Source organism: Pseudomonas sp. GD03842, from assembly GCF_029841165.1.
In the GTDB taxonomy this organism is placed as follows: Bacteria; Pseudomonadota; Gammaproteobacteria; order Pseudomonadales; family Pseudomonadaceae; genus Aquipseudomonas.
On the sequence record NZ_JAOCEA010000013.1, the window covers coordinates 57672 to 115342 of the forward strand.

At 60.6% G+C, this 57671-nt stretch carries 46 protein-coding genes (1 of these 46 only partly in view); 24 read left to right on the top strand and 22 right to left on the bottom strand.

Features of this window, described 5'->3' with window-relative positions; translation table 11 throughout:
- The 7 genes from N5D61_RS18645 to N5D61_RS18675 all read right to left on the bottom strand — a co-directional run.
- On the bottom strand, window positions 1–1364 hold the 5' portion of the coding sequence (locus N5D61_RS18645; protein ID WP_279893804.1) for an ABC transporter substrate-binding protein. Its footprint begins 256 nt before the window's first position; 1364 of the gene's 1620 nt are visible here — the first part of the coding sequence; the start codon lies at window positions 1362–1364; its stop codon lies off the left edge, out of view.
- 99 nt (window positions 1365–1463) lie between these two features.
- Window positions 1464–2846, bottom strand: a complete 1383-nt coding sequence (locus tag N5D61_RS18650; RefSeq protein WP_108235980.1) for an OprD family porin — start codon at window positions 2844–2846, stop codon at window positions 1464–1466.
- A 152-nt stretch (window positions 2847–2998) separates the two neighbouring features.
- Window positions 2999–4603 carry an ABC transporter substrate-binding protein gene (locus tag N5D61_RS18655; RefSeq protein ID WP_279893805.1) on the bottom strand — a complete coding sequence of 535 codons (1605 nt, stop codon included), beginning with the start codon at window positions 4601–4603 and terminating at the stop codon, window positions 2999–3001.
- 339 nt (window positions 4604–4942) lie between these two features.
- Window positions 4943–6571, bottom strand: coding sequence for an ABC transporter substrate-binding protein (locus N5D61_RS18660; RefSeq protein ID WP_279893806.1), 1629 nt, complete (start codon window positions 6569–6571; stop codon window positions 4943–4945).
- 284 nt (window positions 6572–6855) lie between these two features.
- Complete coding sequence (locus N5D61_RS18665; RefSeq protein WP_279893807.1) at window positions 6856–8454, bottom strand: ABC transporter substrate-binding protein; 1599 nt, start codon at window positions 8452–8454, stop codon at window positions 6856–6858.
- Window positions 8455–8558: 104 nt separating this feature from the next.
- Entirely contained in the window at window positions 8559–10178 is a 1620-nt protein-coding gene (locus tag N5D61_RS18670) for an HET-C-related protein (RefSeq protein WP_279893808.1), read from the bottom strand.
- Window positions 10179–10423: 245 nt separating this feature from the next.
- Entirely contained in the window at window positions 10424–11140 is a 717-nt protein-coding gene (locus N5D61_RS18675; protein WP_108235976.1) for an SIMPL domain-containing protein, read from the bottom strand.
- Window positions 11141–11373: 233 nt separating this feature from the next.
- Between N5D61_RS18675 and N5D61_RS18680 the strand changes: the two genes are divergently transcribed.
- The 4 genes from N5D61_RS18680 to N5D61_RS18695 all read left to right on the top strand — a co-directional run bounded on the left by N5D61_RS18680 (window position 11374) and on the right by N5D61_RS18695 (window position 15890).
- Window positions 11374–12630, top strand: coding sequence for an ATP-binding protein (locus tag N5D61_RS18680; RefSeq protein ID WP_108235975.1), 1257 nt, complete (start codon window positions 11374–11376; stop codon window positions 12628–12630).
- Entirely contained in the window at window positions 12627–13187 is a 561-nt protein-coding gene (locus N5D61_RS18685) for a response regulator transcription factor (RefSeq protein WP_108235974.1), read from the top strand. The genes N5D61_RS18680 and N5D61_RS18685 overlap by 4 nt, the downstream gene beginning before the upstream one ends.
- A gap of 99 nt (window positions 13188–13286) precedes the next feature.
- Window positions 13287–15023, top strand: coding sequence for an ABC transporter ATP-binding protein/permease (locus N5D61_RS18690; protein ID WP_279893809.1), 1737 nt, complete (start codon window positions 13287–13289; stop codon window positions 15021–15023).
- 117 nt (window positions 15024–15140) lie between these two features.
- Window positions 15141–15890, top strand: coding sequence for a FadR/GntR family transcriptional regulator (locus N5D61_RS18695; protein ID WP_108236043.1), 750 nt, complete (start codon window positions 15141–15143; stop codon window positions 15888–15890).
- A 44-nt stretch (window positions 15891–15934) separates the two neighbouring features.
- Here the strand turns inward: N5D61_RS18695 and N5D61_RS18700 are convergent, their stop codons facing one another.
- From N5D61_RS18700 to N5D61_RS18710, 3 genes are all read right to left on the bottom strand, one after another.
- Window positions 15935–16249, bottom strand: a complete 315-nt coding sequence (locus tag N5D61_RS18700) for a hypothetical protein (protein WP_279893810.1) — start codon at window positions 16247–16249, stop codon at window positions 15935–15937.
- A 2-nt stretch (window positions 16250–16251) separates the two neighbouring features.
- A complete protein-coding gene (locus N5D61_RS18705) occupies window positions 16252–16548 on the bottom strand; it encodes a hypothetical protein (RefSeq protein WP_279893811.1) in 297 nt (98 codons plus the stop codon).
- A gap of 252 nt (window positions 16549–16800) precedes the next feature.
- A complete protein-coding gene (locus N5D61_RS18710; RefSeq protein WP_279893812.1) occupies window positions 16801–17097 on the bottom strand; it encodes a hypothetical protein in 297 nt (98 codons plus the stop codon).
- A gap of 695 nt (window positions 17098–17792) precedes the next feature.
- Between N5D61_RS18710 and kdgD the strand changes: the two genes are divergently transcribed.
- The 4 genes from kdgD to N5D61_RS18730 all read left to right on the top strand — a co-directional run bounded on the left by kdgD (window position 17793) and on the right by N5D61_RS18730 (window position 23271).
- Window positions 17793–18704 (top strand): 5-dehydro-4-deoxyglucarate dehydratase, encoded by a 912-nt coding sequence (kdgD, locus tag N5D61_RS18715; protein WP_279893813.1) that lies wholly within the window; start codon window positions 17793–17795, stop codon window positions 18702–18704.
- 217 nt (window positions 18705–18921) lie between these two features.
- Window positions 18922–20292 carry an MFS transporter gene (locus N5D61_RS18720; RefSeq protein WP_108235968.1) on the top strand — a complete coding sequence of 457 codons (1371 nt, stop codon included), beginning with the start codon at window positions 18922–18924 and terminating at the stop codon, window positions 20290–20292.
- Between the two features lie 12 nt (window positions 20293–20304).
- Complete coding sequence (garD, locus tag N5D61_RS18725; RefSeq protein WP_108235967.1) at window positions 20305–21858, top strand: galactarate dehydratase; 1554 nt, start codon at window positions 20305–20307, stop codon at window positions 21856–21858.
- Between the two features lie 189 nt (window positions 21859–22047).
- Window positions 22048–23271 (top strand): glutathione-dependent formaldehyde dehydrogenase, encoded by a 1224-nt coding sequence (locus tag N5D61_RS18730; RefSeq protein ID WP_279893814.1) that lies wholly within the window; start codon window positions 22048–22050, stop codon window positions 23269–23271.
- Window positions 23272–23301: 30 nt separating this feature from the next.
- Here the strand turns inward: N5D61_RS18730 and N5D61_RS18735 are convergent, their stop codons facing one another.
- The 6 genes from N5D61_RS18735 to cra form a co-directional block, all read right to left on the bottom strand.
- A complete protein-coding gene (locus tag N5D61_RS18735; RefSeq protein ID WP_108235965.1) occupies window positions 23302–24072 on the bottom strand; it encodes an alpha/beta fold hydrolase in 771 nt (256 codons plus the stop codon).
- Window positions 24056–25177 carry a DUF3182 family protein gene (locus tag N5D61_RS18740; RefSeq protein WP_279893815.1) on the bottom strand — a complete coding sequence of 374 codons (1122 nt, stop codon included), beginning with the start codon at window positions 25175–25177 and terminating at the stop codon, window positions 24056–24058. The genes N5D61_RS18735 and N5D61_RS18740 overlap by 17 nt, the downstream gene beginning before the upstream one ends.
- 159 nt (window positions 25178–25336) lie before the next feature.
- Window positions 25337–25717: a Rho termination factor N-terminal domain-containing protein gene (locus tag N5D61_RS18745; RefSeq protein ID WP_279893816.1), complete on the bottom strand. Its 381-nt coding sequence runs from the start codon at window positions 25715–25717 to the stop codon at window positions 25337–25339.
- Window positions 25718–25818: 101 nt separating this feature from the next.
- Window positions 25819–26238 (bottom strand): low affinity iron permease family protein, encoded by a 420-nt coding sequence (locus tag N5D61_RS18750; RefSeq protein WP_279893817.1) that lies wholly within the window; start codon window positions 26236–26238, stop codon window positions 25819–25821.
- 192 nt (window positions 26239–26430) lie between these two features.
- Window positions 26431–27210, bottom strand: a complete 780-nt coding sequence (locus N5D61_RS18755; RefSeq protein WP_279893818.1) for a TatD family hydrolase — start codon at window positions 27208–27210, stop codon at window positions 26431–26433.
- A gap of 3 nt (window positions 27211–27213) precedes the next feature.
- Window positions 27214–28209 carry a catabolite repressor/activator gene (gene cra / locus N5D61_RS18760; RefSeq protein ID WP_279893819.1) on the bottom strand — a complete coding sequence of 332 codons (996 nt, stop codon included), beginning with the start codon at window positions 28207–28209 and terminating at the stop codon, window positions 27214–27216.
- Between the two features lie 280 nt (window positions 28210–28489).
- Here cra and ptsP point away from each other — a divergent pair, with 280 nt between their 5' ends.
- From ptsP to N5D61_RS18785, 5 genes are all read left to right on the top strand, one after another.
- Entirely contained in the window at window positions 28490–31351 is a 2862-nt protein-coding gene (gene ptsP, locus N5D61_RS18765) for a phosphoenolpyruvate--protein phosphotransferase (RefSeq protein WP_279893820.1), read from the top strand.
- Complete coding sequence (pfkB, locus tag N5D61_RS18770) at window positions 31351–32292, top strand: 1-phosphofructokinase (RefSeq protein ID WP_108235959.1); 942 nt, start codon at window positions 31351–31353, stop codon at window positions 32290–32292. The genes ptsP and pfkB overlap by 1 nt, the downstream gene beginning before the upstream one ends.
- A 13-nt stretch (window positions 32293–32305) precedes the next feature.
- Window positions 32306–34042 carry a PTS fructose-like transporter subunit IIB gene (locus N5D61_RS18775; RefSeq protein ID WP_108235958.1) on the top strand — a complete coding sequence of 579 codons (1737 nt, stop codon included), beginning with the start codon at window positions 32306–32308 and terminating at the stop codon, window positions 34040–34042.
- Window positions 34043–34149: 107 nt separating this feature from the next.
- Window positions 34150–35709, top strand: coding sequence for an alkaline phosphatase D family protein (locus tag N5D61_RS18780; RefSeq protein ID WP_108235957.1), 1560 nt, complete (start codon window positions 34150–34152; stop codon window positions 35707–35709).
- 221 nt (window positions 35710–35930) lie between these two features.
- Window positions 35931–36872, top strand: coding sequence for an AEC family transporter (locus tag N5D61_RS18785; protein WP_108235956.1), 942 nt, complete (start codon window positions 35931–35933; stop codon window positions 36870–36872).
- Between the two features lie 108 nt (window positions 36873–36980).
- On the opposite strand, the gene N5D61_RS18790 is transcribed toward N5D61_RS18785, so the two are convergent.
- The 5 genes from N5D61_RS18790 to gatC all read right to left on the bottom strand — a co-directional run bounded on the left by N5D61_RS18790 (window position 36981) and on the right by gatC (window position 41831).
- Window positions 36981–38048, bottom strand: a complete 1068-nt coding sequence (locus N5D61_RS18790) for a calcium/sodium antiporter (RefSeq protein WP_108235955.1) — start codon at window positions 38046–38048, stop codon at window positions 36981–36983.
- A gap of 51 nt (window positions 38049–38099) precedes the next feature.
- Window positions 38100–38474, bottom strand: a complete 375-nt coding sequence (locus N5D61_RS18795; protein ID WP_108235954.1) for a septal ring lytic transglycosylase RlpA family protein — start codon at window positions 38472–38474, stop codon at window positions 38100–38102.
- A gap of 145 nt (window positions 38475–38619) precedes the next feature.
- Window positions 38620–40065 carry an Asp-tRNA(Asn)/Glu-tRNA(Gln) amidotransferase subunit GatB gene (gatB, locus tag N5D61_RS18800; RefSeq protein ID WP_108235953.1) on the bottom strand — a complete coding sequence of 482 codons (1446 nt, stop codon included), beginning with the start codon at window positions 40063–40065 and terminating at the stop codon, window positions 38620–38622.
- Window positions 40066–40076: 11 nt separating this feature from the next.
- On the bottom strand, window positions 40077–41528 hold the full coding sequence (gatA, locus tag N5D61_RS18805) for an Asp-tRNA(Asn)/Glu-tRNA(Gln) amidotransferase subunit GatA (protein ID WP_108235952.1): 1452 nt from the start codon (window positions 41526–41528) through the stop codon (window positions 40077–40079).
- A 15-nt stretch (window positions 41529–41543) separates the two neighbouring features.
- Entirely contained in the window at window positions 41544–41831 is a 288-nt protein-coding gene (gene gatC / locus N5D61_RS18810) for an Asp-tRNA(Asn)/Glu-tRNA(Gln) amidotransferase subunit GatC (RefSeq protein WP_108235951.1), read from the bottom strand.
- A 221-nt stretch (window positions 41832–42052) separates the two neighbouring features.
- Between gatC and mreB the strand changes: the two genes are divergently transcribed.
- From mreB to tldD, 8 genes are all read left to right on the top strand, one after another.
- Window positions 42053–43090, top strand: coding sequence for a rod shape-determining protein MreB (mreB, locus tag N5D61_RS18815; RefSeq protein WP_020292894.1), 1038 nt, complete (start codon window positions 42053–42055; stop codon window positions 43088–43090).
- Window positions 43091–43279: 189 nt separating this feature from the next.
- Window positions 43280–44458 carry a rod shape-determining protein MreC gene (gene mreC / locus N5D61_RS18820; RefSeq protein WP_108235950.1) on the top strand — a complete coding sequence of 393 codons (1179 nt, stop codon included), beginning with the start codon at window positions 43280–43282 and terminating at the stop codon, window positions 44456–44458.
- The gene (gene mreD, locus N5D61_RS18825) at window positions 44458–44949 is read left to right on the top strand and encodes a rod shape-determining protein MreD (protein ID WP_108235949.1); all 492 of its coding nucleotides are present in this window, start codon (window positions 44458–44460) and stop codon (window positions 44947–44949) included. The genes mreC and mreD overlap by 1 nt, the downstream gene beginning before the upstream one ends.
- A gap of 141 nt (window positions 44950–45090) precedes the next feature.
- Window positions 45091–45702 (top strand): nucleoside triphosphate pyrophosphatase, encoded by a 612-nt coding sequence (locus N5D61_RS18830; protein ID WP_108235948.1) that lies wholly within the window; start codon window positions 45091–45093, stop codon window positions 45700–45702.
- Window positions 45699–47156, top strand: a complete 1458-nt coding sequence (rng, locus tag N5D61_RS18835; protein WP_108235947.1) for a ribonuclease G — start codon at window positions 45699–45701, stop codon at window positions 47154–47156. The genes N5D61_RS18830 and rng overlap by 4 nt, the downstream gene beginning before the upstream one ends.
- A gap of 183 nt (window positions 47157–47339) precedes the next feature.
- The gene (locus tag N5D61_RS18840; RefSeq protein ID WP_279893821.1) at window positions 47340–51155 is read left to right on the top strand and encodes a YhdP family protein; all 3816 of its coding nucleotides are present in this window, start codon (window positions 47340–47342) and stop codon (window positions 51153–51155) included.
- Window positions 51156–51317: 162 nt separating this feature from the next.
- Window positions 51318–52169: a carbon-nitrogen hydrolase family protein gene (locus tag N5D61_RS18845; RefSeq protein WP_108235945.1), complete on the top strand. Its 852-nt coding sequence runs from the start codon at window positions 51318–51320 to the stop codon at window positions 52167–52169.
- 2 nt (window positions 52170–52171) lie between these two features.
- On the top strand, window positions 52172–53611 hold the full coding sequence (gene tldD / locus N5D61_RS18850; RefSeq protein ID WP_108235944.1) for a metalloprotease TldD: 1440 nt from the start codon (window positions 52172–52174) through the stop codon (window positions 53609–53611).
- A 110-nt stretch (window positions 53612–53721) separates the two neighbouring features.
- Here tldD and yjgA read toward each other — a convergent pair whose 3' ends face one another.
- Window positions 53722–54243: a ribosome biogenesis factor YjgA gene (gene yjgA, locus N5D61_RS18855; protein WP_108235943.1), complete on the bottom strand. Its 522-nt coding sequence runs from the start codon at window positions 54241–54243 to the stop codon at window positions 53722–53724.
- A 93-nt stretch (window positions 54244–54336) separates the two neighbouring features.
- Here yjgA and pmbA point away from each other — a divergent pair, with 93 nt between their 5' ends.
- The 3 genes from pmbA (at window position 54337) to N5D61_RS18870 (ending at window position 57663) form a co-directional block, all read left to right on the top strand.
- The gene (pmbA, locus tag N5D61_RS18860) at window positions 54337–55683 is read left to right on the top strand and encodes a metalloprotease PmbA (protein WP_279893822.1); all 1347 of its coding nucleotides are present in this window, start codon (window positions 54337–54339) and stop codon (window positions 55681–55683) included.
- Between the two features lie 215 nt (window positions 55684–55898).
- A complete protein-coding gene (locus tag N5D61_RS18865) occupies window positions 55899–56294 on the top strand; it encodes a FagA protein (protein ID WP_279893823.1) in 396 nt (131 codons plus the stop codon).
- Window positions 56287–57663: a class II fumarate hydratase gene (locus tag N5D61_RS18870; RefSeq protein WP_279893824.1), complete on the top strand. Its 1377-nt coding sequence runs from the start codon at window positions 56287–56289 to the stop codon at window positions 57661–57663. Before N5D61_RS18865 ends, N5D61_RS18870 begins: the two co-directional genes overlap by 8 nt.
- Window positions 57664–57671 lie beyond the last annotated feature (8 nt).

Below are 57671 nucleotides of genomic sequence, written 5' to 3' on the forward strand. Positions count from 1 at the left end.
TCACAGCTGAGGTTCGGCGTCAGGAAGTTATCAGGGTCGCCATTGTCACCTGCCCAGCCCGCCGACACCATGTCGTGTTCGCCGTTTTTCGCCCGTTTGAGCATTTCGCCCCATTCCATGACGCGTATATCTAACTTAATGCCGACTTTTGCCAAATCGGCCTGCATCATTTGCGCCCCCAGCATCGGGTTGGGGTTGGTCGGTCCGCCACCGTTGCGGGTGAACAGGGTAAACGTGGTGCCCTCCGGTACGCCTGCTTCCTTGAGCAAGGCGCGTGCCTTGTCCAGATCGTGCGCCGGGTTTTTCAACTGCTTGTTATAGCCCAGCAGGGTGTCCGGATAAGGGTTGACGCCCACAGTGGCATTGCCTTTGCCGAACAGCGCGTTGACGTAGGCCTCTTTGTCGAAGGCGATGTCGATGGCTTTGCGCACCCGCACGTCGCTCATGTATTTGTGGGTGGTGTTCATTGCGATGTACGCCGTGGTCATCGCGTTCAATTCGTCGACCTTCAGGTTCGGGTCTTTCTTGATGCTTGGGATGTCGTCGGGCTTGGGATACAGCGCGACCTGGCATTCGTTGGCCTTGAGCTTCTGCAGACGGACGTTGTTGTCAGTGGCGATCGCCAGGACCAGCGTGTCGGCCGGCGGCTTGCCACGGAAATACTCCGGGTTGGCCTTGAAGCGCACCTGAGCGTCTTTTGCGTAACGCTGGAAGATGAAGGGCCCGGTGCCGATCGGCTGGCTGTTCAAACCGTCGAGCTTGTTGCTCTTGAGCAGTTGGTCGGCGTACTCGGCCGAGTAGATGGAAGCGAACGCCATCGCCACATCAGCGAGAAACGGTGCTTCACGGCGGGTCAGCGTAAAGGTGACCGTATTGTCGTCCACTTTTTCGACGCTCTTGAGCAGTTCTTTGAAACCCATGCTCTCGAAGTAAGGGAAACCGACGGTGGACTGTTTATGCCACGGGTGATTAGGGTCCAGTTGGCGCTGGAAGCTCCAGACCACATCGTCCGCGTTCATGTCACGCGTGGGTTTGAAATAGTCGGTGGTGTGGAATTTGACACCCTTGCGCAGGTGGAACGTGTAATGAAGACCGTCGTCGCTGATCTCCCAGGACTCCGCCAGTGCTGGCTCGATGTCAGTGGTGCCAGGCTTGAAGTCCACCAGTCGGTTGTAAATGGTTTCCGCCGCAGCGTCTGCCGTGACAGCGGTGGTATACAACGCCGTATCGAACCCTTCCGGGCTGGCTTCGGTGCAGACCACCAGAGGTTTGGCTGAGACGCCGACGGCTGTGCTGAGCAGTGTCAGTCCTAGCGCCAGTGCGACTGCGTTGCGCAATGTTGCGAGTTTGAATGTCGATTTCAAGTGAACGCCCTCCGCAAGTGATGAAGCCATGTATGAGTGGGGTATCGGACCACTCGGTTTTTTTGGAACCGGGGTCCGAAACCATCCACGGGTCAGTGATTACAGGATGTTGAACGGGATCGTGGTGACCAGGCGGAACTCGTTGATGTTGCCATCTGCCTGGAATTCGCTCGCACGGTGCGTGGTGTACGTACCGCGCATGGTCGAGGCTTTCAGTGGGCCGTTCTGTACGGTGTAAGTTGCGCCGACGCCGTATTCGTAGTGGGTCTCGCCATCCATGCTGCGGACATCGTATGCAGTGCCCTTGTAATGCGTGCCGTCGATGTCGAAGCCGCGTGCCTGGTAAATGTTGAATTTCAACCCAGGTACACCGTAGTCAGCCATGTTCAACAGGTAGCTCAACTGGACCGACTTCTCGTTCGGGCCGTTGAAGTCCGAGAGCAGGGAGTTGGCCAGGAAGATGGCGTTGCTGTCGTGGATGTAGTCGAAGTAGGTGTCGCCTTCCACTTCCTGATAGGAAATGCTGAAGCTGTGCGCCTTGTGGGTCGCGGTCAACGACAGGGAGTAGGTGTCGTTGTCGATCGGGCCCATTTTCTTCTGGCCCGAATCTTTGGTCTTGTAGTAGTTCAGGTTGGTGGACAGCCCCAGGACGTCGGTGTCACCCATCTCGTGCAGGAACGCGAAATAGTACTGGTGCCAGAAGTCCTCGACGTTCGAGACGTAGAAGTTGGTGGTCAGGCTCTTGAATGGCGTGTAGTCGACACCGGCGATGTCCACACGGTCGGCTTCGACGTTGGCGTTGGCCGTGTACTCGGAGCGGAATTTGGTCAGGCTCTGTTCGGAGCGCGGGGATACGCGGTCGAAGCTGCCAGCGGTGAACGACAGGTTGTTGAATTCTTTGCTGTCGATGCTCACGCCTTCGAAGCTGGAAGGCAGTGCACGGTTACCGATGTAGGCCAGAACCGGGGTGTTGAGCGACTGGCGGCCGGCGGTCAGCGTGGTGTTGGAGATGCGTGCCTTGACGTTGGCCAGGCCCAACTTGCTCCATTGGCCGACCGGGTCGCCGTTGTTTTCAGTCAGGGTGCGGTTGCCGCCACCCATGACATCGTCTTTGTCTCGGTCCAGCGCCACCGCGTTATAGACCGCCACTTCAGAGGCAAACCCTACCGTGCCCTGGGTGAAACCCGAGCTGAAGTCGACGATGGTGCCTTGCACCCAGTTGATGCGGCGAGGATCGCGATCGACGACAACGCCGTTTTCGCTACGCGACCAGGTCGCGCCGCGGCGCAGCAACTCGTTGGAGTACCAGTTCCTGGTTGAACCAGTGATTTTCATGTCTTCCAGAAAGCCCTTGGCTTCACTCTGCAGATTGGAAGGCGCCAAGGTCGTTGGAACGAATTCCTGACTGGTCGGCTCTGCCTGGGCCGCCACGCTCAAGGCGAGGGCGGAGAAGGCGAATACAGCAGTGCTGGCTTTTTTCACGTCTTATAGCTCCCGAATACAGCTTTTATAGAGGCCGGCTTTTATGGGTTGACCGGCTTTGGTGTCGCAGCCTTTTGGGCCATTTTTCGCTCGCTCCGCGGATTGCGGATAAAGCAATGCCACGATGAAGGTCATCGGTGGCACGGTTTCGTTTAGTCGGCGAGGGTGACGCCGGAGAAATTGTTGCGGCCGAACGGGCTGACTTCGAAGCCCTTGACGCTGGCCCTCAGGGGCTGGCTGACGGTCGAGTGGGCCACGGGCGTGATCGGAACCTGTTGTTTGAGATAGTGCTGCGCCTCTTTGTACAGGCCGATGCGCTGGTCTTTGTCGGCTGTGGCGATGGCCGCTTTGATCAGCGCATCGTATTTTTCATCGCACCACATCGAGTAGTTGTTGCCGCCAATGGACGCGCAGCTGTACAGCGTGCCGAGCCAGTTGTCCGGGTCACCGTTGTCCCCGGTCCAGCCAATCAGCGAGATGTCGTGCTCGCCGTTCTTCGAGCGCTTGAGGTATTCGCCCCATTCGTAACTGACGATGGTCGCCTTGATGCCGACCTTGGCCCAGTCTGCTTGAAGCATCTGCGCCATCAGCTTGGCGTTGGGGTTGTAAGGGCGCTGGACGGGCATGGCCCACAGGGTCAATTCGGTCCCTTCCTTGACACCGGCGGCGCGCAGGAGCTCACGGGCCTTTTCGGGGTTGTAAGGTGCATCCTTGACGGTTTCATCGTAGGACCACTGGGTCGGTGGCATGGCGTTCTGAGCCAGTTGGCCCGCACCCTGATACACCGCATCGATGATCGCTTTCTTGTCCACGGCCATGTCCAGTGCCTGACGCACTTGCAGCTTGTCCAGCGGCGCATGGCGCACGTTATAGGCGATGTAGCCGAGGTTGAAGCCAGGTTTCTGAATGACCCGTAGCTGTGGGTCGGCTTTCAAGGCCTCGACATCCGCCGGGCGCGGGTTGGAGGTGACCTGACACTCGTTCTTCTTGAGTTTCTGCACGCGCACCGAAGCATCGGTATTGATCGCGAAAATCAGTTGATCGACTTTTACACGTGCCGGATCCCAGAACTGTTTATTGGCGGAGTAGCGAATCTGCGAATCTTTCTGATAACGCTGAAAGACGAAGGGGCCGGTGCCGATGGGCGCTTGATTGATATCGCGAACATTACCGGATGCCATTAGTTTGGCAGCATATTCGGCCGACAGAATCGACGCGAAGTTCATGGCAATGTTTTGAATAAAGGCAGCGTCGACATGATTGAGTGTAAATGTCACGGTCATGGCGTCGGTTTTTTCGACCGCCTTGATGTTCTTGTCCAGACCCATACTGGTGAAGTAGGGGAATTCTGTAGGATAGGCAACGCGGAAGGGGTGCTCTTTATTCAACATTCGATTGAAAGTAAAGAGCACGTCGTCGGCATTTAAATCCCGTGTTGGCGTGAACGTCTTGCTGGTATGGAATTTCACGCCCTCCCTCAGATGAAAGGTGTAAGTCAGTCCGTCCGCAGAGACCTCCCAGCGGGTGGCCAATGCAGGCACCACCTGGGTCTGGCCGCGCTCGAATTCGACAAGGCGATTGTAAATGGGCTCGGCGGCATCATTATCGGTGCCGGAGGTATATTGCGCGATATCAAATCCGGCGGGACTGCCTTCGGAACAAAACACCAGGCTCTTTGTGGCTGCTTGGGTCGTGTGAATAGTGGCAAATAGCCCTGCAGTGAACAATGTGGAAATGACTTTATTTGTTTTACGCATGACGATCCTTATCGCTTGGGACTCGAATGGCCTGAATGATGCGGGAAACTCCGTGGCAATCGTTTGCGCAAACAGACTCTCTCAGACAGGAATACCCGACCGACCGATATATCTAGAAATCTCAGGTTCGGGTGCATAGGACGGTATGTCCGCCAAGCGCTCCAGTAAAGACTTCCAGTTGATTCAATATTTGTAGGAAAAGTGCTTATCGTTAGTAGGCAAATTCTTTCCGGTGCGGATTACTCATCTAACGATAGTCATTTTCATTTCAATAGTGCACGTACAACGACACGGTCGCGGTACCCGAAGGTAACGCGACCGTGAAGTCATGGGGAGGTGTTACTTACCGCTGACGCTCACGCCGTAGAACGAGTTCAGACCGAATGGGCTGATCTTGAAGTCCTGCACTTCTTTGCGCATTGGCTGGTAAACAGTCGAGTGCGCAATCGGTGTCATTGGAACCGCTGCCTTGAGCAAGTGCTGAGCCTGTTTGTACAGCTCGGTGCGCTTGGCCTGGTCGGTGGTTTCCTTGGCTTGGTGAATCAGCGTGTCGAACGGTTTGTCACACCATTTGGCAAAGTTGTTGCCGTTGACCGCATCGCAGCCAAACAGGGTGCCGAGCCAGTTGTCCGGGTCACCGTTGTCGCCGCTCCAACCGATCAGCATTGCGCCGTTTTCGCCGTTTTTCGCACGCTTGATGTACTCGCCCCACTCGTAGGAAACGATCTTGGCGTTGATGCCGATTTTCTTCCAGTCGTTCTGGAGCATTTCAGCCATCAGCTTGGCATTGGGGTTGTACGGACGCTGAACCGGCATCGCCCACAGGGTAATTTCGGTACCCTCGGCCACGCCTGCCTTTTTCAGCAGTTCCTTGGCCTTGGCCACGTCGTACGGGGCGTCCTTGATGGTCGTGTCGTAAGACCACTGGGTCGGCGGCATGGCGTTGACGGCCAGTTGGCCAGCGCCCTGATAGACCGCATCGATAATCGCTTTCTTGTCGACAGCCATGTCCAGCGCCTGGCGCACTTCCAGCTTGGCCAGCGGGTTGGGCTTGGTTTCGCCTTTGATGGTCGGCATCACGTTATAGGCGATGTAGCCCAGGTTGAAGCCTGCCTGGTCGGGCATCTTCAGCGCCGGATCGGCCTTCAGCGGAGCGAGGTCGGCCGGACGGGGATAGGCAGTGATCTGGCACTCGCCTTTCTTGAGCTTTTGCGCACGGACTGATGCATCGGTGGTGATGGCGAAAATCAGGTTGTCGACTTTGACGTCTTCAGGCTTCCAGTAATCCTTGTTTCCGGTGAAACGGATATTGGAATCCTTCTGGTAGCTTTTGAAGACGAACGGACCCGTGCCGATCGGCTTCTGGTTGATGTCTTCCGGTTTGCCTTCCTTGAGCAACTGGGCGGCGTATTCGGCGGACTGAATCGACGCGAAGCTCATCGCCAGGTTCTGAATGAATGCCGCGTCGACAGTGCCCAGCGTCATTTTGACGGTGTGGTCGTCGAGCTTCTCGATCTTGGTGATGTTGGTGTCCATCGCCATGTCGGTGAAGTAAGGGAATTCGGTGGGGTAAGCCTTACGGAACGGGTCGTCCTTGTTGATCATGCGGTTGAACGTGAACAGCACGTCATCGGCATTGAATTCGCGGGTCGGCTTGAAGTAAGGCGTGGTGTGGAACTTGACACCTTCGCGCAGGTGGAAGGTGTAGGTCAGGCCGTCTGCCGAGACGTCCCAACTGGTAGCCAGACCTGGAATGACGGCGGTGCCGCCACGTTCGAATTGACTCAGACGGTTGAATACGGTCTCGGCCGAAGCGTCGAAGTCGGTGCCGGTGGTGTACTGACCTGGGTCGAAACCAGCAGGGCTGCCTTCGGAGCAGAACACCAGATTCGATGCTGCATGAGCGAAGGGAGCGCTGGCGATCAAACCTGCGCCGAGAAGAAACGGAATGACCGCTTTTTTGAGCATGGTGGCCTCAGTTGTTGTCATTTTTTAATTGAGGATACGGCCTTGTGGGCCGATCCCGGGGATACTTATGCAGGCGCCATACCCAAAGCAAGATGCTGGCGCCAAACAAGTGGCAAAGCGTGGCACGAACGTACACGAATGTCGCAAAACTATAATTCCTGGCGGAGTTGAACGTTTGCGTGTCGCATATCGGCATGTTTAGTGCGCAATTCGGGTGCATGGGCCCGTTGCGAATGCACCCGTTTGTGCCTCAACTGTTACTTCGCTGTTGATCGGCTGCTGCCTCACGGGGCCAGGCTTACCCCGTAGAACGGCGTCAGGCCGAACGGGCTGAGCTTGAAGTCCTGCACCTCCTTGCGCATGGGCTGGAACACCTTCGAGTTGGCGATCGGGGTGATTGGCACGTCGTTTTTCAGGATGTTCTGGGCCTGGCGGTAAAGCTTGATGCGCTCGTCACGATCCGTAGTCACCTTGGCCTGAGTCACCAGCTTGTCGTAGCTCGGGTTGCACCACTTGGCGTAGTTGCTCCCCTTGACCGCTGCACAGCTATAGAGCACGCCAAGCCAGTTGTCCGGGTCTCCGTTGTCGCCTGTCCAACCATAGATCATGACGTCGTGTTCGCCAGCCTTGGCGCGTTTGATGTACTCCCCCCACTCATAGCTGACGATGTTGGCTTTGATGCCGATTTTTGCCCAATCGGACTGGATCATTTGCGCGGACATGCGTGCGTTGGGGTTGGAAGCGCGCTGTACGGTCATCGCCCAGAGATTGAGCTGTGTTCCCGGCGCAACGCCGGCCTCCTTGAGCAAACGCCTGGCCTTCTCCGGATCGTAGGGCGCGTCCTTGATGGAGGGGTCGAAGCCCCATTGCGCTGGGGGCAAGGCGTTCTGAGCCAACTGGCCCGCTCCTTGATACACCGCCTTGATGATGGCGGGTTTGTCGATGGCCATGTCCAGTGCCTGCCGTACCTTGAGCTGATCCAGCGGCGGGTGCGTGACGTTGTAGGCCAGGAAACCCAAGTTGAATCCTGGCTGGCTCATCACTTTCAGATGAGGGTCCTTTTGAGCCTCTTCGATGTCCTGCGGGCGAGGGTAGCCGCTGATCTGGCATTCGCCCGCCTTGAGTTTCTGCAAGCGCGTGGCCGCATCGGGAGTGATCGAAAAGATGAGGTTGTCGAGTTTCACATCCTCAGGTTTCCAGTAGTGCTTGTTGCCAACGAAGCGAATCTGCGCGTCCTTCTGGTAGCGCTTGAACACAAAGGGGCCCGTTCCGACAGGTTTCTGATTGATCTCGGCTGCTTTGCCCTCCTTGAGCAACTGCGCCGCGTATTCGGCAGACTGGATGGACGCGTAGCTCATCGCGAGGTTTTGAATGAACGCTGCATCAATGTTGTTCAGGTGAAAACGAACGGTCTGGTCGTCCACCTTTTCCACCCGCTTGATGGTCTTGTTCATGTCCATGTCGCTGAAATAGGGCGATTCGGACGGGTAAGCCTTGCGGAACGCATCTTCGGGATCGAGCAGGCGATTGAACGTGAACAGCACATCGTCGGCGTTGAAATCTCGGGTGGGTGTGAAAAAGTCAGTGGTATGGAATTTCACCCCTTCGCGAAGATGGAACGTGTAGGTCAGGCCATCATCGGAAGCTTCCCACTTCGTCGCCAGCCCAGGCTCGACTTCGGTGCCGCCCCGTTTGAATTGCGTCAGGCGGTTGAAGACGGTCTCGGCTGACGCGTCGAACTCAGTGCCGCTGGTGTACTGGCTGGGGTCGAACCCCGCCGGGCTCGCTTCAGAGCAGTACACCAGCGTGCTGGCTGCCTGTACCGATGGCGCACACAGGGCCATCGCAGCAGCCAGAAGCAGGGGTTTGAAGGTGTTCTCCATGTCGACCTCTTGCAAGTACGGCATTCATGCCTGGAAATCATCGGACGATGATAACCAGGGAAAATGCCGTACTGTCGAGGGTTAATGACGGGGCACCCGGGTCACTAGCGGAAGAAGCCCAGTTTTTCCAGCGCCAGTCTAAGTAACGACCCCTGTGGCGTCAGGTTGAGTAACACCCAGTAAGGCGAATGGGGATCCTTGATTTCGCCGCGCAGGAAATCCAGGTAAGCGGCACCATCTTTTTCCATTTGGTTCAATGCCCGGCGTCCAGATTGAGTGATCTTTTCACTGATGCTCAGCATTTCCTCTTTGGACGTGCTGAATCTCACCGCTTCCGGGTTAGCGGCGGCCCAGTCGGTCACCTGTGCATCCTGCCAGTCGCTGTTCTGGGGATGAGTGAAGTAGGAGACGGCGGTGGCGATCGGGTCGGCTTCGGCGTCGCCGTTCCAGTAGGCCACCATGGCTTCACCGACTTTTCTGACCGCTTCAAATGCGAGCGCGGCTGCAATCGAGTGCAAGGGATGTTCTGCATGATCCTTCGCCAATTGCGAATGCGTCGGGTCGGTGGAGCCGTTCTCGTGCGGGTCTGCTCCGTAGCGGGTCTGCCAGTCGTCGATGTTCTCGCTGAACTGGATCAACAGATCCTTCATGACGATGCCGGTCGCATTGCCTACCACCGCGTACAAGCCTTCCAGGTATTTCGCACTGCGTTGGAAAAACTCAACCAAGGGCAGCTCTACCCACTGATCTCGTGTCTCGAGATACGTCTGGTAAATGTCCAGGTAGCGGGGGTTCTGATGCTCGGCCAGGAGGATCAGCAGAATTTGCTCGCGTTCGCTACGGTCCCCAGCCTTCGTCGGCTGGTACATCAGGTCGCGTGGCGAGAAGAGAAGGGATCCCAGTGGCCCGATCAGGCTGGCCAGCGTGTCCGAGGCGCCGAAGGTCCCGGTGACCAATGGCAAGCCGGCCTTGCAGTGGGCGGGAGAGGTCCACGGCAGAACGGCCTCGTGCCCATTCTTGATCAGCGCCAATTCGACGAAGTTGGAATGGGCGAAGAAATCCTCGAGTACATGCAGTGCCGAACCGAATGCGCTCAGCCCCGCCGGGGACCTTTTCAGCGTCATGGCCCGTTGCAACTCGCTTGTCATGAAATCCACCGAGCGCGCCAGATAACGCTTCATGGAGGTATCGTAATCGATGTCCAGCAGCGGATCGCCGGGAAACACCAGCGCTTCGAATTGCGGATCGCGAAGTCTAGGATCCGGGGTGTCGAGGTCGTCCGTCCTGGGGTTGTCGAGGTGTTCGCTGGGACGGTAGACACCTAGCTTTTCCGGCGTGACCGTGTGGTGAAGCGCCGCGTTCTTGCGCAGTTGCGGGAAATGCTTGATCGACAGAACGTCGACGATACGTGTCAGCGCTTCCCGTGACAGGACCTCTGGAAAATGCTTGTCCATGCCGGGGGCGCGAACGACTTTCGGATCGATCAACTGCGAATAATCTCGCAGCCAGTTGCCAAAATAGATGGCGTCCAGTTCGTATCGGCTCAGGTCCAGCTCCAGCAGTGCGCGTTCAATCTGCTGGTGAGTCTGATGCTGGGCATCGCCATGACCCGCTTCGAAACGGGCGAGCGGCGGGGTGTCGGGGTTCGGGAACAGAATTTCCACGTCATCGTCCACACTGTCCGAAGGGTGGGCGGGGGCGTTCAGCGTCTTGTCTAATTTCATTTCAAATTTCTTCCGTGAAAATGGGCGACACGTCGTGCTCGCGAAAGCGCGATCCCTGTGTCGTCGTAGGGTGTACTGCGGTGCTTATACTGGTCTGCGGAGAGATAGCCGGGAATCAGCCATGTCAGTTTGGGGCGTAAGAACCGGCGAGGGCATTAGTGTGAGAAGGAGGATGTGCCAAGAAGGGAATGGCACATCGCAAGCTGGGAAACAGCGGCAGCTTCAGGCTGCCGCGGGCAAAAGGATCAAGGGATCGCGACTTCGATGACACCGTCCGCGGTGACGCTGACCTGGCTTGTGCCGGCCTCGACATCAGGGGTGGGCGCGGCATCGGCGCGTGCCGCTTTCATCATCATCACCGGCGCTCGCAGGTAAGGCTGAGGATAGCCGGAGGTGTTCAGGTTGAGGTTGACCAGCTTGTAGCCGCTGCCACCCAGGGCCTCGGTGACCAATTGCGCACGGGCCTTGAAGGCCGTGACGGCACTTTTCAGGAGAGTGTCTTCACTGGCTTTGCGAGCGGGGTCAGAAATGGAGAAGTCCATGCCGCCCATCTTCATATCGCTGCCCAACAACTCGCCGGTCAGTTTGGACAAGGCGGCAAAGTTCGGACTTTCCAAGCGCAGCTCGGCGCGCTCGCGCCAGCCGGTGATTTTCTGGCCTTTATCGTCATAGATCGGGTAGCTGTTGCGGCTGCCTTGGCGAATGGTCACATCCTTGACCTGGCGTGCTTCGCCCAGTGCCTTATTGAGGGATTCGGTGATGCCGGCGGCCAGTTTCGCCGGGTCGGTGTCCTGCGATTCGGTGTACAGAGTGACGTTCATCAGGTCGCGCTGGACGTCCTGATTGACCTCGGCGCGAACGGATACCTGATTGTAATGAACGTCTTCAGCCAGCGCGGAGACGCTGGTCAGCGCTGTGGCACCGAGGGCGAGGAGAGAAACGGTGGAGCGAAGGCTGAGCATGTGAAACTCCTTGTTTGGCGAGCCGCCCGGTATGCAGTGATGCGCGTTGTCGGACGGATGCCCATCAGACTGTGATCCCGGGATCTTGTTCCTGATGCCGCATGCGCGTCTGTAGGGCATCCGGACGTCCCCATACACATTCTGCTGTGGCGGTTTGACGCACTTTGGCGGAAAGCCGCACGCCATTGGTTATACTCGCTCGGATCCGCCTGGAGCGCTCATCAGGAGAGCTCATGCTCGCCGTACAATTGACCTCAGCCACGCGCCAGAACCTCTGGCGATTGACCTTCATCCGCATCCTGGTCCTGGGGGCCCAAGCCGGTTCCGTGGGCTTCGCGTACCTGTTCAACTTGCTGTCCCTGCCGTGGCTGCAACTGGACATCACGCTCGGTTTTTCAGCCATTGTCTGTCTATTGACGGCGATCCGCTTGCGCACTTCGTGGCCCGTCACCGAACTTGAATACGCCGTGCAACTGGCGTTCGACCTGTTTATCCACAGTGCCTTGCTGTACTTTTCCGGCGGTTCGACCAACCCATTCGTCTCCTACTATCTGGTACCGCTCACCATCGCCGCCGTGACGCTGCCCTGGCGCTATTCGCTGATTCTGTCGGGGATCGCGCTGGCGCTTTACAGCCTGATGCTCGCCAATTTTTACCCGGTCGCGACCTTCGCCATCGCCCGCGAAAAGATGCAGATTTATGGCATGTGGTTGAGCTTCGCTCTGGCGGCTGGGGTCATTACGTTCTTCGCCGCGCGCATGGCCGAAGAGCTGCGGCGTCAGGAGCAGATGCGCGCTCTGCGCCGCGAAGAGGGCGCGCGGGACAAACAATTGCTCGCCGTGGCCACTGAGGCGGCGGGGGCGGCCCACGAACTGGGTACACCTTTGGCGACCATGAGCGTGTTGCTCAAGGAGATGCAGCAGGACAACAAGGATCCCGCTTTGAAGGAAGACCTGGCCGTGCTGCAGGATCAGGTCAAGCTGTGCAAGGAAACGCTCCAGCAATTGGTACGCGCTGCAGAGGCCAATCGGCGAATGGCGGTCGAGGAACAGACGGTGAGCCGCTGGCTCGACCAGGCCTTGGACCGCTGGCACCTGATGCGCCCCGAAGCGACTTACCGTTTCCAGCGGCTGGGGCAGGGCGATGTACCGATGGTCGCGCCACCTCCCGATCTGACCCAGGCCCTGCTGAACTTGCTGAACAACGCAGCGGACGCCTGCCCGGACGGTCTGGAGGTGACGCTGGACTGGGACATCGCCGAGATCAGCATCACCATACGCGACCATGGTGCTGGGGTGCCGTTGGCCGTGGCTGAACAGATAGGCAAACCGTTTTTCACCACCAAAGGCAAAGGCTTCGGTCTGGGCCTGTTTCTGAGCAAGGCCAGCGTGACCCGCGCGGGCGGCTCGGTAAAACTCTATCCTCACGAGGAAGGCGGCACGCTCACCGAGCTGCGTCTACCCCGGAACGCAACAGGAGATGAAGCATGACTGACGAAAACCAGGTCGAAGGCGAAGAGTTGCCGCACCTGTTGCTGGTGGACGACGACGCCACCTTCACCCGCGTCATGGCCCGCGCCATGGCGCGCCGCGGCTTTCGGGTCAGCACGGCCGGCTCCGCCGAAGAGGGCCTGGCCCTGGCGCAGCAGGACATTCCCGACTACGCGACCGTCGATTTGAAGATGGAAGGCGACTCCGGACTGGTGCTGCTGCCCAAACTGCTGGAACTGGACCCGGAAATGCGAGTCCTGATACTGACCGGTTATTCGAGCATCGCCACTGCCGTCGAAGCCATCAAACGCGGGGCCTGCAACTACCTGTGCAAACCGGCTGACGCGGACGATGTGCTGGCCGCCTTGTTGTCTGAACACGCCGATCTGGACACGCTGGTGCCGGAAAACCCGATGTCTGTCGACCGCTTGCAGTGGGAGCACATCCAGCGGGTACTGACCGAGCACGAGGGCAATATTTCGGCCACGGCGCGGGCGTTGGGGATGCATCGCAGAACGCTTCAGCGCAAGTTGCAGAAGCGCCCGGTCCGCCGCTGAGCAGAGGAAGGCCAGTTAAAGATTTATTCATGGAAGACCGCGCGTGGCGTCTGGCACATTGGTGCCAACGCCCATCATTACCTGCGTCCGAGCCTATACATGAATGTCGATATCGATGAATCCAGGGTCAATGACACGGTGACCGGGAATTTTTTTTCCCGCGTCTGGAAGCTGGTGACGCCCTACTGGCGTAGCGAAGAGAAGGGCATGGCGTGGGTGCTGCTGATCGCCGTGATCGTTCTCTCTCTGTTCAGTGTCTTTATTTCCGTGCTCGTCAACAGTTGGTACCGGGATTTCTACAATGCGCTTCAGGAGAAAAACCTGGCGGCGTTCACCCACCTCATCCTCTATTTCTGTGGCATCGCTGCCATCGCGATTCTGGGGGCGGTGTACCGGCTTTACCTCACGCAAATGCTCACCATCCGCTGGCGCCGCTGGCTCACGGAGCAGCATTTCACCAAGTGGCTGTCGCACAAGAACTACTATCGGCTGGAGCAGGGCGGTTATACCGACAACCCTGACCAGCGTCTGTCCGAAGACCTCAACAACTTTACGTCCGACACGCTGAGCCTGAGTCTGGGGCTGCTGCGTACCGTCGTCAGCCTGGTTTCCTTCTCGATCATCCTGTGGGGCGTCTCAGGCAGTATCGAACTGTTTGGCGTGACGATTCCCGGCTACATGTTCTGGGCCGCGTTGCTCTACGCGGCGGTGGGCAGTTGGCTGACCCATGTGATCGGCAGGCGGTTGATCGGCCTCAGCAACCAACAACAACGCTACGAGGCGGACATGCGTTTCTCGCTGGTGAGGGTTCGTGAAAACGCTGAGAGCATTGCGCTGTCCGGCGGCGAGGCCAACGAAAACCAGCGTCTGAGTGCGCGCTTTGGCATGGTCTGGTCCAACTTCTGGACCATTATGAAGGTGCAGAAACGCCTGACGTTTTTCACCGCTGGCTATTCTCAGATCGCCATCGTCTTCGCCTTCGTCGTTGCCGCGCCACGCTATTTCGCGGGCAAGATCGAGTTGGGCGAACTGATGCAGATCAACTCGGCGTTCGGCAACGTGCAGGAAAACTTCAGTTGGTTCATCGACGCTTATACCCAGTTGGCGTCTTGGCGCGCCACCTGCGATCGCCTGCTCAGCTTTCGCCAGGCCATGGACGAAAACGAGGCGCGCATTCCGTCCATCCAGATCACCCACGATAGCGATGCCCTGCATGTGCAGGACCTGGCGCTGTCGCTGGTGGGCGGGCGTCACTTGTTGGACAACGCCAACATCGACATCGCGGCCGGCGAGAAAGTCATGCTCGGTGGGCGTTCCGGCAGCGGCAAGAGTACGTTGCTGCGCGCCATGGGCGGCCTGTGGAACGAGGGCCATGGCGCGGTGAGGTTGCCTGCGCGGCGCGCTTTCTTCCTGCCACAAAAGCCCTACCTGCCGATCGGCACCTTGCGCGAAGCGTTGAGTTACCCCCAGCCCCCTGAGGTCTACCCTGCCGAACGCTTCGCTCAGGTCTTGGAAACCTGCCGGCTGAACACGCTCGTGCCGCGCCTGGATGAAAGCAATCACTGGCAACGGATGCTCTCGCCCGGCGAGCAGCAACGCGTGGCCTTTGCCCGGGCGCTGTTGTTCGCGCCGGACTGGCTTTACCTCGACGAAGCCACGTCGGCGATGGACGAAGAAGACGAGGCTGCGCTGTACCAGGCGTTGCTCGATGAGCTACCGGGTGTGACGCTGCTCAGCATTGGCCACCGCAGCAGCCTCAAGCGTTTCCATCGCCGTTACGTGCGTATTGACGCTGGCAAATTGCAGGAGCAACCCCTGGCCGAAACAGTCTCCTGAGCTGCTGTAGCGTCAACGTGCCGCAAAAACCTATGAACTCGCCGGGTTTGTTATGTGATCGTACAACTCGGTGAGCTATCATGAGCTTTTCACGGCATTTAGAGACGCATGTTGGATATGGAAAATCAGAGTGCTCCGCCCCGCGCACGTCGAAAGCACCGCAGCCTGGCGCAGGAACTGGTCACTGAACTCTCCGAGCGCATCCGCAGCGGCGAGCTCAAGCGTGGCGACAAACTGCCCACTGAGTCCGCCATCATGGAAGAGCAAGGCGTCAGTCGCACGGTAGTGCGCGAGGCCATTTCCCGGCTGCAGGCGTCAGGGCTGGTGGAGACCCGCCACGGTATCGGCACATTCGTTCTCGATGTGCCGAGCGCCAGTGGGTTCCGCATCGACCCTGCGACCATCGTCACCCTCCGCGATGTGCTGGCAATTCTCGAATTGCGCATCAGCCTCGAAGTGGAGTCCGCCGGTCTTGCCGCACAACGTCGTTCTGCCGAGCAATTGGCCGATATGCGGGCCGCCCTCGATGCCTTGAACGAAAGCGCTGCCCATGCGACCGATGCCGTCGGTGCCGATTTCCAATTCCACATGGCGATTGCGTTATCCACCGGCAACCGCTACTTCACTGACATCATGAATCACCTGGGCACCAGCATCATCCCGCGGACCCGCTTGAACTCAGCGCGCCTGGCCCACGACGATCAACAGCACTACATGAGTCGTCTGAGCCGTGAGCACGAAGAAATCTACGATGCCATCGCCCGCCAGGACGCCGACGCCGCGCGTGCTGCCATGCGCCTGCACCTGACCAACAGCCGCGAGCGCTTGCGCCATGCTCATGAAGAGGCAGAATCGCAGCGGGCTTGAGGCCTGGCCTATGCAGTAAAGGGCCCTACGAAACAGACAGTGCCCTAAGGCTCAGCAGAGGGAACAGGGCTAGCTTTTCGCCGCAGGTATCGGGTCAGTAACACGCAGATCCACACTGCCAGCGACGGCGTCATGCTGAGCCAGATGAGTGTAAAAGTCCCCAGTACATTCGCGAGATCCTGACTTCCCATGGCCCTCAGGAACCATCTATAGGTGTTCGAGCCCCATTCACTGCGAAAAAAGCCGCGTACGGGTTCCAGATGCACGACGCAATAGCCAAGCACAGCGCTGAGCACCAGGGTGAACGCAATTTGCGCGAACGTGAGCAGCACTTGCCGCAGAAAAGTCTTGGCGAGCATTTTCATTTGCCTCGAACGATGACGCGCTTCAAATAGCGAGAGAGTGATAAGCAGATCCAGATAGAGGGGGGCAGCATTGAAAAGATCGCCAGGGTGATGAGGGCGTCCTCAGAACTTTCGCAGCCGTACCAGCTTATCGAATCGAGAAGCCAATCATGTGCATCGGCACCTGTCTTGGTTGCGAGAACCCAGTCGACCGGGCCGCCTCTCATCAAGCAGTAGGCCAGAGAGAGCGTCAGCGTGAGTGTGACGATCGTTTGTACGATGCCAATCAGAAGTTTGGTTAAAAGTTTGCCCATGATTCTAAGTATTTCTCTCTTAGTTCAATTGTTCAAATCTCGCAGATTGAGCGCTACGCTCACTCATTTTGACAGAGCAGGCATTGAGATTTTTGGAAGTGTGAACGTTAAATTCGAGCCCTGAGGCGAATCCTTACTCCTTGCCGCGAGTTTCTTTTTTCATAAGGCCTGCGCGGTGATTTCTTCAGCCACTCTTGGTATTGGTATGCGACGAACCTCTTTGGATGATGTTAATGACAGTTTGGGTACCTATTAACTCTTCGTTTTTTGCCGCAGGTATCGTGTCAGCAATACGCAGATCCATACGGCCAGCGACGGCGTCATGCTTAACCATATGAGTGTGAAGACATCCAGCATGTCGCGTAGATCCTTACTGCCCATCGCGTCCAGAAACCAGTTGTGGACTCCTGCGCCAATCCAGCTATCAAATGCCCATTGCGCAGGTTTCAAATACAGGACGCAATAGCCGAGCACCCCGGTCAGCGCCAGTGTGACTGCAACTTGCGCGAGCTTTACCAATAGTGTGCTGATAACATTATGGGCGAGCATGTTCATTTGCCTTGAGTGAGCGTTTTTTTAAATATCGAGAAATTGATAAACAAAGCCAGATGGACAGAGGCAGCACGGAGCCATACGACATGAAGATCAGGGCGTCCAATTTGTCTTCGATTCCTTCCCAACCCATAAAGTCGAGCAGCCATCGAAGGCCATATGCACCAAATCGGGTTTGATACAGCCAGCCTACAGGGCCAAAGTTGAGCAACGCATAGGCCAATGATTTGACAAGTGTGAGCGTAAATTACGGTGTGCAACACGAGTATTAGATGTCCCTGCTTTAGTGATCCATGGGTGAAGTGAGAAAACTGTAATGATTTGCGGCAAGGCGGCAAATAGGGAGAAGCGGAGCGATGGATCAATTTCAGAAATGGATTACACGCGGATCTTGAGCAGGATTACAGAAGGATCCTACTCCGCAGCGAATCGTTGCGAATCTGAGATCGTATGACCTGACTACTAAAGCCCTGGACAGCATCGGCAGGCGCGTGGCGTTGCGATCGCGGCAACGTAGACACGATGACGTAAGCAAGCTGGAGGGCGCGCCGAGGACGCCGCTCATCCCCTCTATCCCTAAATAATTTGGCACGGCTATTGAGGGACGGCGTTCCTAGTTGTACGATGACTTACGACATCGGCCAAGGGCTGGTGCGCTTTTCACACAATTGGCTCCCCAGGGTGTTCGAATAATGAATCCACAAGAACTGAAGTCCATCCTCTCCCACGGTCTGCTGTCCTTCCCTGTCACCGATTTCAATGCGCAGGGCGATTTCCATCGTGCCGGGTACATCAAGCGCCTGGAGTGGCTGGCCCCCTATGGCGCCTCGGCGCTGTTCGCTGCGGGCGGCACGGGTGAGTATTTTTCCCTGTCTGGCAGCGAATACTCCGAAATCATCAAGACGGCCGTCGACACCTGTGAGAAGAGTGTGCCAATCCTGGCTGGCGTGGGCGGGCCTACCCGCCAGGCCATTCAACAAGCTCAGGAAGCTGAAAGACTGGGCGCCAAAGGCCTGTTGTTGTTGCCTCACTACCTGACTGAAGCGAGCCAGGACGGCGTGGCGGCGCATGTGGAGGCGGTTTGCAAATCGGTCAGGATCGGCGTGGTGGTCTACAACCGCAACGTCTGCCGTCTGACCCCGGTTCTGCTCGAGCAACTGGCTGAGCGCTGCCCGAACCTGATCGGCTACAAGGACGGCCTGGGCGATATTGAGCTGATGGTTTCGATCCGCCGCCGCCTGGGTGACCGTTTCTCCTACCTGGGTGGGCTGCCGACTGCGGAAGTCTACGCTGCCGCCTACAAGGCACTGGGCGTGCCTGTCTATTCTTCGGCGGTGTTCAACTTCGTGCCGAAGCTGGCCATGGATTTCTACCACGCGATTGCCAAAGACGATCACGCCACCGTAGGCAAGCTGATCGACGATTTCTTCCTGCCTTACCTCGACATCCGCAATCGCAAAGCCGGGTACGCCGTGAGTATCGTCAAAGCCGGAGCGAAAATTGCCGGTTACGACGCCGGTCCGGTCCGCGCGCCGCTCACTGATCTCACGTCCGAAGAGTTCGAAATGCTCGCTGCGCTTATGGACAAACAAGGCCGGCAATGACCGTGACGTCCCGCAAACCGCTGAGTGATCAGCGGTTTTTTGCCATCGGGGCTTTCTTTCAACATCCGGACGGCGCCGTCCCAGGCTTCCTTGTGCTGACACGCCGTGCCCTCGCTTTACGGATTTCCAACGCGTCTGAGTGAAGGCAGAGGCGAGCAGCATACACACCTGAAAATCGTTTAACCCGCGTAAAAAAATAATGAGTGGGAGTTCGAACATGCAAAAAACCAGGCCGACGCACGTCCGCTATTTGATTTTGCTCATGCTGTTTCTCGTGACCACAATCAACTACGCCGACCGTGCCACCATCGCCATCGCCGGTTCCAGTCTGCAAAAAAGCCTCGGCATCGATGCCGTTACCCTCGGATATATCTTCTCCGCCTTTGGTTGGGCGTATGTCGCCGGCCAGATTCCCGGCGGCTGGTTGCTGGACCGCTTCGGTTCGAAGAAAGTCTACGCACTGAGCATTTTCACCTGGTCGCTGTTCACCGTGCTGCAAGGCTATGTCGGTGAATTCGGCCTTTCCACGGCCATCGTGGCGCTGTTCATGTTGCGGTTTCTCGTCGGGCTGGCCGAAGCGCCGTCGTTCCCCGGAAACGCGCGCATCGTGGCGGCCTGGTTCCCCACGTCGGAACGCGGCACGGCGTCGGCGATCTTCAATTCGGCGCAATATTTCGCGACGGTTCTGTTTGCTCCGATCATGGGCTGGATCGTTTTCACCTTCGGCTGGCAGCATGTGTTCATCGTGATGGGCGGCGTCGGCATCGTGTTCTCGCTGATCTGGCTGAAGATCATCCACAGCCCGCGCAATCACCCAATGATCAACCGGGCCGAACTCGACCACATCGCTCAAAACGGCGGCATGGTCGACATGGACAACGAAAAGAGCAAAGGCAGCGGCGGCCCGAAATGGGATTACGTGCGCCAACTGCTGACCAACCGCATGATGCTGGGCATTTACCTGGCGCAATACTGCATCAACGGGATCACGTACTTCTTTTTGACCTGGTTCCCGGTGTATCTGGTGCAAGAACGGGGGATGACCATCCTCAAAGCCGGTTTCATCGCCTCGCTGCCTGCCATCTGCGGCTTCGTCGGCGGCGTGCTGGGCGGGATCATCTCCGACTGGCTGTTGCGCCGCGGCAACTCGCTGACCTTCTCCCGCAAAGCGCCAATCATTGGTGGCCTGCTGCTCTCGACGTCCATCGTGACCTGCAACTACGTGGACATCGAATGGGTGGTCGTGGGCTTCATGGCCTTGGCGTTCTTCGGCAAGGGCGTAGGGGCGCTGGGCTGGGCTGTCATGTCTGACGCGTCGCCCAAGCAAATCGCCGGGCTGAGCGGCGGTTTGTTCAACATGTTCGGGAATATCGCTTCGATCACCACGCCGATTGTCATTGGCTACATCATCAGTTCGACCGGTTCGTTCAAGTGGGCGCTGGTGTTCGTCGGCGCCAACGCGCTGGTCGCGGTGATCAGCTACATCTTCATCGTCGGTGAAATCAAACGTGTGGAATTGAAAGATACCCCGGCACCCGGGGGCTCACGGGCCAGCGAAGCCCATGAACTCTCTCAAGCGAACTCCTGAGGAAACGCTGTGATGAACCTGATTCAACATGCCGATTCGCCGCGTTACATTCGCCTGCATGAACGCGACAACGTGGTCGTCGTGGTCAACGACCAAGGTGTACCGGCGGGGACGTCTTTCGATAATGGCCTCGTGACCCGGGACAATGTGCCCCAGAGCCACAAGGTCAATACCGTGGACATTCCCGAGGGTGGCGCGGTGATCCGTTATGGACAAACCATCGGCTACGCCTTGCAGCCGATTCCGCAGGGCAGTTGGGTCAAGGAAGACCAACTGCGCATGCCCAGCGCGCCACCGTTGGACAGCTTGCCGCTGTCCACCGACGTACCGGGCCCGGGGGAGCCATTGGAGGGCTACACCTTCGAGGGGTACCGCAATGCCGACGGTACGGTGGGCACGCGCAACATCCTGGGCATCACCACGACGGTGCAGTGCGTGACCGGTGTTCTGGATTTTGCCGTCAAGCGCATTCGCGAAGAATTGCTGCCCAACTACCCGAACGTCGATGATGTGGTGGCCATCACTCACACGTACGGCTGCGGCGTGGCCATCACCGCCAAAGATGCCTATATCCCCATCCGTACGGTGCGCAATCTGGCACGCAACCCGAATTTGGGCGGCGAAGCCCTGGTGATCGGTTTGGGGTGCGAGAAGTTGCAGGCCGAGCAGGTGATGCACGCGAACGACCCATCGGTCGACCTCAGCGAACAATGGATGTATCGCCTGCAGGATTCGAAACACGGCTTCAACGAAATGATCGAGCAGATCATGGAGCTGGCCGAAGTGCGCCTGCGCAAACTCGATCAACGCCGCCGGGAAACGGTACCGGCTTCCGAGTTGATTCTGGGCATGCAGTGCGGAGGCAGCGATGCCTTCTCCGGCATTACTGCCAACCCGGCGCTGGGCTACGCCTCTGACTTGCTGTTGCGCGCGGGCGCCACGGTGATGTTCTCCGAAGTGACCGAAGTGCGCGACGCGATTTACCTGCTGACTTCCCGTGCCGAAACCCCTCAGGTGGCCGAGGAACTGGTGCGCGAGATGGATTGGTACGACCGCTATCTGGCCAGAGGGGAGGCGGATCGCAGCGCCAATACCACGCCGGGTAACAAGAAGGGTGGCTTGTCGAACATCGTCGAAAAGTCGCTCGGTTCGATCGTCAAGTCCGGCAACAGCGCAATCAATGGCGTGCTCGGCCCCGGCGAGCGGGTGAGCCGCAAGGGCCTTATCTTCTGCGCGACCCCAGCCAGTGACTTCGTTTGTGGCACCTTGCAATTGGCGGCAGGGATGAACCTGCATGTGTTCACGACAGGCCGCGGTACGCCGTACGGCCTGGCCATGTCACCGGTGGTCAAGGTCTCCACGCGGACCGAGCTGGCGCATCGCTGGCCGGACCTGATCGACATCGATGCCGGGCGTATTGCGACAGGGCGTGCGAGCATCGAGGACCTGGGCTGGGAGCTGTTTCATTTCTACCTCGATGTCGCCAGCGGCAGAAAGAAGACTTGGACCGAACACTACCGTCTGCACAACGACATTACCCTGTTCAACCCTGCGCCAATTACCTGAATCCGACCCCGGTGACCGCGGTTCCGCAGGCTCAGGGATGATCGCTCACGGGCACGGCTTGACGCAGAGCGAGTCCTGCGGTAGCCCGTTGGTCACCTGCGGTTTGGTGGTCTGAACTTCGCTCTGCGCACGCCTATCCTTATTGCATGCCTTCAGAAGTGCTCTGGTCCGCAGGCCAAGGAGAAGATCATGCGTGCATTGACGTACCACGGCGCTCACGATGTGCGGGTGGAAACGGTCCCGGATCCGATCATCCAAGCCCCTGATGATGTTCTTCTGAGGGTGACGGCGACGGCAATCTGCGGATCCGACCTGCACCTGTACCGCGGCAAGATCCCTGCGACCGAGCACGGGGACATCTTTGGCCACGAGTTCATGGGCATCGTCGAAGAGGTCGGGCCGCAAGTGACGGCCGTCAAGCCGGGGGATCGGGTCGTCATTCCCTTCGTGATTGCTTGCGGCAGTTGTTTCTTCTGCGAGATGCAGGCGTACGCCGCGTGCGAGACCACCAACACCGGGCGCGGAGCGATTCTGAACAAGAAATCCATTCCGCCGGGTGCCGCACTGTTTGGTTACAGCCACCTTTACGGGGGCGTTCCGGGCGGTCAGGCGGAGTACGTGCGAGTGCCCAAAGGCAATGTCGGCCCGTTCAAAGTCCCGGGCACGTTGGTCGACGAGAAGGTCCTGTTTCTATCGGACATCCTGCCCACTGCCTGGCAGGCGGTACTGAACGCGGGGGTGACCAAGGGATCGAGTGTCGCGATCTACGGCGCTGGGCCTGTGGGTTTGCTCAGTGCGGCATGCGCGAAAATGCTCGGCGCAGAAACCCTCTTCATGGTCGATCACCATGCCTACAGGCTCGCCTACGCGCAGTTCACCTACGGTGCGATCCCTATCAACTTCGATCAGGATGATGACCCCGCCGACACGATTGTGCGCCAGACGCCAGGCATGCGCGGAGTCGATGCGGTGATCGACGCGGTGGGCTTCGAAGCCAAGGGCAGCACCACTGAAACCATTCTCGCCACGTTGAAGCTGGAAGGCAGCAGCGGCAAGGCGCTGCGTCAGTGCATCGCAGCGGTTCGGCGGGGCGGGACCGTCAGCGTGCCGGGCGTCTATTCGGGGTTCATCCACGGGTTCCTTTTCGGAGACGCGTTCGACAAGGGCCTGACGTTCAAAATGGGCCAGACCCACGTGCATCAGTATCTGCCTCAACTGCTGACGCTCATCGAAGAGGGCGCTCTGGCGCCTGAGGCGATCATCACCCATCGCCTGTCATTGGAGGAGGCGGCGGAGGGCTACGCAATCTTCGACAGAAAAGAGGAAGACTGCCGCAAGATCATCCTCACACCTGGCTTCGACAGTCGAGTGGATGCATCGGCCAATGATGGAGACTTGTTCCGTCAACCCTGACCGCCTTCCATTCGACCGGCCGCCGGGGCGCTACGAGTACGACGTCGCGTGATGTGGATAATCGACCAGGCGAGAACCGATCACCATTTCGCTGATCCAGTCCGTGAGCAGGGTGGTGTAGGCGAGTTGGCTGGTGTCGCTGCTCAGTCCGTGGTCGGCACCGTCCAGCAGCCGATACGTCAGGGAATGGGCCAAGTCGAACGCCGTGCGGTAACTCATGAGCGTGGCATGGGGTACGTAATCGTCCTGTTCGGATTCGACCAACAGCACATCGCCTTTGAAATCTTTGCATGCCGCCAGCGCGCGGTTGTCTGCGGCCGTGACCGCCGAGCGCCGATAGTGGGCGAGTTTGTCGCGGTCCAGCGCTTGCTTGGGCATGTCCCAGTCAGCGTCCCAGTACAGCGCCGGCACGCGCAGGGCCAGCCAGCGAACCGGGCGCATGGCGCTCAGGATGGTTGCCAGATAGCCGCCATAACTGCTGCCAATCACGGCGATGGCGCTGGTGTCCACCGCCGGATGGCTGGCAAGCCGGTCATACGCGGCCAGCAGATCCTCCATGCTGTGCTCCCTCGACACCACCGAGCGCATTTCATGCGTGCGTTCATGCCCTCGCAGGTCGAACGTCAAGCACACGCACCCCAGCCCCGTGATGTTCTTGGCCCGAGCCAAGTCGCGCTTCTGGCTGCCGCCCCAGCCATGGACGAAGAGGATGCCCGGCATTTTGGCGCCTGGGGTGAGGATAGTGCCGGAAATGCTATTTTCGCTGACATGAATATCGATGCTTTCACTGCGTACGGTCATAGGGCTGGACCTGTGTGAATTTACTGATGAGGCCGACATCGGGATCGTCGCCCTCGTAAAGGAGATGGGCCTGGGCGGGCAGCGTGGTGGGGCCGTAGACTTCGTGGCTCGAAGCTCCCATGCGTTGAAGTGACGGATCGGCTGCGAATGCCAGCAGCGCTTCGACCTCGGCCGGGCTGGCCCCGCCGATCCGCCAGGACTGCTCCAACACGCCGGAACACACCTGTCCGCGCGCATTGACCCCGTGGGCGATGTCGTAGTTGCGCCGCGAGGCCAGCAGAGTGGGGAAGCATTTCAGCGCGGCTCGTTCATAGCACATGGCCTGAGTCACCGAGCGGCGCACGGGGGCATCCAGGTCCATTGCCAGCAGCGCGTCGTAATCGCCCCGCACCAACCACAATTGCGAACCGCCATACACGCACTCGCCCTGGTTGTCCCTGGTCAGGCATTGGGTGCCGTGATAGCTGAGGGTCATCCCCGCAACCTGAACCTGCCCCACGCTGTAGGTGATGACATCGCTCAGGTCCTCTTCCAGTACCAGGCCCCACTCCTGGACTTCGTCCATGTCTTGTTGCGCGATCACTTGATCGAGCTCCGCTTCGCACGTCACCACCTTCTGGCCGCGTCCGGCGGTGGCCAATACCGGCTTGACCCGCACTGGCCCGTCCTCGAGCAACAAGCGTCCAGCGCGCCGAGCATCCTCTTGGTTGAACACGCTGAATCCCTTGAGCACCGAATCCCCCGCGTCTTCAGAAAATGCTGTCGACCAGCCGATAGGCAGGGCGGTGGCTTCTTTCAAAAGCGGATGGGAAATGGCCTTGGTCGCCATGAACGGGAAGTCGATGAGCCCGCCGAAGAAGTCATTCACGGTACGGATGTTCAACGCGTCGGCCACGTCCTGGCCGACCAATGTGTCGGAGGGAATGAAATACAGACGATGGCCGCGATGCAAGGCAGGGTCATACGTGCCGACGAATTGGGCACCCAGCAGACCTGCGATGCGCTCGGCCAATGCGTGTTGCACCACCACCTCGTGAGTGGCGAGCCTTTTGTGTGTCGCCAGCAGCACCACTTCAGATGCGGCGGTGCCAAGTGATTTGCTCATGGGGCAACTCCCTTCGCAAACGGGCGGTGATGCTGCATGTGATTCGAAGAGCGCGCAGCGCTTCGTTGAATGTCCTGGCGATGGCATCCTCGCCGATGGCGGTTCGGCTGACGCGCAGTTCGGTCACCCACTCTGCAGGCGGCGCCGCAACCTTCAGCGTCACGCCGACTTGCGTATCGCAGTGATCAGCTCTTCCTTGGTCATGGTCGAGCGGCCTTTGATATTCAATCCTCGCGCCCGCTGCATCAGGTCAACCTTGGTTTGGGAGTCCAGTGGCTGGCCTCTGCTCCGTGGAGCACCGTGTCGGGTGGCCGCTGCGCGCTTGGCGGAGTCTTTCCGGTCATGGGCCTTGGCACTTGGCGCTTTTCGGGTCCCCGAGCCGCCTTTTTTCTCCCCGCCGCCAGACTGTTTGTTCACCGTGGCCCAGGCACGGGCCTCGGCTTCTCCCTTCGATAGGCCTTTGGATTCATAGCTGTCCTCGATGTGAGCAGCTTTGCGCTTTTGCTCTGCGGTGTAGGTGTCCTTATTTCGAGTCGGCATTGTTTTTCTCCCGGATCGTCATTCGGCACCCGGCTTTTCGTCGGGTCTAACCGTTAGGAAGAACGACAGCCTGATGAGTTCCCCTGTTAATGATCAGTGGTTCAGTCGGGCTTATCTGCTTTTGCGTGGCTGTCGGCCTCGCATTCGGGGAAGGGGGCAGAGTGGTCGGCTTCTTCTTGATCGCCCATGGCCTTATATTTTTTGCGCAGCGCCCTGAGCTCCTTTTGGTCGAGGTTGTCCAGGCTCAACACGGCGTTTTGCGCGTCCTTGGTCACGCGCAATAATTCATCGATCTTGATATGCAACTGATCGGTATCGCGGTTCTGCGTGTTCTGGATCAGGAACACCATCAAAAAGGTAATGATCGTGGTCGACGTATTGATGATCAGCTGCCAGGTATCGTTGTAGTGGAACAGCGGCCCGGTCGCTGCCCAGACACAGATCAGCAACACTGCGAGCAAAAACGTCCGAGGGCTGCCCGTCCATTTCGACAGTGCCTGCGCGAACTTGGAAAATCTCATCACAAAATCCTTGAAAATCAACGGGCGACAAAACAGTGACCGTCCTCCGGTCCTGAAATTTCTTTTTACAAAATGAAATCGGTTGGGCGGCGCGTTTTTGAGTCCGGGAGGGGGCGCTGTTGCCCGCTTGCAACGATGCTGAAGGGGAGTTGCAGGCCATTCAAGCAAATGGGCAGTCGCGCAGTGCAGCGGTCAACCCCAGCCAAATACCGCCATGGCATTGAGGGTGCTGACTTCAGCGAGACGCTCGGCTGGCACGCTCATCCAGTCTGCCAAGGCGTTGCAAATATCCGGCAGGTGTTCAGGGCTGTTGCGCAGGCCGGGATACATCGAAGGCGCCATGTCGGGCGCGTCGGTTTCCAGCACCACGCTGTCGAGGGGCAGTTCGACGATGACGCGGTGCATGCGCAGGGCTTGGGGCCATGTGGCCGCGCCGCCCAGCCCTAGCTTGAAACCCAGCTTGATGTATTCCTTCGCCTCCTCGCGGCTGCCGGCAAAGGCATGCACGATACCGGCGCGCTTGAGTTTGAAGCGCTTGAGGGCGGCAATGGTATCGGCGTGACTGCGGCGCACATGAAGCAGGGCAGGTAGGTTGAAATCGGCGGCCATCTGCAACTGGCTGTCGAAGAGTTCTTGCTGTCGGGCCCGGTCCAGCGATGGAACGTAGTAATCCAGACCGATCTCACCGACGGCGCAGAGTTTCGGGTGGCCAGCCAGGCGCGCGAGTCGGTCGCGCAGGTCTGCCAGGTGCGCGGGGCGATGCTCGTCGAGATAGATCGGATGCAGCCCCAGCGCGGCATGCACCGAAGGCACCTGCAGCGCCAGGTCCCACACCCGCTGCAGATTGCGCTGATATACCCCCAGCACCACCACGCGCTCGACACCCAGCCGTTGACAGTGCTCCAGCACCGACTGCCGGTCGCCATCGAAGTCCTCGAAATCCAGGTGAGTATGGGTGTCGATCAGCCTCACCGGTCAGGCTCCGTGAATGCGCTGCTTGAACGTCCGCACGATCGCGTGCACCCCAGGCTCGTACTGGGTCTGCTCGATGGCAGAGAGCGCCAGTGCCAAGGCCTTTTCGGCAATCAGGTGATGCTGCTGGGCCATGGCGTTGACTGGAAGCGGGAGGAAGTCCAACAACTGCGTATCACCGAATGTGCCCAGATGAAGTTGATCGGGATTCAGACGGCGCTCATGCAGCAGATCGAACACCCCTTGCAGCAGCACATACGATGTGGTGATCAGCGCATCGGGGAAATACCCCAACCGGTCGAGCATCTCGCCCGCGACGCGCAGGCCGCATGGGCGACTGAAGGCTTCGCCATGTTCGATGATGACTGCACCTTCGAACCCCTCGAGCGCGTCTTCGAACCCACCGGCGCGGGCCTTGCTGACGCTCAACTCGGGTCGCGCGCCGATCAGCGCTATGTGTTTGGGGCCGATCTCGAGGAGGCTTCGTGTCAACTGTTGGCTGGCGTCGTGGTCGTCGCTGACGACCGAACAGAAATGGGCGGGGTCCATCTCCCGGTCGATGGCGATGACCGGAATGCCGTGTTTCTGCAGATCGCGATAGCTGTCATCGCTGGGGGGCAGGCAACTGGCGACGAACAGCGCATCGCAGCGGCGGGCGCGGAATAGCTGCATCAGTTGCAACTCGCTGATGGGGTCGTCATCGGAACTGGCAATCAACAGCTGATAACCTCGGGCGCGGGCCCCTTGCTCCAACTGCTTGGCGATGCGCGCGTAACTGGGGTTTTCCAGGTCCGGCAGAATGAAGCCAAAGGTGCGGGTGTGCCGACTACGCAGACCCGCCGCCTGAGGGTTGGGCCGGAAATCGTGAGCCTCGACCACCGCCCGTACACGCTCGACCGTTGCGTTGCTGATGCGTTGCTGCTCGGCCTTGCCATTGATCACGTAACTGGCGGTGGTGACGGAAACCCCGGCCAGACGCGCAATATCGCTGAGTTTCAAACGGACCTTCCTCTTGTTCTTCGGCTCGGACGCCATCGGATTTTCCCTGATTCGTGGCCATCATTACAGCAGACCAGGGACGGGAATGGCGGCTTTAGCGTTTTTTAGCGCGTTTCATTCGACATTTGATCGGATGAACTTCAAACCACGGAGATTATCGAGTAACGTGCCCGGCGTTCTAGATGAAACGATTCAGCAAGACAATTTTTTGCGCTAAATCAGCAAAACCGTTGGTCTACAACAAGAATCTGGCGCACCGTGCGCCGCACAGGAGAAAGCGATGCTCGAGCTGACCGTTGAGCAAATTTCCATGGGCCAGTCGGCTGCGGACAAACCTGCCGCGTTGCAATTGCTCGCTGATCTGCTGGTCGCCGACGGCCTGGTGGCGCCCGGTTACCTGAATGGCCTGCAGGCACGTGAGCAGCAAGGTTCGACCTTTCTGGGGCAAGGCATCGCCATCCCCCATGGCACCCCGCAGACCCGCGATCAGGTGTTTGCCACAGGCGTGCGCTTGATGCAGTTTCCGGAGGGCGTGGATTGGGGCGAAGGGCAAATCGTGTACTTGGCCATCGGGATCGCCGCCAAATCCGATGAGCACTTGCGCCTGCTGCAGTTGCTCACGCGTGCGTTGGGTGAAACCGACCTCGGCGAGGCGCTGCGTCAGGCAAAAAATCCAGAAGCGCTGCTCAAGCTGCTGCAAGGTGCGCCGCAGGAATTGGCCTTGGACGCGCAGATGATCAGCCTCGGTGCATCGGTCGATGACTTCGAGGAACTGGTGTGGCGCGGTGCGCGCTTGCTGCGTCGTGCCGATTGCGTGAGCAATGGTTTCGCCGCCGTTCTGCAGCAGGTCGAGGCCCTGCCGCTGGGTGAAGGCCTGTGGTGGCTGCACAGTGAACAGATGGTCAACAAGCCCGGGCTGGCGTTCGTCACACCTGACAAACCGATGCGCCATCTTGGCCAGCCGCTCACCGGCCTTTTCTGTCTCGCCAGCCTGGGCGAACCTCACCAAGCTTTGCTTGAGCGCTTGTGCGCGCTGTTGATCGAGGGCCGTGGTCACGAGTTGGGCCAGGCCACCAGCAGCCGCGCGGTGCTTCAGGCATTGGGCGGTGATGTGCCCCCCGACTGGCCGAGCGAACGTATCGCGCTGGCCAATGCCCACGGCTTGCATGCACGCCCGGCGAAAATCCTTGCTCAGTTGGCCAAGGGTTTCGAAGGGGATGTGCGCGTGCGCGTTCTCGACAGCGCTGAAAATCCCGTGTCCGCCAAAAGCTTGAGCAAACTGTTGAGCCTGGGTGTTCGTCGTGGGCAAGTGCTGGAGTTCATCGCCGAACCGTCCATCGCTGCCGACGCACTGCCTGCGCTGATCGCGGCGGTGCAGGAGGGGCTGGGCGAAGCGGTCGAACCCTTGCCCGCCGAGCCTGTTTGCGCCCCCGTCGATGCAACCGTCGAGAAAGCGCCGAGTGCACCGCAGGCTGGGGCGCAGATTCAGGCCGTTCCGGCGTCGCCAGGGATCGCGACCGGTCCGGCCCATGTGCAACGCTTGCCGGTGATCGAATACCCGCTGCGCGGCGAGTCGCCCGGCACCGAACGCGAGCGCCTGCATGGCGCGCTGGTGCAAGTGCGTGAGGACATCGGTGGCCTCATCCAGCGCAGCAGCGCCAAGGCCATTCGGGAAATCTTCGTCACCCACCAGGAGATGCTCGACGACCCCGAGTTGGTACAGGAAGTCGAACAGCGGCTGCAGCAAGGAGAGAGCGCTGCGGCGGCCTGGGCGCAGGTGGTGGAAACAGCGGCAAGGCAACAAGAGCAACTCAACGATACGCTGCTCGCCGAGCGTGCCGCGGACCTGCGTGACGTCGGGCGACGTGTGTTGGCGCAGATCTGCGGTGTTGAGGACCTCGTTGAGCCGGAAGAACCCTACATTCTGGTGATGGACGAAGTCGGTCCGTCCGATGTCGCCCGACTCGATCCTGCCCGCGTGGCCGGCATTCTCACTGCCCGAGGCGGCGCCACGGCGCACAGCGCCATCGTTGCGCGGGCGCTGGGCATTCCGGCGCTGGTTGGCGCGGGGGATGCAGTACTGTCCATCCCGTCCGGCACCCTGTTGCTGATCGACGGCCAGCGTGGGCGTTTGGACGTCGCGCCTGACGACCAAACGCTGGAGCAAGCGTTGCGCGATCGCGACACCCGCGCGCTGCGCCTGAAAGCGGCCGCCGCTCTGCGCATGGAGCCCGCCCTGACCCAGGACGGGCATGGCGTCGAGGTGTTCGCCAATATCGGCGACAGCACCGGCACCCCCGCTGCCGTTGAGCAGGGGGCTGAAGGAATCGGCCTGTTGCGCACCGAGCTGTTGTTCATGGCGCACAGCGCCGCGCCGGATGAGGCCACGCAGGAAGCCGAGTACCGGCGTGTGCTGGACGACCTCGGCGGGCGCCCCCTCGTGGTGCGCACGCTCGACGTCGGCGGTGACAAGCCGTTGCCCTATTGGCCCATCGACAAGGAAGAAAACCCCTTCCTTGGTGTGCGAGGCATCCGCCTGACGCTGCAACGCCCACAGGTCATGGAAAGTCAGTTGCGTGCCTTGTTGCGGGCGGCCGACGACCGGCCGCTGCGCATCATGTTCCCCATGGTGGGCACGGTTGAAGAGTGGCGACAGGCCCGTGAAATGACCGAACGTCTGCGCCGGGAAATCCCGGTGGCGGATTTGCAGCTGGGGATCATGATCGAAGTGCCATCGGCGGCGTTGCTGGCGCCGGTATTGGCCAAAGAGGTCGATTTCTTCAGCGTCGGCACCAACGACCTGACGCAATACACCCTGGCCATCGACCGTGGTCATCCGACGTTGTCGGCCCAGGCCGATGGCCTGCACCCCGCGGTGCTGCAACTGATCGACATCACGGTGCGCGCGGCCCACGCCCATGGCAAATGGGTGGGGGTGTGCGGTGAGCTGGCGGCCGATCCGCGGGCAGTGCCCGTGCTAGTGGGGTTGGGTGTGGACGAGCTGAGTGTGGCAGCGCGCAGTGTGGGCGAGGTCAAGGCTTGCGTCCGTGAATTGAACGTGGTCGGTGCTCGACAACTGGCGCAAAGCGCGCTGGCGCTGGCGAGCGCTGCTGAGGTACGTGCCCTCGTGGAGGGGCTGTGATGGCGAAAATTCTGACATTGACCATGAACCCTGCGCTGGACCTGACCGTCCAGTTGGGGCCTTTGCAGGTCGGCCAGGTCAACCGCAGCGAGTGCATGCTCAGTCATGCCGCTGGCAAGGGCCTCAACGTCGCCCAAGTGCTGGCGGACCTGGGGCACGAGTTGACCGTGGCCGGTTTTCTGGGTGTCGATAATCAACAGCCCTTCGAAGCGCTGTTTGCCCGGCGGGGGTTTGTCGATGAGTTCGTCCGCGTGCCTGGCGAGACCCGCAGCAACATCAAACTGGCCGAACGCAGTGGCCGCATCACCGACTTGAACGGGCCAGGCCCTCAGGTCGATGTGCAGGCACAGCAGGCGCTGGCCGCGCGGGTCGAGCAGCTTGCCGGGGGCTTCGATGCGGTAGTGGTGGCGGGCAGCCTGCCTCGCGGGGTGGATCCGCAATGGCTGAAGACGCTGCTGTTGGCCCTGACCCGCAAAGGGCTGAAGGTTGCGCTGGATACCAGTGGAGCGGCCCTGCGCGCCGGGCTCGAGGCCTCGCCATGGCTGATCAAGCCCAACACCGAAGAACTGGCCGATGCGCTGGACGCACCGATCATTTCCATCGAGGCCCAGGCCGAGGTGGCGGCGGCGCTGCACCAGCGTGGTATCGAACATGTGGTCATTTCCCAAGGCTCGGAAGGTGTGCATTGGTTCAGTGCCGATGTCGCGCTGCAGGCGCTGCCGCCCAAGGTTTCCGTGGCGAGCACGGTGGGGGCGGGAGATTCACTGTTAGCGGGTATGGTGCATGGTCTGCTCAGCGGTCATGCGCCTGAGCAGGTGCTTCGCACCGCGACCGCGATCGCGGCAATGGCGGTGACCCAGATCGGGTTCGGCATCAACGATGCGACGCAACTCAAGCGGCTCCAGGCCGGCGTGGATGTCCGCGCCATGAACCGACAATAAGAGAGGAAGTGTGATGAAGTTAGCGATTGTCACGGCCTGTCCGAACGGCAAGATCAGCAGCGTCCTCAGTGCCCGCCTGCTCGACGCGGCGGCACAGCGTCAGGGCTGGATCACCCAGGTCGAAGTGCATGACCCGCGTCACCCCGAAAAGCAACTGTCCGCCGCTGACATCGAGAGCGCTGACTGGGTGCTGGTGGTCAACACTGGGCCCTTGAGCCTCGACCGTTTCAACGGCAAGCGCCTGTATCAATCCACCCCGTCGCAGGCGCTTCAGGATGTCGACCAATTCCTGCGCTCGGCCCGCGAGCTGGCGCAGGTGCATGTTGCCAGCGAGCACGACAACGCCGTGGTCGATCCCGGCAAGACACCGCGTCTGGTTGCGGTGACCGCCTGCCCGACCGGTGTGGCCCATACGTTCATGGCCGCCGAGGCGATTCAGCAGGCGGCCAAGAAGCTTGGCTACGAGCTGCAGGTGGAGACGCAAGGCTCGGTGGGCGCCCGTAACCCGCTCAGCGCCCAGGCGATTGCCGAGGCGGATGTGGTGTTGCTGGCTGCGGACATCGAAGTGGCCACGGAGCGTTTCGCCGGCAAGCGCATCTATCGCTGCGGCACCGGGGTTGCGCTGAAACACGCCGAGGCCACCTTGAACAAAGCGTTGGCCGAGGGCGAAATCGAATCCTCTGCGGCTGCCTCCAAGTCCCCGGCGAAGAAAGAGAGAACCGGCGTTTACAAACATTTGCTCACCGGTGTTTCGTTCATGTTGCCGATGGTGGTGGCAGGCGGCTTGCTGATCGCGCTGTCGTTCGTGTTCGGCATCACCGCTTACAAGGAGCAGGGCACGCTGGCCGCTGCGCTGATGCAAATCGGTGGCGACGCCGCGTTCAAATTGATGGTGCCATTGCTGGCGGGCTACATCGCTTACTCTATCGCTGACCGTCCGGGCCTCGCGCCGGGGATGATCGGCGGCTTGCTCGCCAGCACGCTGGGCGCCGGGTTCATTGGCGGCATCATCGCGGGGTTCCTGGCGGGGTACGCCGCTGCCGCGATCAACCGTTACGCGAAACTGCCGGCCAGCCTCGAAGCGCTCAAGCCCATTCTCATCATTCCTTTGCTGGCCAGCCTGTTCACCGGGCTGGTGATGATCTATGTGGTCGGCAAGCCGGTGGCGGGCATGCTCGAGGGGCTCACCCGGTTCCTCGACAGCATGGGCACCACCAACGCGATCCTCTTGGGCGTATTGCTGGGCGCCATGATGTGTGTCGACCTGGGCGGCCCGATCAACAAGGCTTCCTATGCGTTTTCCGTGGGACTGCTTGCGTCCCAGAGCTACGCGCCGATGGCCGCTGCAATGGCCGCAGGGATGGTGCCGCCGATCGGCATGGGCATCGCCGCCTTGATCGCCCACCGCAAATTCGCTCAGAGCGAGCGCGAGGCGGGGAAGGCGGCATTCGTGCTGGGGCTGTGCTTCATCTCCGAAGGTGCGATCCCGTTCGCCGCCAAGGACCCGCTGCGGGTCATCCCCGCCAGCGTCGTCGGAGGGGCGTTGACCGGAGCCCTGTCCATGTTGTTCGGCTGCAAGCTCATGGCGCCCCATGGTGGACTGTTCGTGCTCCTGATACCGAATGCGATCAACCATGCGCTGCTGTACCTGCTGGCCATCGTCGCCGGCAGTCTGGTGACAGGCGTGTTGTATGCCGTGCTCAAGCGGCCTGAAGTCGTCGAGCTGGACGCCGTGCCTGCGGGCACTTGAGCGGGTCGGTATTCTCTTGCGCAAAGGTTCCGGGCGGTAGGCTGTCACAAACCTCCAACATTGCCTTGTTAGGTTTCCCTCTTTGCCACTTACGAGAGGGGACAAACATGACTCGGTTCGACCTTACCCGCCGTCGCATCATTCAGGCTGCCGGAGCCGGTTTGCTCATGCCAGGCCTGGCACCGGCGGTCATCGCCTCAGTCAAGGACCGTCCGAAGATGACCGATGGCGTGCAATCCGGCGACCTGCTGGGCGACCGCGCGATGGTCTGGAGCCGCTGTGATCGGCCTTCGCGGATGGTCGTCGAGTGGGACACCCGCAGCCTGTTCACCCAACCCCGTCGTGCCGTTTCGCTCCTGGCCGACCAACGCACTGACTTCACCGCACGCGTCGAGCTGACCGGACTGCCTGCTGACCAGGCCATTTTCTACCGTGTGTTCTTCGAAGATGCCCAGACCGGCGTCGCCAGCGAGCCGTGGTTCGGGCACTTGCGCAGCGCGCCGCAGGCCCGTCGCGACATCCGGTTTGTCTGGAGCGGAGACACGGTAGGGCAGGGCTTCGGCATCAACCCCGAGATCGGCGGCATGCGCATCTATGAAGCCATGCGCCTGCGCTTGCCGGACTTCTTCATTCACAGCGGCGATACCATCTACGCCGATGGGCCGGTGCCCGCGCAGATCGTCACCGAAGGGGGGCGTGTCTGGCGCAACCTCACCACGGAAGCCAAAAGCAAGGTGGCCGAAACGCTCGATGAGTACCGCGGCGCGTATCGCTACAACCTGATGGACGACAACCTGCGCCGTTTCAACGCCGAGGTCCCGCAGATCTGGCAGTGGGATGACCATGAGGTGACGAACAACTGGTCGCCAAGCAAACAGCTGGATGATCGCTATAAGGTCAAGGACATCCGCTTGCTGGCCGCCCGTGGCCGTCAGGCCTTCCTGGAGTACGCGCCAATGCGCCTGCAGCAGGCGGACAACGGCGGGCGTGTCTATCGCAAGCTCGGTTACGGTCCGATGCTCGACGTGTTCGTGCTCGACATGCGCAGTTATCGTGACGGTAACGACGCTAACCTTGCCGAAAAAGCCGGGCCGACCACCGCATTTCTCGGGCGTGAGCAACTGGAATGGCTCAAGCGCGAGTTGCAGGCATCTCGCGCGCAGTGGAAGGTCATCGCGGCGGACATGCCCATCGGGCTAGGGGTGCCGGATGGCGAGATCAGCCCTGGGGTGATGCGCTGGGAGGCCATCGCCAATACGGAAGACGGTGCGCCAAAAGGGCGTGAACTGGAGGTGGCTGAGCTATTGGCGTTCATGCGCCAGCAGAAAATACGCGACACCGTCTGGCTGACGGCCGACGTTCATTACTGCGCGGCGCATCATTACCACCCTGACCACGCGGTATTCCAGGATTTCGACCCCTTCTGGGAGTTCGTCGCCGGCCCGTTGAACGCGGGCAGTTTCGGGCCCAACACGCTGGACAAGACATTCGGACCGCAGTTGGTATTCCAGAAAGCACCTCCGGCCCAAAACACTTCCCCTTTTGCGGGCTTCCAGTTTTTCGGCGAGGTGAATATCGACGGCCAGAGCGGCGAGATGACCGTGACGCTTCGAGATCTGGACGGTGTGTCAGTGTTCGAGAAGAAGCTGGCGCCCGCTCAGGTGTGAAGCCAGTCTGACCGGGTGACGCCTTGCACACTTACTCGCAGAGCACGCGTTTGGGCCTCTGAGTCCACCGCGGCGGTCGCTTTGCGAGCAGTTCCTTTCCTTGGAAGAGCCGTGGCTGAACGCTTCGGCTCGTTGTATGACCACCGCGCAATTCCCGGTAACACTTACCTTGCCACTGGCCTATCATTAGCCTCCTGACGACGGCTCCGGATTGGATGTGCATGCTGGCAATTTTCTGGGAAACCCTGAACATCACCGCGCCGGTGTTCGCCATGCTGTTCCTGGGGGTCGTGCTCAAGCGCATCGGCTGGATCAATGACAGCTTCATCCACACCGCTTCATCCCTGGTCTTCAACTGTACGATGCCTGCGCTGCTGTTTCTCGGCATCATCCACGCCGACCTGCACGCGGCGCTGAAGCCGGGCGTGCTGATCTACTTCATCGTCGCCACCCTTGCAGGGTTTGCCCTGGTCTGGTGCTGGGCGGTCTACCGCGTGCCGTTCGTAGAGCGAGGCATCTACGTGCAAGGGGCCTTTCGCGGTAACAACGGTGTCGTCGGCCTGGCGCTTGCAGCCAGCATGTACGGCGACTACGGCATCTCCCTCGGGGCGATCCTGGCCGCGTTGGTCATCCTGTTCTACAACACGTTGTCCACGGTGGTACTGGCGGTGTACAGCCCCGTCATCAAGTCGGACCCGTGGAGCGTTTGCAAAAGCGTGCTGGCCAACCCGCTGATCCTCAGCATTCTGGCGGCGACACCGTTCGCGTACTGGCAGATTTCGCTGCCCAAGTGGCTCGATACATCTGGCAGCTACTTGGCGCAGATGACCCTCCCGCTGGCGCTGATGTGCATCGGCGGCACGCTGTCCCTCAAGTCCCTGCGGGAAAGCGGCGGGCTGGCGATCAGCGCAAGCTTGATGAAGATGGTCTGGCTGCCGCTGGTCTGTACGCTGGGCGCCTGGTTGCTGGGCTTCCGTCATGCGGAGCTGGGCATTTTGTTTCTTTACTTCGGTGCGCCGACCGCCTCTTCCAGTTTCGTGATGGCCCGGGCCGCAGAGGGCAACCATGAACTGGCGGCCTCGATCATTGTGATGACCACGTTGGCGGCGGCAGTGACCACCAATATCGGGATATTCATCTTGCAGTGGGGCGGGTGGATCTAGTGTGAGGCCTACTGCCGTAGGAGCGCGCTTGCCCGCGATAGCGTTGTGTCATTCAACATCAATTTGTCTGACACGACGCCATCGCGGGCAAGCGCGCTCCTACAGGATTCAGTGTTGTCGCCGCCATGCTCGAGCGGTGCTGATCGCCACAGCAACTCCCAATACCGGCAACGCGTAATGAATCATCAGGCGCTCCAAACGTCCCGCCAGCGGCATCCCGGTGGTGAACGAGATGATGTGCAGGCCGTACACAGCGTAAAGTCCGAGCAGCAGCAAACCCTCCAGCCGAGTGATTCGGTAGCCCGAGTAGAACAGTGGCAGGCACAGCAGGGCCACGCCAAGCATCACCGGCAGGTCGAAATCCAGGGCATTGGGCGAAATCGACAGCGGGCCGGCTGCAATGAGGGAGGTGATGCCCAATACCCCCAATAAGTTGAACAGGTTGCTGCCGATGATGTTGCCTACGGCGATGTCCCGCTCGCCGCGCAACGCGGCGATCAGCGAGGTCATCAGCGCGGGAAGTGACGTGGCGACGGCGATGACCGTGAGCCCGATGACCCGCTCGGACAGCCCTAGATCCTGGGCCACGACCACGGCCGCGCCCACCAGCAAATGACTGCCGACCACCAGCAGAGTCAGGCCGACGCCCATCACAACCAAACGACCAAGGATGGGCCACGCCTTGCGACGCGGCACGTCGTCCGGCGCGCCGACATGCCGCGCACCGTGGGCGAACTGGCGGATGACCACCGCCAGATAGCCGGCCATGCCGATCAACAGCATCACCCCGTCCAGGGTGCTCAAGGTGCCATTCCAGGCCAGCGCGGCGACCAGCACAGTGGCGCCAATCATCAGCGGCAAGTCGACCCGCACCAGTTGCCGCGCCACCCGGAGCGGGATGATCAGCGCCGACAGGCCAAGCGTTACCAGAATATTGAAGATGTTGCTGCCAATGACGCTGCCCACCGCGATGTCCGTGCTGTCGGTCAGCGCTGCCTGCAGGCCAACGGCCATTTGTGGCGCGCTACTGCCCAAGGCAACGACGGTAAGGCCGAGAAACAGTGGACGGGTTTTCAGCAGGGCAGCGAGCGCCACGGCCGCACGCACTGAAAGCTCGGCGCCGATGATCATCATCAGCAAGCCACAGACCAGTTCGATGAGCGTGGGCAATGGCAGGGTCGAGAACGCGAGAATTGGAGGCCTCTTCTGTCGTCAGGTCATTGAAAGTCAGTCGTCCAGGGCTTGCACCCGGACTTGAGCCGTACCGCTGCGCAGCATACCTAATTGCTCGGCCGCCGCGCGGGAGACGTCAATGATCCGGTTGCGGGTGTGTGGCCCGCGATCATTGATGCGCACGATGACCTTGCGGTCGTTGTTCAGGTTGGTGACCTGCACCCGCGTGCCGAAGGGAAGCTGGCGATGGGCGGCGGTCAGGGCGTTTTGGTCGAAGCGCTCACCACTGGCCGTCCGCTGGCCTTGATGCCGCGAGCCGTAGTACGAGGCGCCTCCAGTGGCGTTGTAGCCGTGTGGATCGATGAGGCCTTCGCTGGCGCAGCCGGCCAGCAGGGAGAGCAGGGCGCAAGCGCCGAGTAGCCGCCGCATGGATTTACAATCCTCTTCCTGATCGTTCCCCCGCTCTGCGTGGGAATGCAGTCCGTGACGCTCCGCGTCACAAAAGGCGAACGCAGAGCGTTCGAATAGGTGTTCCCACGCAGAGCGTGGGAACAATCACGACAGGGGTAGACCGTCAGCCTTCCAGCTTACGCTTGAGCAGTTCGTTGACCTGCCCAGGGTTGGCCTTGCCTTTGGACGCCTTCATGGCCTGGCCCACAAAGAAGCCGAACATCTTGCCGCGCTTGGCTTCATCGGCTGCTCGGTACTGGGCGACCTGTTCGGCATTGGCAGCCAGCATTTCGTCCAGGATCGACTCGATGGCGCCGGTGTCGGTCACTTGCTTGAGGCCACGTTTCTCGATGATCTCATCAGCACTGCCTTCACCATTGGCCATGGCCTCGAAGACCATCTTCGCAATCTTGCCGGAAATGGTGTTGTCGGTGATGCGCAGCAGCATGCCGCCCAGTTGCTCGGCGCTGACGGGCGACTCATCGATCTCCACGCCCTGCTTGTTCAGCAGCGAACCCAGTTCGACCATGACCCAATTGGCCGCCAACTTCGCGTCACCGGCGATGCTGACCACCTTCTCGAAGTAGTCCGCCTGCTCGCGGCTGGAGGCCAGCACGCTGGCGTCGTACAACGACAGGCCGAATTGCGACTGGAAGCGTTCACGTTTCTGCGGTGGCAGCTCCGGCAGGCTGGCGCGGGTCTGTTCGAGGAACGCGTCTTCGATGATCACCGGCAGCAGGTCAGGGTCGGGGAAGTAACGGTAGTCGTTGGCCTCCTCCTTGCTGCGCATCGCGCGGGTTTCGTTGGTGTTCGGGTCATACAGCCGGGTTTGCTGGATGACTTTACCGCCATCTTCGATCAGGTCGATCTGGCGCTGGATTTCACTGTTGATCGCCTTCTCGATGAAGCGGAAAGAGTTGACGTTCTTGATCTCGCAGCGGGTGCCGAATTCGACCTGGCCCTTCGGACGCACCGAGACGTTGCAGTCGCACCGCAGCGAGCCCTCGGCCATGTTGCCATCGCAGATGCCCAGGTAGCGAACCAGCGCGTGCATGGCCTTGACGTAGGCCACGGCTTCCTTGGCCGAGCGCATATCCGGCTCGGATACGATTTCCAGCAGCGGCGTGCCTGCCCGGTTCAGGTCGATACCGGTCATGCCGCTGAAGTCTTCGTGCAGGCTCTTGCCAGCATCTTCTTCCAGGTGGGCACGGGTCACGCCGATGCGCTTGATCGTGCCGTCTTCGAGGGTGATGTCCAGGTGGCCCTTGCCGACAATCGGCAGTTCCATCTGACTGATCTGATAGCCCTTGGGCAGGTCAGGGTAGAAGTAGTTCTTACGCGCGAACACGTTGTGCTGGCCGATCTCGGCATCGATCGCCAGGCCGAACTTGACCGCCATTTGCACGGCTTCCTTGTTCAGCACCGGCAGCGTGCCGGGCATGCCGAGGTCGACGAGGCTCGCCTGGGTGTTGGGTTCGGAGCCGAACGTGGTGGCGCTGCCGGAGAAAATCTTCGACTGGGTGGTGAGCTGGGTGTGAATCTCCAGCCCGATGACGACTTCCCATTGCATGGGTCTTCTCCTTAGAAGCCTGTAGGTGCGCGCAAATGCCAGTCAGTGACTTGCTGATACTGATGAGCGACGTTCAGCAGACGGCCCTCCTGGAAGTACGGGGCAAGCAGCTGCACACCGACCGGCAGGCCATCGGCGAAACCGGCGGGCATCGACAGGCCTGGCAACCCCGCGAGGTTGGCAGTGATGGTGTAGAAATCTTCCAGGTACTCGGCGATCGGATCGGCATTCTTGGCGCCGATCTTCCAGGCTGGGTTCGGCGTGGTCGGACCGAGAATCACATCGACATCCTGGAATGCGTTCATGAAGTCGTTCTTGATCAGGCGGCGAATCTTCTGCGCCTGTAGGTAATAGGCGTCGTAGTACCCCGCGGAAAGGGCATAGGCCCCGACCATGATCCGGCGTTGGACTTCCGGGCCGAAACCTTCACCTCGGGAGCGTTTGTAGAGGTCGGTGAGGTCTTTCGGGTCTTCGCAGCGGTAGCCGAAACGCACGCCATCGAACCGTGACAGGTTCGAGGACGCCTCGGCCGGAGCGATCACATAATAAGCAGGGATCGCATGTTGCAGGTTTGGCAGGCTGACGTCCTTGACCACCGCGCCGAGCTTTTTCAATTCCTCGACACTGGCCATGACCAGGTCGGCGATGCGCGGGTCCAGACCGGCACTGAAGTATTCCTTCGGCACCCCGATGCGCAGACCTTGCAACGAGCCATTCAGGCTGGCGCTGTAGTCGGGCACCGGTTCATCGATGCTGGTGGAATCGTTGACGTCGAAACCGGCCATGCCTTGCAGCAACAGGGCGCAGTCTTCGGCGGTGCGAGCCATCGGGCCAGCCTGATCCAGGCTCGACGCATAGGCGATCATGCCCCAGCGCGACACGCGACCGTAGGTCGGTTTCAGGCCGGTCAGGTTGGTCAGGGCCGCGGGCTGACGGATCGAGCCGCCGGTGTCCGTGCCCGTGGCAGCCGGGAGCAGGCGGGCCGCTACGGCTGCCGCAGAACCGCCGGACGAGCCGCCCGGCACATGCTCGAGGTTCCACGGGTTCTTCACCGCGCCATAGTGGCTGGACTCGTTGGCCGAGCCCATGGCGAATTCGTCCATGTTGGTCTTGCCCAGCGTCACGGTGCCCGCAGCGGCGAGCTTCGCCACGACGGTGGCGTCGTACGGGGCCTTGAAGTTGTCGAGCATCTTCGAGGCACAGCTGGTGCGGATCCCGCGGGTGCAGAACAGGTCCTTGTGCGCCAGCGGGGCGCCCAGCAGCGGACCGGTCTCGCCAGCCGCGCGGCGGGCGTCGGCGGCCTGAGCCTGGGTGATAGCCAGGTCTTCGGTGACGGAAATGAAGCTGTTGAGCTGAGGATCCACTTGGGCGATGCGTGCCAGCAGCGAGCGGGTCAGCTCTTCGGAAGAAAACTGTTTGTCGGCCAGACCACGAGCGATCTCTGCCAGAGTCATATGATGCATTGCAGGCTCATTCCCTTAGTCGATGACTTTCGGAACCAGATAAAGGCCGTCTTCGACCGCTGGTGCGATGGCTTGATAGTCATCGCGGTGATTGACTTCGCTGACCACGTCGTCGCGCAAGCGTTGCGAGGCTTCGAGCGGATGCGCCAGCGGCTCGATACCGGTGGTGTCGACGGCCTGCATCTGGTCGACCAGCCCGAGAATGCTGTTCAGTGCTTCGGTGGTACGCGGGATATCGGCGTCATTGAGGCCCAGGCGGGCCAGATGCGCGATTTTTTCCACGTCGGAGCGATCAAGCGCCATGGGGTTCTCCAGTGGAAGGCGTACGGATTGGACCGTACGTCAGATTGCGGAACACAAATTGCGGAACACCGCGCGATTCGAACGGTCGAAGGGCCGCGATCGGCGAGGGTAGTGCTCGGAAAAACCGCCAATTTAACATATTGGCTCCTTGCCCAAAATCCCTGTCGTTGTTAGAGTTTGCCGCACTTTTTTACCCACGCGTTCCCTAGGGTCCTTTTCCCATGTTCAAGAAACTGCGTGGCATGTTTTCCAGCGATCTTTCCATTGACCTGGGCACTGCCAACACCCTTATTTACGTGCGTGAGCGCGGTATTGTCCTGAACGAGCCATCGGTTGTGGCCATCCGGACCCACGGAAATCAGAAGAGCGTCGTTGCTGTCGGAATGGAAGCCAAGCGCATGCTGGGCCGTACCCCGGGCAACATCGCGGCCATTCGCCCGATGAAGGACGGCGTCATCGCCGATTTCAGCGTGTGCGAAAAGATGCTCCAGTATTTCATCAATAAAGTGCACGAAAACAGCTTCCTGCAGCCCAGCCCGCGTGTGTTGATCTGCGTGCCATGCAAGTCCACCCAAGTCGAGCGTCGCGCGATTCGCGAATCCGCTCTGGGTGCCGGCGCCCGCGAAGTGTTCCTGATCGAAGAACCCATGGCCGCCGCCATCGGCGCCGGGCTCCCGGTCGAAGAAGCCCGTGGTTCGATGGTCGTCGATATCGGCGGCGGCACCACTGAAATCGCCCTGATCTCGCTCAATGGTGTCGTTTACGCCGAGTCCGTCCGCGTAGGCGGCGACCGTTTCGACGAAGCGATCATCACCTACGTTCGCCGCAACTACGGCAGCCTGATCGGTGAGTCCACCGCTGAGCGTATCAAGCAGGAAATCGGCACAGCCTACCCGGGCGGCGAAGTGCGCGAAGTCGACGTGCGCGGCCGCAACCTGGCAGAGGGCGTGCCACGTGCCTTCACCTTGAATTCCAACGAAGTGCTGGAAGCCCTGCAGGAGTCCCTGGCCACGATCGTCCAGGCGGTCAAGAGCGCGTTGGAACAATCCCCTCCAGAGCTGGCCTCGGACATCGCCGAGCGGGGTCTGGTGTTGACGGGCGGCGGCGCACTGCTGCGTGATCTGGACAAATTGCTGGCCCAGGAAACCGGCCTGCCGGTGATCGTCGCCGAAGACCCGCTGACCTGTGTGGCACGCGGCGGTGGCCGTGCGCTGGAAATGATGGACAAGCACACCATGGACCTGCTTTCCAGCGAGTGATTCGCGAGAAAGCACCCTGTTGAGCTAGACGGGCGGCATCTGACGGTGCTGCCTGTTCGTGTCTGAGCTGTTGACGTCGTCTCGCGATGTTGCAAGGCTTGCACACCTGATTCCGTCAATCCGCCCCAGGCCTTTCATGTCCCATGAATAAGTACAGTCAAACTCAAGCATCCCTGGAAGGAGCGGCCTATTAAACCGCTTTTCTCAAAGGGCCCCTCGCTGGGCGTTCGTCTGTTGGTGCTGGTGGTCCTGTCCGTGGCCTTCATGGTTGTGGACGCGCGCTTTACCCTGCTCAAGCCCGTTCGCAGCCAGATGTCCCTGGTGCTGATGCAGTCGTACTGGATCGCCGATCTGCCCGAGCGCCTCTATCAGGGCGTTGCCAGCCAGTTCGGCAGTCGCACGGAACTGGCCGCCGAGAATGAAAAGCTGAAGACCGAAAACCTGCTGCTGCAGGGGCGCCTGCAAAAGCTGGCCGCGTTGACCGAGCAAAACGTCCGGTTGCGCGAGTTGCTGAATTCGTCGGCGTTGGTCAACGAAAAGGTCGAAGTTGCCGAACTGATCGGCATGGACCCCAATCCGTTCACCCACCGCATCATCATCAATAAGGGTGAGCGCGATGGCGTGGTGCTTGGCCAGCCCGTTCTCGATGCCCGCGGCCTCATGGGGCAGGTGGTCGAGTTGATGCCCTATACCTCCCGCGTGCTGCTGCTGACCGACTCCACCCACAGCATTCCGGTGCAAGTGAACCGCAACGGGCTGCGTGCCATCGCCAGCGGCACAGGCAACCCGGAGCGCCTGGAACTGCGTCACGTCGCAGACACCGCTGACATCAAGGAAGGCGATTTGCTGGTCAGTTCCGGCCTGGGTCAGCGCTTCCCGGCGGGCTATCCCGTGGCGACGGTCAAGGAAGTGATTCATGATTCCGGTCAGCCGTTCGCCATCGTGCGGGCCGTGCCGACCGCAGCGCTGAACCGCAGTCGCTACCTGTTGCTGGTGTTCTCCGATGGCCGTTCGCCGGAAGAGCGTGCAGCGGACGCCGCGCAGCAGCAGGAATCGCTGGATCGCCAGGCGGCCGATCCGTCTGCGGTGCCGTCAGCCACGGCGCCGGCAACAGCGCCTGTCACCCCATCCAGCAAGCCCGTGCCGGCCACCGTGCCGAAGCCGGCCGCGTCCTCCCATGGCTCCTCTGCCGCTCCGGCTGCCACGCCTTCCAGCCCCGTGGCAGGCTCCACGACCGCTGCCCCGGCGGCGACGCCGGCCAAACCGGCCGCGAGCAAACCACCTGCCCATCAGCCGGCCAGGTCTTCGGCCCCAAAACCGGCGACTCCTGCCGCTGCACCGGCCGCAACGCATGAGAGGGAAGAATAATGGCCCGTCACGCACCTCCACGAAACGGCTGGGTCGTCTGGCTGACGTTCGCCATCGGCCTGTTGCTCAGCGTGTCGCCGCTGCCCCAGTTCATGGAAATCTTTCGTCCGCTCTGGCTGGCCCTGTTGCTGGCCTTCTGGGCACTGGCCCTGCCGCACAAGATCGGCATGGTGACCGCGTGGATACTGGGCCTGGCCGAAGATGTCCTGTATGGAACGTTGCTGGGGCAGAACGCTCTGATTCTGACGCTGATCACCTTCCTGGTGCTGTCGCTGCAGCAGCGGCTGCGCATGTTCCCCATGTGGCAGCAATGCTTGGTGATCCTGGTGATTTTCGGGCTGGCGCAGCTAGTCCAGTTGTGGCTCAGTGCACTGACAGGCAACCGCCAGCCGACACTCGCACTGGTGTTGCCCGCGCTGGTCAGCGCCTTGCTCTGGCCGTGGGTCAGCTATGGGCTGCGTGGACTGCGGTTGCGTTTGAAGATCAACTGAAACGGCTTTCGTTGTCGGCCGGGGCGGTAGTGGAAAGTCGCTCTGCGCCTCGGTCGGAAGCACGAAGGTAGAGGGCGCCGATGACCCATCATCCGTCCTCCGCAACGCCCAAGCTGAAGGTCACTGACACGGAGACGTCCCATGCCTCAACTTCTGCTCGCCTCCGGCTCACCCCGCCGTCGTGAATTGTTGGCCCAGATCGGTGTGCCATTCACCACGCTGAGCGCAGACATCGATGAGACCCCGCTCAAGGACGAATCCGCCGCTGCTTACGTGGAACGTCTGGCTCGCGGCAAGGCCGATGCTGGCCTGTTGCAGTTGGCCAATGACCCGGCCTATCCCACCGCGTGTGTATTGGGGGCCGATACCGCCGTGGTACTCGATGGTCGCATTCTCGGCAAACCTTCGGATGAAGCTGATGCGTTGGCGATGCTCGCCGCGTTGTCCAACCGCGAACACGAAGTACTGACAGCCATCGCCGTGGTCGACGAGCAGCATTGCGAGACCCGCGTGATCAGCAGCCGTGTTCGCTTCCGTGCGATTTCCGATGATGAGGCACGAGCCTACTGGGCCAGCGGCGAACCCCAGGACAAGGCAGGCAGTTATGGCATTCAGGGGCTGGGCGCGGTCTTCGTGGAGCACCTCAGCGGCAGTTATTCCGCGGTGGTCGGGTTGCCACTTTGCGAAACCGCAGAAATTCTCCAGCGTTTTGGCATACCCTGCTGGCAATGCCTGGAAGGTGACAAGCCATGAGTGAAGAAATCCTGATCAATATCACGCCAATGGAGTCACGCGTGGCCGTTGTCGAAAACGGCGTGTTGCAGGAAGTTCATGTCGAGCGGACCCAGCGTCGCGGGATCGTCGGCAATATCTACAAAGGCAAGGTGGTGCGTGTATTGCCCGGCATGCAGGCCGCCTTCATCGACATCGGGCTGGACCGTGCCGCGTTCATTCACGCGTCGGAAATCTCCATGCGCGAAGGCCCTGCCGTCGAAACCATCAGTTCGCTGGTTCATGAAGGCCAGAGTCTGGTGGTGCAGGTCACCAAAGACCCGATCGGCAGCAAGGGCGCGCGCCTGACCACCCAGCTGTCCATTCCGTCACGCTATCTGGTGTACATGCCGCGCACGGCCCATGTCGGCATTTCCCTGAAAATCGAAGACGAAACCGAACGCGAACGCCTCAAACAGGTGGTGAGCGATTGCGTGGCCAAGGAAGGGATCAAGGAGAAGGGCGGTTTCATTCTGCGCACGGCCGCCGAGGGGGCCGGGGCGGACGAAATCATGATGGACATTCGTTACCTGCGCCGCCTATGGGATCAGATCGGCGAGCAGATCAAGACCATCAGCCCTGCCAGCGTGATTTACGAGGACCTCGGTCTGGCCCTGCGCACGTTGCGCGATCTGGTCAGCCCGAGAATCGAGAAAATCCGCATCGACTCGCGGGAAACCTTCCAGAAGACCACTCAATTCGTGGATGAGCTGATGCCGGAAATCGCCGACCGGCTCGAGCACTATCCCGGCGAGCGGCCGATCTTCGATCTCTACGGTGTCGAGGATGAAATCCAGAAGGCCCTCGAACGCAAGGTGCCGCTCAAATCCGGGGGGTATCTGGTGATCGACCCCGCGGAAGCGATGACCACCATCGACGTCAATACGGGGGCCTTCGTCGGCCACCGCAACCTCGAAGAGACCATCTTCAAGACCAACCTGGAGGCGGCGACTGCCATTGCGCGTCAACTGCGGCTGCGCAACATCGGCGGCATCATCATCATCGATTTCATCGACATGGAAGACGGCGAGCATCAGCGCCAAGTTCTGCGCACGCTGGAGAAGCAACTGGAGCGCGACCACGCCAAGACCAACATCATCGGGATCACCGAGCTGGGCCTGGTGCAGATGACCCGCAAGCGCACCCGTGAGAGCCTGGAGCAAGTGCTTTGCGAACCGTGCGTCAGTTGTCAGGGGCGTGGCAAGCTGAAAACCCCGGAAACGGTCTGTTACGAGATTTTCCGGGAAATTCTGCGCGAGGCGCGCGCTTATCAAGCGTTGGGCTACCGTGTGTTGGCCAACCAGAAAGTCGTCGACCGGTTGCTGGATGAGGAGTCCGGTAATGTCGCCGAACTGGAAATGTTCATCGGGCGGACCATCCGCTTTCAGGTGGAAACCATGTACTCCCAGGAACAATACGACGTTGTGCTGCTCTGATGGCCTCAAGGCGCCGCGTGGCGTGCAACGCAGCCACGGGCGGTAGACCGGATTTGTGCAGACTGACGGCATGGATGCCTTTAAAAGAGATTGATGTGTGGCAAATGAGCAATTCCCTGAACGGTTGGCCACCCGCTTGACCCGGATGCCTCTCGCGGACTCCGGATGTGGAGGCGCAGCGACATGGAGCGTCTGACGCGTTTTCTCGCCACCCTTACCCGATGGGGCCTGAGCCTGTGCGCGCTGGCTGTGGTGCTGACGGCGCTGTACGTCAGTCTGGGCCGCGAACTGGTGCCGACGGTTGCCGAATACCGCGCCGACGTTGAGCTCAAGGCACAGCAGGCGCTGGGCATGCCGGTGAGCATCGGCAAACTGGACGGTACCTGGAGTGGCTTCGCGCCGATCTTCACCGCCCGCGACGTCATGGTCGGGCAGGGTGCCGGTACTGTGCGGCTCGATCACGTCCGCGCCGTCCCGGATCTGTGGGCGAGCCTGAAAGCACGCCAGGTCCGCATTGCGCGCCTTGAACTCGACGGCCTGCAACTGGGCTTGAAAGAGGACAAGGATGGCCACTGGGCGCTACAAGGGCTGCCGGTGATGGACGACAAACCGTTCGATCCCGAGCAGACCTTGACCCAGATGCAGATGATCGCGCAGTTGTCGTTGTTCGACAGCCAGATCACCCTTCAGCCCTACGAGCAACCGCCGCTGACCTTGACCTACGTCAGCCTGACGCTCAAGACCGGGCGGTTTCACCAGCGCCTCGATGCGCGCCTGACGCTTCCCGATGGCCAGCCAGTGGCCTTGAACCTGCGCAGCAAAATGCGCGCAGAGGCCTGGCGGGATGCGGAAGCCGACGCCTACCTCAGTCTGCCTCAGAGCGACTGGGCCAAGTGGCTGCCCAAGAGCCTGACCCGAGACTGGAACATCCGTCAGTTCAAGGCCGGAGGCGAATTCTGGCTGACCTGGGGCAAGGGCGCGCTGCAAACGGCGGTCGCACGGGTCAATGCGCCGCAGTTCAAGGGCGCGTATGCCGACCGACAGGCGGCAAAACTGGATAATGTCGCGCTCAATGCCTGGTTCCAGCGGGGCGACGGTGGCTTCACCCTGTCACTCGATTCGCTGGCCATGGACATTGCCAGCCAGCGCTGGGAAAGCCGCCTGCAGCTCCAGCAAATGGCCGCAACGCCTGACAGCGAAGAACGTTGGCACATACAGGCCGACCGGCTGGATCTGACCCCGGTCACTCCGCTGCTCGATTCGCTCGCGCCGTTGCCGGATAAGCTGAAGGTCGTGCTCGATCACTTGAATATCACCGGCGGTCTGCGCAACGTGCTGGTGGATTACCATCCACAGGCGCAGGGCGCCAAGCGCCTGAGTTTTGCCGCGAACCTGGACAAGGTCGGTTTCGACGCTTATCACGGCGCTCCAGCGGCGGGCAACGTCAGTGGGGCGATCAGCGGGGATCTAGGGGGCGGCGAGCTGCGCTTGAACACCGATGATTTCATGCTGCACCTTGACCCGATTTTCAAGAATGAATGGCACTATCGCCACGCCGATGCCCGACTGACCTGGGCGCTGGACGACCAAGGCTTCACGCTGGTCGCGCCCTACATCAAGGTGGTGGGCGATGAAGGCAAGATCGCCAGTGATTTTCTGATCCGTCTGCATTTCGACCACAGCCAGGAAGACTACATGGACCTGCGGGTCGGCCTGGTGGACGCGGATGGCCGATACACCTCCAAATACTTGCCTGCCGTGCTCAGCCCGGCGCTGGATAACTGGCTGCGCACTGCGATTCTCAGCGGCAATGTCGACCAGAGTTTTTTCCAGTACCAGGGATCGCTCAATCACGATGCGCCGGACGTGGCACGGGTCATCAGCCTGTTCTTCAAAGTCCGCAATGCCAATCTGGCATTCCAGCCGGGCTGGCCGCCATTGACGGGGGTAGACGGCAATGTGTTCGTGGAGAACAGCGGGGTGCGTATCCGCGCCACCAAAGGTCAATTGCTGGGCACGCAGGTGAGCAATGTCGCAGTGGATGTGCCCCATGTGCCCAGTGGCCAGCCCAGTCATCTTTTGGTTGACGGCGATTTCAAGGGCAGTCTGCAAGACGGCATGAAGATCCTTCAGGAGGCCCCGATCGGCACTGGGCAGACTTTCGCTGGCTGGCAGGCCGAGGGTCCGCTTCAGGGGCACCTCAACCTGGACATTCCGTTGGTCAAGGGCCAGGAGCCCAAGGTGGTCGTGGACTTCAACACCGACGCCGCTCGCCTTCGGCTGGCGGACCCGGTACTCGAGCTGACCCAGCTCAAGGGCAATTTCCGCTTCGACTACAACAAAGGTCTCAGTGGCAAGAACATCAAGGGCGTGGCGTTCGACAAACCGCTCACTGCCGATATTTTCGCCGAGGGCAAAGCCGGCGCGCCCACCACCCGGATCGCCGTGAACAGCCAGATCAACACCAAGCGCCTGACCGATTGGCTGGGCGTCACTCAGCCGCTGCCGGTGTCAGGGGACCTGCCGTATCAACTGCAACTGACGCTCAACAGCAATGACAGCCAATTGCTGATCAATTCGAACCTAAAAGGGGTAACGGTCGATCTGCCGACACCGTTCGGCAAAGCTGCCGATGAGGCTCGCGAGACCGATCTGCGCATGAATCTGCAGGGGCCTGAACGTCGTATCGTCGTCGGGTACGGCAACCTCGCGAATCTGGCGTTCGCCGCACCTGCCGGCAAGTTCGCTGACGGGCGTGGCGAATTGTTCCTGGGTGAGGGTGGGGCGGTCGTACCGAGTGACAAAGGCTTGCGCGTACGGGGTTCGCTGTCCGAACTCGACGTTGCGCCTTGGCAAGCGATGCTCCAGCGCTACACCGGCAACGATCCTGGAGGCAGCGCGCGGCAGTTGCTCAATGGCGTCGACCTGCAGATCGGTCAATTGACCGCGATGGGTACGACACTGAATCAGGCTCGGGTACAGCTCAACCGCAACGACGCAGGTTGGGTACTGGCGCTGGACAGCGAAAAAATCAAAGGCTCGGCAACGCTGCCGGACAACACGGCCACCCCTGCGGACATCAACTTGCTGTATGTGCGCTTGCCTGCTCCGGACCCGAACGTGGCCACGGTCGAGAACGCGCCGGACCCGCTGGCGGACGTCGATCCGCACAACATTCCAGCGATGAACATCAAGATCACCCAATTGTTTCAGGGCGACCAACTGGTCGGGGCCTGGTCGCTCAAAGCCCGTCCAACCGCCAATGGCCTCCAGTTGAACGATATGAACCTGGGCCTCAAGGGCATCGACCTGGTCGGCAGCGGAGGCTGGGAAGGTACGCCGGGCGCTACCAGCAGTTGGTTCAAGGGCCAGGTGGCGGGCAAGAATCTGGCGGACGTGCTGAAAGCCTGGGGGTTTGCGCCCACCGTGACCAGTCAGGAATTCGAGATGAATGTCGATGGCCGCTGGCCCGGCTCGCCCGCGTGGGTCGGCCTCAAGCGCTATTCCGGCAGTCTGGACGCGACCTTGAAAAATGGCCAGTTCGTGGAAGTGGAAGGCGGCGCCCAGGCATTGAGGGTTTTCGGCTTGCTGAACTTCAACTCCATTGGCCGACGGCTGCGACTGGATTTCTCCGACCTGCTGAGCAAGGGGTTGAGCTATGACAAGGTCAAGGGATTGCTGGTCGCCAGCGAAGGCGTCTACGTGACCCGCGACCCGATTACGCTGATTGGCCCATCAAGCAATCTGGAACTCGATGGCACGCTCGATATGGTGCAGGACCGCGTGGATGCCAAGCTGCTGGTGACCCTGCCGGTGACCAACAACCTGCCCATCGCGGCGCTGATCGTCGGCGCGCCTGCGATCGGCGGGGCGCTGTTTCTTGTGGACAAGTTGCTCGGGGACCGCGTGTCGCGGTTTGCCAGTGTGCAGTACAAGGTCCAGGGCCCTTGGAAAGAACCGAAGATCACCTTCGATAAGCCTTTCGAGAAACCGCAGTGACAGTCGGTTGTCTGTCGAAGGCACGGGCGATTGTGTCGTGTTGCAATCCGATGTGATGTTGCGGCGCATTCAACCCTATGCGCAGGCCTGTCGCCCCGTCGGCCCGCAGCGCGACGCGATGTGTTGGAGTACAGTGCAACTTCACCCACCCGAGGAACCTCCATGTCCTTCGCTGTGATTCAAATGGTCAGTCAGAGCGACATCCAAGCCAATCTGGACCGAGCCCGTGCTCTGCTGGAGCAGGCTGCGGCGTCGGGCGCGAAGCTCGCGGTACTTCCGGAGAATTTCACCGCGATGGGGCGTCGGGACGTCGCTGCCATCGGCCGAGCCGAGGCCATGGGCGAAGGACCTATTCTGCCGTGGTTGAAACAGGCGGCCCGCGACCTCAAGTTATGGATTGTCGCGGGTACCGTGCCACTGCCGCCGCTCGGCCAACCGGACGGCAAGGTCACTGCGTGTTCGTTGTTGATCGACGATCAGGGCAACACCGTGGCGCGTTACGACAAGCTGCATTTATTCGATGTGGACGTGGCCGATGCGCGAGGGCGCTATCGCGAGTCCGATGACTATGCTCATGGCAATCACGTGGTGGTGGCTGAGACACCCGTGGGGAAATTGGGTCTGACCGTGTGTTATGACCTGCGTTTTCCCGAGTTATATACCGCCCTGCGCGAAGCCGGGGCTGAGGTGATCACCGCACCGTCCGCCTTCACCGCAGTGACCGGCGCGGCGCACTGGGAAGTCCTGTTGCGGGCGCGAGCCATCGAAACCCAGTGTTACGTGCTGGCGGCGGCGCAAGGGGGGACTCATCCGGGGCCGAGGGACACATTTGGGCACGCGGCGATCATCGATCCATGGGGCCGTGTGTTGGCTGAGCAGGCGCAGGGTGAAGCCGTGCTGCTGGCCGAGCGAGACAGTCAAGAGCAAGCGTCCATACGGGCGCGAATGCCGGTATCTCGACACCGGCGATTTTTTTCGCAGGACGCCTTGCGGCCTGCCAACACCCCGGAGTGAATATGAGCGACTTGTCCTCTGTCAGCGAACACCTTCTGGCGCCAGGCGGCCTGAGCATCGACAGCCTGCAATCGGTGCTCGGAGAGCTTGCCGGCCCCGGCATCGACGCGGCTGACCTGTATTTCCAGGGCCAGATTTCCGAGTCCTGGGCACTGGAAGACGGTATCGTCAAGGAAGGCAGTTTCAACCTCGACCAAGGGGTCGGCGTGCGTGCGCAGTCCGGGGAGAAGACCGGGTTCGCCTACAGCAACGCCATCACCCCGCAAGCGCTGAGCCAAGCGGCTCGCGCTGCCCGCTCGATCTCCCGCGCCGGCCAGAACGGTCGCGTCCAGGCGTTCACCGCTCAAGACGTCACCCAGCTGTACGCGCCGGACAACCCGCTGGAAGTCATGAGCCGTGCCGAGAAAGTCGAGCTGCTCAAGCGTGTCGACGCTGCCACTCGTGCCCTGGATCCGCGTATTCAGCAGGTCACAGTGAGCATGGCCGGGGTCTGGGAGCGTATTCTGGTGGCGTCGACTGACGGCGGCCTGGCGGCGGACACTCGGCCTCTAGTGCGCTTCAATGTCAGCGTGATCGTCGAGCAGAATGGCCGTCGCGAGCGAGGCGGTCATGGCGGTGGCGGGCGTACCGATTATCGCTACTTCCTCCAGGAAGATCGTGCCATGGGTTATGCCCGTGAGGCGCTGCGTCAGGCGCTGGTCAATCTGGAGGCCGTTCCCGCGCCTGCCGGTACGCTTCCAGTGGTGCTGGGCTCGGGTTGGTCCGGCGTGCTCTTGCACGAAGCCGTGGGTCATGGCCTGGAAGGCGATTTCAACCGCAAGGGCAGTTCTGCCTATAGCGGTCGCATGGGTGAACGGGTTGCATCGGCACTCTGCACCATTGTCGACGATGGCACGCTGGCGGGCCGTCGTGGCTCGTTGAGCGTCGATGACGAGGGCACGCCGACCGAATGCACCACCCTGATCGAGAACGGTGTGCTGAAAGGCTACATGCAGGACAAGCTCAATGCGCGCTTGATGGGCGTTGCGCGCACCGGCAACGGTCGTCGCGAATCCTACGCCCACCTGCCGATGCCGCGCATGACGAACACCTACATGCTGGGCGGCCAGAGTGACCCGGCGGAAATCATTGCCTCGGTCAAGAAGGGCATCTACTGCGCCAACCTCGGTGGCGGGCAGGTGGACATCACCAGCGGAAAGTTCGTGTTTTCCACGAGTGAGGCCTACCTCATCGAAGACGGCAAGATCACCGCACCGGTCAAAGGCGCGACATTGATTGGCAACGGCCCTGAGTGCATGAGCCGGGTCTCGATGGTCGGCAACGATCTGTCGCTGGACAGCGGCGTCGGTACCTGCGGCAAGGATGGGCAGTCGGTGCCTGTTGGTGTGGGGCAGCCGACGCTGAAGATCGATGCGATTACCGTCGGTGGTACGGGCGGGTAACGCGCTGTAGGCGCGCGCTTGCCCGCGACTGCGGTGTGTCAATCACTACATCTGTCACTGACAGATTGCAATCGCGGGCAAGCGCGCTCCTACAGGGGACGCAGCAGGGCTTAACGCAGGCCGCGCTTGGTTTCATCCAGGTCGCGGATGTATTTGAAGATTTTACGGGCCGCGGAGGGCGTCTTGTTCTGCCTGGCTTCATGCTGGGCCTGACGGATCAGTGAACGCAGTTGCTGGCGATCGGCATCCGGGTACTCGTTGACGAACTGTTCCAGAACGTCGTCGGTGCCACCGATCAAACGGTCCCGCCAGCGTTCCAGATTGTGGAAGCGTTCGTTGTACTGGCGCGTCGATGCGTCGAGCTGATCCAGCAGCACGAGGATTTCGTCCAGGTCCTGATCGCGCATCAGCCTGCCGATGAACGAGATGTGGCGTTTGCGCGCGATATGCGCGGTGTGCTTCGGCGCATCGGCCAGTGCTCGACGCAATTCGTCGGTCAACGGCAGCTTGGCCAGCACATCGGGTTTGAATGTCGTCAAGCGTTCGCCCAGCTCGACCAGCGCGTGGAGCTCTCGCTTGACCTGGGATTTGCTTTTTTCTCCGTCGAAGGAGTCGTCGTAAGAATCAACCATGGGGGCCGTCCGCAAATAAACGCCGCCATGATAACCAGTCGGGGCCTGCTTGTCCGGCCCGGCTGCCGAAATCGGAATTTGATGGAGTACGTCATGAGTGCATCAGAAAGCGTCGGCCCACAGGCCTTGCCAGCGCTGCAACAGCAGGTCGAGCAGATCGTCGCTGAAGCCAGGCGTCAGGGCGCGACGGCTTGTGAGGTCGCTGTCTCGGTGGATCAGGGCCTGTCCACATCGGTGCGTCAGCGCGAGGTCGAGACGGTTGAGTTCAATCGTGACCAGGGCTTCGGCATCACCCTGTACGTGGGGCAGCGCAAGGGCTCGGCAAGCACGTCGGCCAGCGGCCCCGACGCGATTCGGGAAACGGTCGCCGCAGCGCTGGCTATCGCCGAGCACACCTCGGAGGACGAGAGCTCGGGCCTGGCCGATCCCGCGTTGATGGCCAAGGATCAACCTGACTTCGACCTGTTCCATCCTTGGAACATCACGCCGGAAGAGGCCATCGAGCGCGCCTTGATGTGTGAGGCCGCCGCTTTCGATGCCGACAGCCGGATCAAGAATGCCGACGGCACTACGCTCAACGTGCATCAGGGTTGCCGTGTGTACGGAAACAGTCATGGCTTCATAGGCGGCTATGCGTCGACGCGGCACAGCCTCAGCTGCGTGATGATCGCCGAGAAAGACGGCCAGATGCAGCGTGATTACTGGTATGACGTCAACCGCCAGGGCGAGCTGCTCATGGACGCGCGTCTGATCGGCCAGAAAGCCGCGGAACGTGCCGCCAGCCGTCTTGGCGCGCGTCCGGTGCCCACCTGTGAGGTGCCCGTGCTGTTTTCCGCCGAACTGGCAGGCGGGCTGTTCGGCAGCTTCCTGGGGGCGATTTCCGGTGGCAATCTGTACCGCAAATCCTCCTTCTTGGAAGGCGCCATCGGGCAGCGCCTGTTCCCTGAGTGGATGACCATCGACGAGCGTCCGCATCTGTTGCGAGCCATGGGCAGTGCGGCGTTCGACGGTGATGGCCTGGCGACCTACGCCAAGCCGTTCGTCGAGAATGGCGATCTTGTGTCCTATGTATTGAGTACCTACTCGGGTCGCAAACTCGGCCTGCCCAGCACGGCCAACGCAGGTGGCGTGCACAACCTGTTCGTGTCCCACGGCTCGGAAGACCAGGCGGCGTTGATTCGCCGCATGGGGCGAGGCTTGTTGGTCACCGAACTGATGGGCAGCGGCCTGAACATGGTCACCGGTGATTATTCACGCGGCGCAGCGGGTTTCTGGGTCGAAAACGGCGAGATTCAGTTCCCGGTCCAAGAGGTGACGATCGCAGGCAACATGCGCGATATGTTCAGGCAGATCGTCGCCGTCGGCAGCGACCTTGAGCTGCGCAGTAACATCCGCACCGGCTCGGTGCTGATCGAACGGATGACCGTCGCAGGGAGCTGATCGCGCGTCCCGCGGCGTTGCCTCAAAAGGCCCGCACCGATTTCGGTGCGGGCCTTTTTCGTTTTGTGCGCAGCAAGCGCGTGCTTTCCCGGCAGTGAGGGCCCTCTGCAATCGCACCGAGGCGTCCTTGCAAACGAGATTAAATCTCATCACATCTTGTAATGAGATAAATACTCAATTAATAATAAAAATCATTTGCTGATTGAGCGTGCGCCATGACCGCTGTTCTGCACGAGTCGCCGTACCTTGAAAACTGGCGTGCGTTAAGCCTGCGGATTCGCTGCGGGCTGGACCCGGACGAGCCCCGGCTCATCGAACACTATCTGGCGGAGGGCCGGTATCTGGCGCGCTTCACCGCCACGCCGCCGATGCTGATTGCGCAAAGCACCTTCAGCCTGTTGATCGACACGGCGCGTGATACCGCGTTGCCTTGGCACTGGCGGTGTTTGTGCCTGGATCAGACCTGGCGCCCGCTCCGTGATTTGCAGGCACTTGCGCATTCAGACAGACAACGCCAACACGTCCACGCGCTTGGCCGCCAGTTGGCGACCTGTGTGCTGCAGCCTTCGATTTCTTTCGCTGAACTGATTCAAGGATCCTCCGATGAGTAATACCCGTATCGAACGCGACAGCATGGGCCAGTTGGAGGTCCCTGCCGAGGCCCTGTACGGCGCCCAGACCCAGCGTGCGGTCAACAACTTCCCGATCAGCTCACTGCGCATGCCTCGCCAGTTCGTGCGCGCCTTGCTGCTGGCCAAGGCCGCCGCCGCGCAAGCCAACCTCGAACTGAAGCAGCTCAGTGAAGGCCAGAGCAGGGCGATCGTCACCGCCTGCCAGGAGCTGCTGGCGGGTGATTACATGGCGCACTTCCCCGTGGACGTGTTCCAGACCGGGTCCGGCACCAGCACCAACATGAACGCCAACGAAGTCATTGCCACGCTCGCGACGCGACACTTGGGCGAAACGGTGAACGCCAACGACCACGTCAATTGCGGTCAAAGCAGCAACGACATCATTCCGACCACCATCCACGTCAGCGCAGCGTTGACCCTTCACGAGCAACTGCTGCCTGCATTGGCGCATCTGATTCAGGTCATCGAGAAGAAGGCCGAGCAGGTTCATCCTTTCGTGAAGACTGGCCGTACGCACCTCATGGATGCCATGCCGGTGCGGTTGAGCCAGGTGCTCAACGGCTGGGCGCAGCAGATCAAGGCCAATGTCGAGCACATCGAAAACCTGCTCCCAAGCTTGCAGGCGCTGGCTCAGGGTGGGACGGCGGTGGGCACCGGCATCAATGCCCACCCACACTTCGCATCGCGCTTCGCCGCCCGCCTGAGCCAGTTGAGCCAGGTCGGCTTCGTGCCAGGCAAGGACCTGTTTGCGCTGATCGGTTCGCAGGACACGGCAGTCGCCGTTTCCGGGCAATTGAAAGCCACCGCCGTATCACTGATGAAAATCGCCAACGACCTGCGCTGGATGAACTCAGGCCCCCTGGCGGGCCTGGGCGAGATCGAGCTGGAAGGCCTGCAGCCAGGTTCTTCGATCATGCCGGGCAAGGTCAACCCGGTGATTCCCGAGGCCACCGCGATGGTCGCAGCGCAAGTCATCGGCAACGACGCGGCCATTACCGTCGCCGGTCAGTCCGGTAACTTCGAGCTGAACGTGATGTTGCCGATCATTGCCCACAACTTGCTGGAAAGCATTGAGTTGCTGGCCAGCTCCAGTCGTCTGCTGGCGGACAAAGCCATCGCCACGTTCACGGTCAACGAAGCCAGGCTCAAGGAGGCCTTATCACGCAATCCGATCCTGGTTACCGCGTTGAACCCCATCATTGGCTATTTGAAGGCCGCCGAAATCGCCAAGACCGCCTACAAAGAAGGGCGCCCGATCATCGATGTGGCGCTGGATCACACCGATCTGGACCGCTCCCAGCTTGAGACCCTGTTGAACCCGGAAAAACTCACGGCCGGCGGCATCTGATCGCCTGC

Coding starts and splice junctions, on each gene's coding strand:
- N5D61_RS18745 (WP_279893816.1), bottom strand. CDS start 25,717: ATGCCGACTCGAAATAAGGACACCTACACCGCAGAGCAAAAGCGCAAA.
- N5D61_RS18730 (WP_279893814.1), top strand. CDS start 22,048: ATGCGTGCATTGACGTACCACGGCGCTCACGATGTGCGGGTGGAAACG.
- gatA (WP_108235952.1), bottom strand. CDS start 41,528: ATGCATCATATGACTCTGGCAGAGATCGCTCGTGGTCTGGCCGACAAA.
- N5D61_RS18705 (WP_279893811.1), bottom strand. CDS start 16,548: ATGGGCAAACTTTTAACCAAACTTCTGATTGGCATCGTACAAACGATC.
- N5D61_RS18845 (WP_108235945.1), top strand. CDS start 51,318: ATGTCCTTCGCTGTGATTCAAATGGTCAGTCAGAGCGACATCCAAGCC.
- gatB (WP_108235953.1), bottom strand. CDS start 40,065: ATGCAATGGGAAGTCGTCATCGGGCTGGAGATTCACACCCAGCTCACC.
- pmbA (WP_279893822.1), top strand. CDS start 54,337: ATGAGTGCATCAGAAAGCGTCGGCCCACAGGCCTTGCCAGCGCTGCAA.
- tldD (WP_108235944.1), top strand. CDS start 52,172: ATGAGCGACTTGTCCTCTGTCAGCGAACACCTTCTGGCGCCAGGCGGC.
- N5D61_RS18680 (WP_108235975.1), top strand. CDS start 11,374: ATGCTCGCCGTACAATTGACCTCAGCCACGCGCCAGAACCTCTGGCGA.
- N5D61_RS18775 (WP_108235958.1), top strand. CDS start 32,306: ATGAAGTTAGCGATTGTCACGGCCTGTCCGAACGGCAAGATCAGCAGC.
- N5D61_RS18740 (WP_279893815.1), bottom strand. CDS start 25,177: ATGAGCAAATCACTTGGCACCGCCGCATCTGAAGTGGTGCTGCTGGCG.
- N5D61_RS18690 (WP_279893809.1), top strand. CDS start 13,287: ATGAATGTCGATATCGATGAATCCAGGGTCAATGACACGGTGACCGGG.
- N5D61_RS18720 (WP_108235968.1), top strand. CDS start 18,922: ATGCAAAAAACCAGGCCGACGCACGTCCGCTATTTGATTTTGCTCATG.
- N5D61_RS18710 (WP_279893812.1), bottom strand. CDS start 17,097: ATGCTCGCCCATAATGTTATCAGCACACTATTGGTAAAGCTCGCGCAA.
- N5D61_RS18785 (WP_108235956.1), top strand. CDS start 35,931: ATGCTGGCAATTTTCTGGGAAACCCTGAACATCACCGCGCCGGTGTTC.
- N5D61_RS18750 (WP_279893817.1), bottom strand. CDS start 26,238: ATGAGATTTTCCAAGTTCGCGCAGGCACTGTCGAAATGGACGGGCAGC.
- pfkB (WP_108235959.1), top strand. CDS start 31,351: ATGGCGAAAATTCTGACATTGACCATGAACCCTGCGCTGGACCTGACC.
- yjgA (WP_108235943.1), bottom strand. CDS start 54,243: ATGGTTGATTCTTACGACGACTCCTTCGACGGAGAAAAAAGCAAATCC.
- N5D61_RS18695 (WP_108236043.1), top strand. CDS start 15,141: ATGGAAAATCAGAGTGCTCCGCCCCGCGCACGTCGAAAGCACCGCAGC.
- N5D61_RS18670 (WP_279893808.1), bottom strand. CDS start 10,178: ATGAAATTAGACAAGACGCTGAACGCCCCCGCCCACCCTTCGGACAGT.
- N5D61_RS18795 (WP_108235954.1), bottom strand. CDS start 38,474: ATGCGGCGGCTACTCGGCGCTTGCGCCCTGCTCTCCCTGCTGGCCGGC.
- N5D61_RS18780 (WP_108235957.1), top strand. CDS start 34,150: ATGACTCGGTTCGACCTTACCCGCCGTCGCATCATTCAGGCTGCCGGA.
- kdgD (WP_279893813.1), top strand. CDS start 17,793: ATGAATCCACAAGAACTGAAGTCCATCCTCTCCCACGGTCTGCTGTCC.
- N5D61_RS18735 (WP_108235965.1), bottom strand. CDS start 24,072: ATGACCGTACGCAGTGAAAGCATCGATATTCATGTCAGCGAAAATAGC.
- N5D61_RS18675 (WP_108235976.1), bottom strand. CDS start 11,140: ATGCTCAGCCTTCGCTCCACCGTTTCTCTCCTCGCCCTCGGTGCCACA.
- N5D61_RS18870 (WP_279893824.1), top strand. CDS start 56,287: ATGAGTAATACCCGTATCGAACGCGACAGCATGGGCCAGTTGGAGGTC.
- ptsP (WP_279893820.1), top strand. CDS start 28,490: ATGCTCGAGCTGACCGTTGAGCAAATTTCCATGGGCCAGTCGGCTGCG.
- garD (WP_108235967.1), top strand. CDS start 20,305: ATGAACCTGATTCAACATGCCGATTCGCCGCGTTACATTCGCCTGCAT.
- gatC (WP_108235951.1), bottom strand. CDS start 41,831: ATGGCGCTTGATCGCTCCGACGTGGAAAAAATCGCGCATCTGGCCCGC.
- N5D61_RS18660 (WP_279893806.1), bottom strand. CDS start 6,571: ATGCTCAAAAAAGCGGTCATTCCGTTTCTTCTCGGCGCAGGTTTGATC.
- N5D61_RS18830 (WP_108235948.1), top strand. CDS start 45,091: ATGCCTCAACTTCTGCTCGCCTCCGGCTCACCCCGCCGTCGTGAATTG.
- mreD (WP_108235949.1), top strand. CDS start 44,458: ATGGCCCGTCACGCACCTCCACGAAACGGCTGGGTCGTCTGGCTGACG.
- N5D61_RS18840 (WP_279893821.1), top strand. CDS start 47,340: ATGGAGCGTCTGACGCGTTTTCTCGCCACCCTTACCCGATGGGGCCTG.
- N5D61_RS18700 (WP_279893810.1), bottom strand. CDS start 16,249: ATGCTCGCCAAGACTTTTCTGCGGCAAGTGCTGCTCACGTTCGCGCAA.
- rng (WP_108235947.1), top strand. CDS start 45,699: ATGAGTGAAGAAATCCTGATCAATATCACGCCAATGGAGTCACGCGTG.
- N5D61_RS18685 (WP_108235974.1), top strand. CDS start 12,627: ATGACTGACGAAAACCAGGTCGAAGGCGAAGAGTTGCCGCACCTGTTG.
- N5D61_RS18865 (WP_279893823.1), top strand. CDS start 55,899: ATGACCGCTGTTCTGCACGAGTCGCCGTACCTTGAAAACTGGCGTGCG.
- mreB (WP_020292894.1), top strand. CDS start 42,053: ATGTTCAAGAAACTGCGTGGCATGTTTTCCAGCGATCTTTCCATTGAC.
- N5D61_RS18655 (WP_279893805.1), bottom strand. CDS start 4,603: ATGCGTAAAACAAATAAAGTCATTTCCACATTGTTCACTGCAGGGCTA.
- N5D61_RS18665 (WP_279893807.1), bottom strand. CDS start 8,454: ATGGAGAACACCTTCAAACCCCTGCTTCTGGCTGCTGCGATGGCCCTG.